The organism is Streptomyces sp. BHT-5-2, assembly GCF_019774615.1.
Taxonomy (GTDB): Bacteria; Actinomycetota; Actinomycetes; order Streptomycetales; family Streptomycetaceae; genus Streptomyces.
In genome coordinates this window covers 2,230,860-2,288,530 of the sequence record NZ_CP081496.1, presented here as the reverse complement: position 1 = coordinate 2,288,530, position 57,671 = coordinate 2,230,860, and the positions used below count along the sequence as shown (strand labels likewise).

Annotated in this window: 45 protein-coding genes and 1 riboswitch (2 of these 46 cut by a window edge); of the genes, 19 read left to right on the top strand and 26 right to left on the bottom strand. The window is 74.2% G+C overall.

What is annotated here, in order from left to right; translation table 11 throughout:
- From K2224_RS10140 to K2224_RS10120, 5 genes are all read right to left on the bottom strand, one after another.
- On the bottom strand, positions 1 to 838 hold the 5' portion of the coding sequence (locus K2224_RS10140) for a hypothetical protein (protein WP_221906247.1). It extends 293 nt beyond the left edge of the window; only the first 838 of its 1,131 coding nucleotides appear in the window; the start codon lies at positions 836 to 838; the stop codon falls past the left edge of the window.
- Between the two features lie 91 nt (positions 839 to 929).
- Positions 930 to 1,820, bottom strand: coding sequence for a hypothetical protein (locus K2224_RS10135; RefSeq protein ID WP_221906246.1), 891 nt, complete (start codon positions 1,818 to 1,820; stop codon positions 930 to 932).
- A 133-nt stretch (positions 1,821 to 1,953) separates the two neighbouring features.
- On the bottom strand, positions 1,954 to 3,147 hold the full coding sequence (locus tag K2224_RS10130) for a VWA domain-containing protein (RefSeq protein WP_221906245.1): 1,194 nt from the start codon (positions 3,145 to 3,147) through the stop codon (positions 1,954 to 1,956).
- Entirely contained in the window at positions 3,144 to 5,726 is a 2,583-nt protein-coding gene (locus tag K2224_RS10125; RefSeq protein ID WP_221906244.1) for a DUF5682 family protein, read from the bottom strand. Before K2224_RS10125 ends, K2224_RS10130 begins: the two co-directional genes overlap by 4 nt.
- Positions 5,723 to 6,850, bottom strand: coding sequence for an AAA family ATPase (locus K2224_RS10120; protein WP_221906243.1), 1,128 nt, complete (start codon positions 6,848 to 6,850; stop codon positions 5,723 to 5,725). The genes K2224_RS10125 and K2224_RS10120 overlap by 4 nt, the downstream gene beginning before the upstream one ends.
- 288 nt (positions 6,851 to 7,138) lie before the next feature.
- Here K2224_RS10120 and K2224_RS10115 point away from each other — a divergent pair, with 288 nt between their 5' ends.
- Positions 7,139 to 8,287, top strand: a complete 1,149-nt coding sequence (locus K2224_RS10115; RefSeq protein ID WP_221906242.1) for a hypothetical protein — start codon at positions 7,139 to 7,141, stop codon at positions 8,285 to 8,287.
- 154 nt (positions 8,288 to 8,441) lie between these two features.
- Entirely contained in the window at positions 8,442 to 10,151 is a 1,710-nt protein-coding gene (locus K2224_RS10110; RefSeq protein ID WP_260692462.1) for a DUF5691 domain-containing protein, read from the top strand.
- Positions 10,152 to 10,317: 166 nt separating this feature from the next.
- On the opposite strand, the gene K2224_RS10105 is transcribed toward K2224_RS10110, so the two are convergent.
- The gene (locus tag K2224_RS10105; protein ID WP_221909553.1) at positions 10,318 to 10,728 is read right to left on the bottom strand and encodes a cobalamin B12-binding domain-containing protein; all 411 of its coding nucleotides are present in this window, start codon (positions 10,726 to 10,728) and stop codon (positions 10,318 to 10,320) included.
- 403 nt (positions 10,729 to 11,131) lie between these two features.
- Between K2224_RS10105 and K2224_RS10100 the strand changes: the two genes are divergently transcribed.
- Positions 11,132 to 11,938: a triacylglycerol lipase gene (locus K2224_RS10100; protein ID WP_221906241.1), complete on the top strand. Its 807-nt coding sequence runs from the start codon at positions 11,132 to 11,134 to the stop codon at positions 11,936 to 11,938.
- 277 nt (positions 11,939 to 12,215) lie between these two features.
- On the top strand, positions 12,216 to 13,937 hold the full coding sequence (locus tag K2224_RS10095) for a M23 family metallopeptidase (protein ID WP_221906240.1): 1,722 nt from the start codon (positions 12,216 to 12,218) through the stop codon (positions 13,935 to 13,937).
- Between the two features lie 111 nt (positions 13,938 to 14,048).
- Here K2224_RS10095 and pcrA read toward each other — a convergent pair whose 3' ends face one another.
- Positions 14,049 to 16,532 (bottom strand): DNA helicase PcrA, encoded by a 2,484-nt coding sequence (gene pcrA, locus K2224_RS10090; protein WP_221906239.1) that lies wholly within the window; start codon positions 16,530 to 16,532, stop codon positions 14,049 to 14,051.
- A 248-nt stretch (positions 16,533 to 16,780) separates the two neighbouring features.
- Positions 16,781 to 16,951, top strand: a riboswitch (cyclic di-AMP (ydaO/yuaA leader).
- Positions 16,952 to 16,958: 7 nt separating this feature from the next.
- On the opposite strand from pcrA, the gene K2224_RS10085 reads away from it, so the two are divergent.
- Positions 16,959 to 18,092 carry a C40 family peptidase gene (locus K2224_RS10085; RefSeq protein WP_221906238.1) on the top strand — a complete coding sequence of 378 codons (1,134 nt, stop codon included), beginning with the start codon at positions 16,959 to 16,961 and terminating at the stop codon, positions 18,090 to 18,092.
- 197 nt (positions 18,093 to 18,289) lie between these two features.
- On the opposite strand, the gene K2224_RS10080 is transcribed toward K2224_RS10085, so the two are convergent.
- Positions 18,290 to 18,643: a hypothetical protein gene (locus K2224_RS10080; protein ID WP_221906237.1), complete on the bottom strand. Its 354-nt coding sequence runs from the start codon at positions 18,641 to 18,643 to the stop codon at positions 18,290 to 18,292.
- A gap of 258 nt (positions 18,644 to 18,901) precedes the next feature.
- Here K2224_RS10080 and K2224_RS40365 point away from each other — a divergent pair, with 258 nt between their 5' ends.
- Entirely contained in the window at positions 18,902 to 19,834 is a 933-nt protein-coding gene (locus tag K2224_RS40365) for a C40 family peptidase (RefSeq protein ID WP_260692460.1), read from the top strand.
- A gap of 46 nt (positions 19,835 to 19,880) precedes the next feature.
- On the opposite strand, the gene K2224_RS10070 is transcribed toward K2224_RS40365, so the two are convergent.
- The 5 genes from K2224_RS10070 to K2224_RS10050 form a co-directional block, all read right to left on the bottom strand.
- Positions 19,881 to 20,150, bottom strand: a complete 270-nt coding sequence (locus tag K2224_RS10070; protein ID WP_221906236.1) for a hypothetical protein — start codon at positions 20,148 to 20,150, stop codon at positions 19,881 to 19,883.
- Positions 20,151 to 20,256: 106 nt separating this feature from the next.
- Entirely contained in the window at positions 20,257 to 21,381 is a 1,125-nt protein-coding gene (locus tag K2224_RS10065; protein ID WP_221906235.1) for an esterase family protein, read from the bottom strand.
- A 215-nt stretch (positions 21,382 to 21,596) separates the two neighbouring features.
- Positions 21,597 to 22,307 (bottom strand): response regulator transcription factor, encoded by a 711-nt coding sequence (locus K2224_RS10060; protein ID WP_221906234.1) that lies wholly within the window; start codon positions 22,305 to 22,307, stop codon positions 21,597 to 21,599.
- Between the two features lie 119 nt (positions 22,308 to 22,426).
- A complete protein-coding gene (locus K2224_RS10055; protein WP_221906233.1) occupies positions 22,427 to 23,746 on the bottom strand; it encodes an ATP-binding protein in 1,320 nt (439 codons plus the stop codon).
- A 92-nt stretch (positions 23,747 to 23,838) separates the two neighbouring features.
- Positions 23,839 to 25,626, bottom strand: a complete 1,788-nt coding sequence (locus K2224_RS10050; protein WP_399020002.1) for a serine/threonine-protein kinase — start codon at positions 25,624 to 25,626, stop codon at positions 23,839 to 23,841.
- Between the two features lie 474 nt (positions 25,627 to 26,100).
- On the opposite strand from K2224_RS10050, the gene K2224_RS10045 reads away from it, so the two are divergent.
- Both K2224_RS10045 and K2224_RS10040 read left to right on the top strand, forming a co-directional pair.
- The gene (locus tag K2224_RS10045; protein WP_221906231.1) at positions 26,101 to 27,531 is read left to right on the top strand and encodes a PspC domain-containing protein; all 1,431 of its coding nucleotides are present in this window, start codon (positions 26,101 to 26,103) and stop codon (positions 27,529 to 27,531) included.
- Complete coding sequence (locus K2224_RS10040) at positions 27,528 to 27,752, top strand: hypothetical protein (RefSeq protein ID WP_221906230.1); 225 nt, start codon at positions 27,528 to 27,530, stop codon at positions 27,750 to 27,752. The genes K2224_RS10045 and K2224_RS10040 overlap by 4 nt, the downstream gene beginning before the upstream one ends.
- 47 nt (positions 27,753 to 27,799) lie before the next feature.
- Here K2224_RS10040 and K2224_RS10035 read toward each other — a convergent pair whose 3' ends face one another.
- A complete protein-coding gene (locus K2224_RS10035; protein ID WP_221906229.1) occupies positions 27,800 to 28,333 on the bottom strand; it encodes a TQO small subunit DoxD in 534 nt (177 codons plus the stop codon).
- Between the two features lie 278 nt (positions 28,334 to 28,611).
- Positions 28,612 to 29,889 carry a hypothetical protein gene (locus K2224_RS10030; protein WP_221909552.1) on the bottom strand — a complete coding sequence of 426 codons (1,278 nt, stop codon included), beginning with the start codon at positions 29,887 to 29,889 and terminating at the stop codon, positions 28,612 to 28,614.
- Between the two features lie 280 nt (positions 29,890 to 30,169).
- On the opposite strand from K2224_RS10030, the gene K2224_RS40360 reads away from it, so the two are divergent.
- A complete protein-coding gene (locus tag K2224_RS40360; RefSeq protein ID WP_260692457.1) occupies positions 30,170 to 30,820 on the top strand; it encodes a hypothetical protein in 651 nt (216 codons plus the stop codon).
- 9 nt (positions 30,821 to 30,829) lie between these two features.
- Positions 30,830 to 31,588: a DUF4239 domain-containing protein gene (locus K2224_RS10020; protein WP_221906228.1), complete on the top strand. Its 759-nt coding sequence runs from the start codon at positions 30,830 to 30,832 to the stop codon at positions 31,586 to 31,588.
- 91 nt (positions 31,589 to 31,679) lie between these two features.
- Here the strand turns inward: K2224_RS10020 and K2224_RS10015 are convergent, their stop codons facing one another.
- The 3 genes from K2224_RS10015 to guaA all read right to left on the bottom strand — a co-directional run bounded on the left by K2224_RS10015 (position 31,680) and on the right by guaA (position 35,236).
- Positions 31,680 to 32,465, bottom strand: a complete 786-nt coding sequence (locus tag K2224_RS10015) for a class II aldolase/adducin family protein (RefSeq protein WP_221906227.1) — start codon at positions 32,463 to 32,465, stop codon at positions 31,680 to 31,682.
- 109 nt (positions 32,466 to 32,574) lie between these two features.
- Positions 32,575 to 33,462 carry a 2-hydroxy-3-oxopropionate reductase gene (locus K2224_RS10010; RefSeq protein ID WP_221906226.1) on the bottom strand — a complete coding sequence of 296 codons (888 nt, stop codon included), beginning with the start codon at positions 33,460 to 33,462 and terminating at the stop codon, positions 32,575 to 32,577.
- Between the two features lie 187 nt (positions 33,463 to 33,649).
- Positions 33,650 to 35,236 (bottom strand): glutamine-hydrolyzing GMP synthase, encoded by a 1,587-nt coding sequence (gene guaA, locus K2224_RS10005; RefSeq protein WP_221906225.1) that lies wholly within the window; start codon positions 35,234 to 35,236, stop codon positions 33,650 to 33,652.
- A 262-nt stretch (positions 35,237 to 35,498) separates the two neighbouring features.
- Between guaA and K2224_RS10000 the strand changes: the two genes are divergently transcribed.
- Positions 35,499 to 35,810 carry a chorismate mutase gene (locus K2224_RS10000; RefSeq protein WP_221906224.1) on the top strand — a complete coding sequence of 104 codons (312 nt, stop codon included), beginning with the start codon at positions 35,499 to 35,501 and terminating at the stop codon, positions 35,808 to 35,810.
- Between the two features lie 665 nt (positions 35,811 to 36,475).
- Here the strand turns inward: K2224_RS10000 and K2224_RS09995 are convergent.
- The 3 genes from K2224_RS09995 to K2224_RS09985 form a co-directional block, all read right to left on the bottom strand.
- Positions 36,476 to 38,335 (bottom strand): GMC oxidoreductase, encoded by a 1,860-nt coding sequence (locus tag K2224_RS09995; protein WP_221906223.1) that lies wholly within the window; start codon positions 38,333 to 38,335, stop codon positions 36,476 to 36,478.
- A 141-nt stretch (positions 38,336 to 38,476) separates the two neighbouring features.
- Positions 38,477 to 40,177, bottom strand: a complete 1,701-nt coding sequence (locus tag K2224_RS09990) for a succinic semialdehyde dehydrogenase (protein ID WP_221906222.1) — start codon at positions 40,175 to 40,177, stop codon at positions 38,477 to 38,479.
- A 171-nt stretch (positions 40,178 to 40,348) separates the two neighbouring features.
- A complete protein-coding gene (locus K2224_RS09985) occupies positions 40,349 to 42,214 on the bottom strand; it encodes a serine/threonine-protein kinase (RefSeq protein WP_221906221.1) in 1,866 nt (621 codons plus the stop codon).
- Between the two features lie 524 nt (positions 42,215 to 42,738).
- Here K2224_RS09985 and K2224_RS09980 point away from each other — a divergent pair.
- From K2224_RS09980 to K2224_RS09960, 5 genes are all read left to right on the top strand, one after another.
- Positions 42,739 to 43,893 carry a hypothetical protein gene (locus K2224_RS09980; protein ID WP_221906220.1) on the top strand — a complete coding sequence of 385 codons (1,155 nt, stop codon included), beginning with the start codon at positions 42,739 to 42,741 and terminating at the stop codon, positions 43,891 to 43,893.
- Positions 43,894 to 43,926: 33 nt separating this feature from the next.
- Positions 43,927 to 45,144 carry a helix-turn-helix transcriptional regulator gene (locus tag K2224_RS09975; RefSeq protein ID WP_221906219.1) on the top strand — a complete coding sequence of 406 codons (1,218 nt, stop codon included), beginning with the start codon at positions 43,927 to 43,929 and terminating at the stop codon, positions 45,142 to 45,144.
- Between the two features lie 179 nt (positions 45,145 to 45,323).
- Positions 45,324 to 45,848, top strand: coding sequence for a hypothetical protein (locus K2224_RS09970; protein ID WP_260692454.1), 525 nt, complete (start codon positions 45,324 to 45,326; stop codon positions 45,846 to 45,848).
- 319 nt (positions 45,849 to 46,167) lie between these two features.
- Positions 46,168 to 46,830, top strand: a complete 663-nt coding sequence (locus K2224_RS09965; protein ID WP_221906218.1) for a response regulator transcription factor — start codon at positions 46,168 to 46,170, stop codon at positions 46,828 to 46,830.
- Positions 46,827 to 48,167 carry a sensor histidine kinase gene (locus tag K2224_RS09960; RefSeq protein WP_399018175.1) on the top strand — a complete coding sequence of 447 codons (1,341 nt, stop codon included), beginning with the start codon at positions 46,827 to 46,829 and terminating at the stop codon, positions 48,165 to 48,167. The genes K2224_RS09965 and K2224_RS09960 overlap by 4 nt, the downstream gene beginning before the upstream one ends.
- A gap of 44 nt (positions 48,168 to 48,211) precedes the next feature.
- Here K2224_RS09960 and K2224_RS09955 read toward each other — a convergent pair whose 3' ends face one another.
- Positions 48,212 to 48,586: an STAS domain-containing protein gene (locus K2224_RS09955; RefSeq protein ID WP_066985354.1), complete on the bottom strand. Its 375-nt coding sequence runs from the start codon at positions 48,584 to 48,586 to the stop codon at positions 48,212 to 48,214.
- 643 nt (positions 48,587 to 49,229) lie between these two features.
- Here K2224_RS09955 and K2224_RS09950 point away from each other — a divergent pair.
- Both K2224_RS09950 and K2224_RS09945 read left to right on the top strand, forming a co-directional pair.
- Positions 49,230 to 49,889: a sigma-70 family RNA polymerase sigma factor gene (locus K2224_RS09950; protein WP_221906217.1), complete on the top strand. Its 660-nt coding sequence runs from the start codon at positions 49,230 to 49,232 to the stop codon at positions 49,887 to 49,889.
- Positions 49,886 to 51,247 carry a zf-HC2 domain-containing protein gene (locus K2224_RS09945; protein WP_221906216.1) on the top strand — a complete coding sequence of 454 codons (1,362 nt, stop codon included), beginning with the start codon at positions 49,886 to 49,888 and terminating at the stop codon, positions 51,245 to 51,247. The genes K2224_RS09950 and K2224_RS09945 overlap by 4 nt, the downstream gene beginning before the upstream one ends.
- A 95-nt stretch (positions 51,248 to 51,342) precedes the next feature.
- On the opposite strand, the gene purU is transcribed toward K2224_RS09945, so the two are convergent.
- Together purU and K2224_RS09935 are read right to left on the bottom strand one after the other, a co-directional pair.
- Complete coding sequence (gene purU / locus K2224_RS09940; RefSeq protein WP_221906215.1) at positions 51,343 to 52,233, bottom strand: formyltetrahydrofolate deformylase; 891 nt, start codon at positions 52,231 to 52,233, stop codon at positions 51,343 to 51,345.
- 58 nt (positions 52,234 to 52,291) lie between these two features.
- The gene (locus K2224_RS09935) at positions 52,292 to 52,750 is read right to left on the bottom strand and encodes an SCO4402 family protein (RefSeq protein WP_221906214.1); all 459 of its coding nucleotides are present in this window, start codon (positions 52,748 to 52,750) and stop codon (positions 52,292 to 52,294) included.
- A gap of 171 nt (positions 52,751 to 52,921) precedes the next feature.
- Here K2224_RS09935 and K2224_RS09930 point away from each other — a divergent pair, with 171 nt between their 5' ends.
- Entirely contained in the window at positions 52,922 to 54,268 is a 1,347-nt protein-coding gene (locus K2224_RS09930; protein ID WP_221906213.1) for an ABC transporter substrate-binding protein, read from the top strand.
- Between the two features lie 24 nt (positions 54,269 to 54,292).
- Here K2224_RS09930 and K2224_RS09925 read toward each other — a convergent pair whose 3' ends face one another.
- Together K2224_RS09925 and K2224_RS09920 are read right to left on the bottom strand one after the other, a co-directional pair.
- Complete coding sequence (locus K2224_RS09925; RefSeq protein ID WP_313904767.1) at positions 54,293 to 56,113, bottom strand: hypothetical protein; 1,821 nt, start codon at positions 56,111 to 56,113, stop codon at positions 54,293 to 54,295.
- A 258-nt stretch (positions 56,114 to 56,371) separates the two neighbouring features.
- On the bottom strand, positions 56,372 to 57,671 hold the 3' portion of the coding sequence (locus K2224_RS09920; RefSeq protein ID WP_221906212.1) for a transcriptional regulator. 92 nt of this gene lie beyond the right edge of the window; only the last 1,300 of its 1,392 coding nucleotides appear in the window; the start codon falls outside the window, past its right edge; its stop codon occupies positions 56,372 to 56,374.

The following is a 57,671-nucleotide window of genomic DNA, read 5'->3' as shown; positions in this document are numbered from 1 at the left end:
TCACGAACGGGGTGGCCTGGCCGGCGGCGTCACCGGCGAGCACGCCCACGTTGCCGACCGCGCCCTGGGCGACCGGCAGGACCTTGGCGACGGCGCGGCCGGCGACCGGCGGCAGCACGTCGGCGGCGGTGCGGTCGACGACCGGACGCGCGGTGGCCAGGGCGCCCTGGGCCTGCTTGGTCAGCTGCTCGGGACGCAGACCCGCACCGGCGAGACCGGCCAGCAGGTTGTCGGCGGAACCCGGGGCCTTGGGCAGGCCGGGGACCTTGGGCAGCGCCGGGACGCCGGGCAGGCCCTTGGGCAGACCGCCGGGCAGCTTGGCGGCGGGCACGCCCGGGACGGCCGGCAGCTTCGGCAGCGCGGGCAGCTTGCCGTCCACCAGCTTGCCGGCCTTGCCCAGGTCGGCGTGGTCGGCGACCTTGCCGACCTGCTTGACGGTCTTCGTGGCCTGCTTGGCGTCGACGGCCTTCTGGACGTCGCCGGTGTTCAGGCCGGACGGGCCGGCACCGCCGACGAGCTTGCGCACGCCGTCCACGACGCCGCCGACCTGCGGAAGCCGACCGGTGGGCAGCTTGTCGGCCGACACACCGCCGCCGAGGACCCCGGTCGCCTTGCCGGCCACGCCGTTCACGGTGGCGGTGGCGGTGCCGGCGGCCTTCTGGACGGTGCCGGTGACCGCGCCGGTGGGCAGGTGCCCGGCCGCACCGGTGACGGTTCCGACGGCGGGCAGGTCCGGGGTGGCCGGCAGCTCCGCGGCATTGGCGGCGACCGAACCCAGGGCCCACAGGCCGGTGGCGGTGGCGGCGACGGCGATGGAACGGCGGATATTGGTGCGCATGGTGGTGGTGTCCTTCGAATTCGGGAGGTTCAACGGGCAGACCTGTGCCGCCCCCGCGCGGCAGGTCCTTTCAGACGCGGAGCGGTCTGCCCTAGCCCGGGAATTCGAGGATTTCTTCGGCCCGTCGGCGCGTCGGGGCGCCATCGGCCGTACGGACGCCACCCGGCAGCAGCCGGAAGCGCGGGGAGTCCGCCGGAACGGCGGCGTGCTGGTCCCCACCACGGGGACCGTGGCCGTCGCCCGCGGTGTGCGCGGGCGGCGCGGCCGGACCCTGCGGGCCCTGGCCCGGCAGGTCATGGTGACCGGCGTCCCGCTGCGCGAGCGCGACGGGACGGTGCTGGTGCGGTGCGGCGGCCGGGTGCTGCGGCGCGTAACCGCAGTGCGCCGGGCGGAACACGTGCGAGGCGGCCGGGCCGTCGCCGGCCGGCACTGCGCCCGGACCCGTCGGGGCGCCACCGGGCGTCCCGCCGTGCGCGGGCGTGCCGCCGTCGCCGGGCCGACCCGGGTGGGTGCCGACGGGGAGGTGGACGGGCAGCGCACCGCCGACCGTGTCCCCGATCTCGCCGATCCCCTTGACCACGCCGGCCACCTCGCCCAGCGGGCCGGTGAGCCGTCCGGTGACCGGTGCGGCGGCCCGCTCGGCGGGGCGCACCGCGCCCTCGACCGTGGCCGCCGCGGTGTCGGTACCGCGGGCGATTCCGGCGTCCGCCGCCCGGCTCTGGTGTGCCAACTCGTCCCCGGACTCCGGCAGTCGGCCGGTGCGCCGGGTGGCGGTGGCGCCCTCCGGGGCCTGGGCCCCGGTCAGCGCGGATGCGGCCGGGTGGCCGTCGGCGGGGCTCCGGTCGGCGGCGTGTGCGCCGGTGCCGAAGGCGATGCCGAGGAGGACGAAGCCGATCAGGAAGAGCCCCGACAGCAGTGCGCGCCGTACGGCCACGGTGCGCGGCAGGCGCACGGCGGCAGGCAGGGCGAGCACAGCGGACAAGGAGGGGACCTTCCCATGCGGACGGGGACAGCCGGGCACAGTGCCTCGGTGTCACACCCGTCACGGGTGATCGAGCGATGCCTGATCCTTGCACGACACGCCAGGTGCCGCGCAAGTCCCCCCGGGTTTCCTGTCACCGTTGCTCCGCCATGTCCGGTATGGGCAGCGGCCTCTTCTCCAGTGCGGCCGCCATCACCTCCGGAAACCGGTCGGGCGTGCAGGCGAACGCCGGTGCCCCCAGGGCCGCGAGGGCCGCAGCGTGCTCCCGGTCGTAGGCGGGCGTCCCTTCGTCGGACAGTGCGAGCAGGGTCACGAACTGCACGCCGGACGCCTTCATCGCGGCGACCCGCTTGAGCATCTCGTCGCGTATGCCGCCCTCGTAGAGGTCGCTGATGAGGACGACGACGGTGTCGGCGGGGCGGTGGATCCGCGACTGGCAGTACGCCAGCGCCCGGTTGATGTCCGTACCGCCGCCGAGCTGGGTGCCGAACAGCAGCTCCACCGGGTCGTCCAGGTGGTCCGTCAGGTCGGTGACGGCGGTGTCGAAGACGACCAGCCGGGTGTCGAGGGCCCGTATCGAGGCCAGCACCGCCCCGAACACCGAGGCGTACACCACGGACGCGGCCATCGATCCGGACTGGTCGATGCAGAGCACCACGTCCTTCGCCGCCGCCCGTGCGGCGCGGCCGTATCCGACGAGCCGTTCGGGGACGACGGTGCGGTGTTCCGGGAGGTAGTGCCGGAGGTTGGCACGGATGGTGCGGTCCCAGTCGATGGCGCGGTGCCGGGGGCGGCTGGTCCGGGCGGCGCGGTCCAGCGCCCCGGTGAGCGTGGCCCGGGTGCGGGTGGCCAGCCGCCGCTCCAGCTCCGCGACGACCTTGCGGACGACCGCCCGGGCGGTCTCCCTGGTGGTCTCGGGCATCACCTTGTTCAGGGAGAGCAGGGTGCCCACCAGGTGGACGTCGGCCTCGACGGCCTCCAGCATCTCCGGCTCCAGCAGCAGCGCGGACAGCCCCAGGCGGTCGATGGCGTCCCGCTGCAGCACCCGCACCACGGACGACGGGAAGTAGGTGCGGATGTCGCCCAGCCAGCGGGCGACCTGGGGTGCCGACGCGCCGAGCCCGGCGGCCCGGGTCCCGCCGTCGTCCGGTGCCCCACGGCCCGATCGCCGATGCTGTCGCCGCTGTCCGTAGAGGGCCTCCAGCGCCCCGTCCATCGCGGCGTCCCTGCCGCGCAGTTGGCAGTCGGTGCCGTCCGCTCCGGCCCCGCCCAGCGCCAGCCGCCAGCGGCGCAGCCGCTCCGCGTCCCGGTCGGTCGCACTCGTCATCTCCCCGCCCCCATCACGTAGTTGGTCCCTCGTCGCGGGCCGGTCGTCCTGCCCATGCCGGCCGCGCCCATCTCGATGGCGCCGTGCTCGGGTATGCCCAGCAGGAGGCGGAGGGTGGGGAGGACGGCGGCGGCGCGGTCGCGGTCCAGGCCGGGGCCGAAGCCGGGCGCCGCCGGCTCCGCTAGGCCGGCGCCGGGGTGGCGGGATGCGTCGGACGGGCCGCGGCGGACCAACTCGCCGAGGGTGCGCCGGACTCCGGTGCCGTACGCGGCGAACGTGCGCCGCAGCAGCGGCAGGACGTCGGTGAACGCGGCGTCCGGGACCCGCGTCAGCCAGGTGTCCACCAGTGCCAGCAGCCGCTCGTCGTGGACCAGCAGCAGGCCGCCGTCCGGGCCGCCGACGAAGCCCTCGATCCAGCCCGCGGCGTCGGCGGGCGGGGTGCCGGGCGAGAGGGCGAGTGCCATCAGCCGCTCCGCGCCCTCGCCAGGCAGTCGTCCGTCGTCCAGCAGCAACCGGGTCGCCCGTCCGCGGAGCAGCCCGGGGACGGCCTCCCGTTCGGCGAGCACCCGGAGCACTGCCGCCCAGCGCTCCCGGAGGGACGCGGCCCTGGCCCCGCCGGTCGTCGTCCGGTCCGATGCCTCGCGGTTCTCCCCGATCTCCCCGATCTCCCCGATCTCCCCGTCCTCTCCGCCCTCTTCGTCCTCCCCGTGCCGCTTCTGCCTGTTCTCCCCGCTCCGATCCGTGGCCTGTCCGAGGAGGCCGATGGCCTGGTGGGTGGTGTCGAGGTGGCCGCGCATCTCGTCCGCCCCGTCGGCGTCGAGGCCCGCGCAGGCCGGGGGCAGGCCGACGAAGATCCGGTCGGCCAGGCCCAGTGCCACCTCGCGAAGCCCGCCGGCATCGGTGCCGCGGACGTCCCCGTAGCGCTCCGACCGGACGAGGGCGGGCAGCGCCTGGGCGAGGTGGCCGACGTCGGCGTCGAGGGCCGCGCGGTCCGCCAGGGCCCGCATGACCACGGGCAGGGCGTCGGGCAGCCCGGCGCGCAGACAGCGCTCGGCGAGGGTGGTGATCTCGGCGAGCGTGCCGGCCTCCGCGGCCTCGGCGGCGGCCTTGGCGGTGGCCGCCGCGAGCACGGTCGTGCCCCAGATGCCGGCCTCCGCGACCCGCACCGACAGCTCCGGCTCCCAGCGCAGCCGCCAGGTCTCCCGGAAGGTGCCGGTGCCGCCCCGGGAGCGGACCGGCTCGCCCCAGGGGATGCCGAGCAGCCGCAGCCGGTGCAGCAGTCGACTGCGGCCGGCGTCGGTCTCCTTGCGGAGGTCCAACTCCAGCTCCCGCTCGGCCGCCTCGGGCTTGAGCCGCAACGTCCGCCGGCGGCGGTCGAGGTCCCGTTGGAGGGGGACGGCCGGGGCGTCCTCGGGAACCCGGCCCAGGACGTCGCCGACCACCAGGCGGTCGCGCATCAGTGCGGCGGGGACGTCGGAGCCGTCGCCCATGACGGCGCGGACGGCGTCGTCGAGTTCGGCGAGGCCGGCCAGCGGGCGGCCGCGGACCGCGGCGAGCCCCTCGGCGAGCCGCACCGCCTCGATGACATGCGCGGACGAGACGGCGTAGTCGTCCTCGCGGAGCAGCCGGGCGGCCTTGGTCAGCCAACGCTCCACGGGACGGTCGGGGGCTTCGAAGAGGTGGCCGTACCAGCCGGGTGCGGCGATGCCGGCACCGTAACCGCCGCGCCGGGCGAGCCGCCGGTGGGTCCAGGGCACCCAGGTCAGTGCCGTCCTGATCTTCGGTAGCCCCTTGAGGAGCTGCCGGTCGGCGGCCGCCGTGGGGTGGGGGCCGGAGCGCCGCCGCCCGTCCGGGAGGGCCAGTGCGGGGACGTGCCAGGCGCCGCATACGACGGCGATCGGATCGCCGAACTCCCGCCGTGCGGCGCGGAGTCGGAGTCGCATATGGGCCTCCCGCAGCGCGTCGCGATCACCCCCGCCGTCGCCGTAGGTCGCACGCAACTCCGCCATGGCCTCGGCGAGCGCGGCGAACGGAGCCAGCGCGTCCGTGTCCGTGTCGGCGTCCGCCCCGCGCGTGCCGCGGTGCTCGACCGCGTCCTCCCACCAGCGCTCGGGGTCGTCGTGCCCGGCGGCCCCGGCGAGCATCCGCAGCGGATCCAGCCGCGCGCCCCCTGGCCCTCCCTCCGGCGCCGCCTCCCCCTTCGGTGCCGTCTCCCCGCCCGGCTCCGCCGCCCCGTCCGGCATCGCCAGCGAGTGCGCCGCCGGAAGGTCGATGAAACGCACCGGAACGTCGTGCTCCAGCGCCCAGCGCAGCGCCACCCACTCCGGGGAGAAGGCGGCCAGCGGCCAGAACGCCGCGCGGCCCGGGTCGTCCACGGCGTGCGCCAGCAGGGCGACCGGCGGCCGCATCTCCGGGCGGGCGGCCAGTGGCACCAGGGCGTCCGCCTCCGGTGGTCCCTCGATCAGCACCGCGCGGGGTGCGCACTGCTCCAGGGCGGCCCGCACCGCCCGCGCCGAGCCCGGACCGTGGTGCCGCACCCCGAGCAGCACCGGCCCCGCCGCCCCGCTTCCGCCGGTCATACGCCCACCTCCCGGCAGGCGCGGTAGAAGTCCTTCCAGCCGTCGCGCTCACGGACCACGCTCTCCAGATACTCCTGCCAGACGACGCGGTCGGCGGCCGGATCGCGGACCACCGCGCCGAGGATGCCGGCGGCCATGTCCCCGGGGCGCAACACGCCGTCCCCGAAGTGGGTCGCCAGCGCGAGGCCGTTGGTGACCACCGAAATCGCCTCCGCCGTGGAGAGCGTGCCCGTCGGCGACTTGAGCTTGGTGCGGCCGTCGGCCGTGACGCCGTCCCGCAGCTCGCGGAAGACCGTCACCACGCGGCGGATCTCGTCCATCCCCCCGGGTGCGGGCGGGAGTTGGAGCGAGCGACCGATCTGCTCGACCCGCCGGGCGACGATGTCCACCTCCTCCTCCGGTGTGGCCGGCAGGGGCAGTACGACGGTGTTGAAGCGGCGGCGCAGCGCGCTGGAGAGGTCGTTGACCCCGCGGTCGCGGTCGTTGGCCGTGGCGATCAGGTTGAAGCCGCGGACGGCCTGCACCTCCTGGCCCAGCTCCGGTATCGGCAGGGTCTTCTCCGACAGGATGGTGACGAGGGTGTCCTGGACGTCGGCCGGGATCCGGGTCAGCTCCTCCACCCGAGCGGTCATGCCCTGCGCCATCGCCCGCATCACGGGGCCGGGCACCAGGGCGTCGGCGGTGGGGCCGTGGGCGAGCAACTGGGCGTAGTTCCAGCCGTAGCGGATCGCCTCTTCCGGGGTGCCGGCGGTGCCCTGGACCAGCAGGGTGGAGTCGCCGCTGACCGCCGCCGCCAGGTGCTCCGAGACCCAGGTCTTGGCGGTACCGGGCACGCCGAGCAGCAGCAGCGCGCGGTCGGTGGCGAGGGTCGTCACCGCGACCTCGATGATCCGCCGCGGGCCGACGTACTTGGGCGTGAGGACCGTGCCGTCGGCGAGCGTGCCGCCGAGCAGATACGTCGCGACCGCCCACGGCGAGAGCCGCCAGCGCTCCGGCCGGGGCCGGTCGTCGGCCGCCGCGAGCGCCGCCAGCTCCTGCGCGAAGGCGACTTCGGCGTGCGGTCGCAGTACGTCCCCGGCCGCGGGGCGCGCCCGGTCCTGTGTCGTGTTGCCGTTCTCGCTCATGCTTCCCCCTCGTCGCACGATGTGCGGCCGGCACCCCGCGCGGAACCCGCCGGCCGCTTGCGGTTCCAAGCCTGCACCAGACCACTGACAATCCCCCGAAAACCGGCCTGACCTGGGCAGTTGGCGTCGGCCGAGGGCGATTGTCAGTGGTGCGTCGTAGCGTCGAAGACAGCGAATCCGCAGAGGTTCGAAGCAGGGCGCGGAAGCAGGGCGCGAAAGCAGAGTTCGACGGCAGGGTTCAACGGCAAAGGTTCGACGGGGTTCGACGGAAATCCGCAGGGGGATCGGATGAATCTTCAGGAGGAGAGCAGGGCGATGGACCAGGCGCTCACGCCGACGCCCGGCGGGGCCTCGTGCGCAGCGGGCGAAAGGCTCGCCGCGGCCCGGCAGCGCGCGACTCGCCGCATGCAGCGGATCGGCGCCGGGGCCACGGAGTTGGAGCAGCGGCTGGAGGATCTTCTGCACTCCGGCCTCGCGGCGAACGGCCGCGCCAGCGGGGCCGTCTCGCACATCGACGCCGTCTCGCACACCGGCGCCGCCGCGCACATCGGCACCCCCTCCCACACCGGCACGGACGGAGTCGACGCAGCCGGGCCGGACTCCTGGGAGGAGACCGCCGCCCGAATGGTCGACGCCCAAGCTCCCGGACTCGCCTCCCGGGTACGCGAGTTGGGCGGTCCCACCTTCTCCTCCGGCCCGGACTGGCCGTCCCGCCTACTGGAGGAGTGCGCCCTGCTGCACCTCCTCGACCAGGCATTCCTGGGTCTCGAACGACTCCCGGCCCCGCTGGCCGCGACCGTCCGCGCCCGGGTCGGCCTGACCACGGAGGCCGCGGACGTCCTGTCCGACCCGGACTCGGTGACGATCCGGGACCGCTGGCTCGTGCTCGCCCAACAGGACGGGGAAGAGGGGCTGTTGACCAGTCGTCGGATCTTCCTCCGCGGCGAGCGGACCGGCCGGATGGCGCTGCACCTCTCCTTCGGCGGACCGCACCGTCCTCTGGAGGTGGCTCTGCCACCGGGCCTGCTGCTCGACGCCGATCTGGCCTACTACCCGGGAGCCCGGCCGCTGCGTGTCGCCCTCGGCGAGCGGCACTCCCCCGCGGCCCCGGGGCCGGTCCCGTCCGGCTGTGGCATCGACGCCGCCCTGGTCGCATACGGCCACGCACTGCGCGACGACCCGTGGCTGGACTCCTGGCCGGTGGTGCTCACCGACGTCACCCCCATACCGGGCGGGGAGGGCCGCGGCTGGCAACTGGCCGACGCCGACGGCGAGTCCGCCCTCCCCCTCGACCCAGGCTTCCTGGGGCGTACGGCCCTGTGGCAGCTGGCGGCCATATCGGGCGGCGCACCGGTCACGGTCTTCGGGACCTGCGGCCATCGGGGATTCCTGCCACTGACGGTCTGGGACCCCTCACCGGTGCCGCTGCCCCTGTGACCCGCTGACCCGCTGACCCGCGGCGCGCAGCGCGCACCACAGCGCCACCCACCACACCGCCCCGCCGGCGACAGCCCACTGCCCACCACCCGCCGCGCCGACACCCCGGCGCGCCAGGCCCCCATCCGCGCACCACCCTCCCCGGAGGCAGGGCATGCCAACCACACACACGACATCCAGCGCATCGACGGCACCCACGCCCCCCGCGCAGCCCCCGTTCCCAGACGCCGACGTCTCCGCCACTGCCCCCGCCCCCTGGCCCGACCTGGTGGGCGCCGCGCTCCTCGGTGTCGGGCGGCGTACCCCGCCGGTGGCCGTCCGGGCCGGGCAGAGCCCCGCGGCGGCGCTGCTGGACGCGGCGGCCGTGAGCACCGTGCGGCGGCGCGCCGCGCTGCGCCCCGCGCCGGCCGGTGAGCGGCCGCCCCCGGCCCCCGCCGACCCCCGCCCGCCGCTGCCACCGGCCGCCCGGCGCCGGCTCGGGCTGCTGCTCGCCGACCGCGATCCCGGTTCCGGCGGCCGGCGCGGCACGGACCCCGATCTCACCGAGCTGCTGCCCCAGTGGCTGTCGGCGGCCGACGAGCGCGGCTACCGCGCCCCCGAGGCGCTGCTGCCCGCCTTGTTGGACGCCGCCCGGTCCCGTACGGACCTGCGGCCCGCAGCGCTCGCCCTGGCAGGCCCGCGCGGCCTGTGGCTGGCGCGGCTCAACGCCGACTGGAGGTTCGCGCTCCGCGGCATCGCCGGCGGCCCGCTCTCGCTGCCGGGCGCGGAATCCTCCGAGGCGGTGCGGCAGTTGTGGGAGGAGGGGCTGTTCGCGGAGCGGGTCGCGCTGCTGACATCGATGCGGCGGCGCGACCCGCGGGACGGGCTGGAGCTGCTGGCCGCCACCTGGGCGACCGAGCGCGCCGAGGACCGCCTGATGTTCCTGGACTCGCTCGGCGAATGCCTGGCACCGGCCGACGAGCCGTTCCTGGAGCAGGCGTTGTCCGACCGCAGTCGCAATGTCCGCACCACCGCCGCGGAGCTGCTCTCCGCCCTGCCCGGCTCGGCGCTCGCCGCCCGGATGGCCGAACGGAGCCTGGCCTGCGTCCGCCTGGCCGCCGCCGGCCCGGAGCAGCCGGCCCCCGGCGAGGTCCTCGTCCTCGATCCGCCGCGGGTCTGCGACGCCGGGATGCAGCGGGACGGCGTCGCCCCCAAGCCACCCTCGGGGCGGGGGGAACGCGCCTGGTGGCTGGGCCAGTTGGTGGAGGCGACGCCGCTGGACCGCTGGCCCGTTCACCTGGGCGGCCACAGCCCGGCGGAGATCGTCGGGCTCCCGGTGGCGGGCGACTGGCGTACGGAGCTGCACGACGCCTGGTGCCGCGCCGCGGTGCGCCAGCGGCACGCGGAGTGGGCGCGGGCGCTGCTGGGCGCGCCCGGCGATCCCGGCCGGGCCGCGGCCGAGCTGGCGCCGGCCGGCTCGTCCCGGGATCTGACGAAGCTGCTGACGGCCCTCCCGGGCGATGAACGGGCGGGCTGGGTAGCCGAGTTCATCGCCGTGCACGGCCTGGCGGACGCCTTCCGGATGCTGGGCGTCTGTGCGGTCCCGTGGTCCGAGCCGCTGGGCCGGGCGGTGGTCGACGCACTGGACATCGCCCGGGACGCGGGCAGCTATCCATGGAGCTTCAGCGGGGTGATGGGTCTGGCCGAGCGGTGCCTGGACCCGGCGGCGGCCGACCGGCTGGAGATGCTCACGGCGGTCACGGACGAGCCCGAGGGCGCTTCCCCGGGCTCCGGCGGCTACTGGTCCGAGGCGTTCCAGCGCCTGGTCGGCACGCTCCGCCTGCGCGCCACCATGCACGCCGAGCTCACCGGGGAGGCATCATGACGCCCGCGGCCGCCCACCGCCGGACGGCCCGTACCGCGGGCCCGTACCGCCGACAGCGGCTGGGTCCGCCCCGGGGGCGGACCGGACCACCGTCGCACACGGACCACCGAACGGGCCGCCGTACGGGCCGTCATCCGGGCCGTCCGGGCCGTCGAGCGCGGGCCTCTCAGACGGCCAGCGGGCGCACGTTGGCGTTGACCCACTCGACGATCGAGGCGGTGGTCGCCCCCGGCGTGAAGATCTCCGCGACGCCCTGCTCCTTCAGCGGCGCGATGTCCGCCTCCGGGATGATGCCGCCGCCGAAGACCTTGATGTCCATCGCGTCCCGCTCTTCGAGAAGGGCGAGCACCTTCGCGAAGAGGGTGTTGTGCGCGCCGGAGAGGATGGACAGTCCGATGGCGTCGGCGTCCTCCTGGATCGCGGTGTCGACGATCTGCTCGGGCGTCTGGTGCAGCCCGGTGTAGATCACCTCCATGCCGGCGTCCCGCAGCGCCCGGGCGATGACCTTGGCGCCCCGATCGTGCCCGTCGAGCCCCGGCTTGGCGACGACGACCCGGATCGGCCCCGACCGGCCCACCGCTCCCTGGCCCTCCGACTGCGCCCCGTCCTGCCGCGCCACACTCATCCCTGCCTCCAAGCCATGCGCGACCCCGCCAGGGCGGTGCCGCCGAGCCGACATTCGATCGCGCCACCGCGATCCGGCGGCCACGAGCGTGAACGAACGTTATCTACAGCATCCCGTACGCAGCCGTTTCGTGACATCCGGCGAGGGGGAAATCACACATGGGACACATTCGCCACGCGCCGCGCTCCGCGTGTCGGCCGCCGCCAGGGACGGCCGGCGCCGCACACACGGACCGGGCGTCCGGGGAGCCGCAGCCGGGTCGGCGCGGGGCCGCCGCATCGCGATCGCCGCTCACGGTTTCCCACAAGGGCATTCGGGGGTCGTCGCCTTCCGCATGCCGTTCGGGAGGTCGGCCATGGGGGCTCTGCCTGTTCTCTCCGCACCCCTTCTCTTCCGTACGACGCTCGTGGAGATGGGCGTGCTCGCCGCCCATCTCCTCCTCTATCCCACCGGCATCGCCCAGGAGCAACCCCTGCCCGTACCCTCCGCGGCCGGCGCGCCGGCCCGCCTGCCCACCGAGGGCCGCGCCCACCCGCCGGTCCTGCTGCTCCACGGCTTCGTCGACAACCGCTCGGTCTTCGTGCTGCTGCGCCGCTCCCTGCACCGGCACGGCTGGCGCCATGTCGAGGCGCTCAACTACTCCCCGCTGACCTGCGATCTGCGCCGGGCCGCCGAGCTGTTGGGCCGCCATGTGGAAGAGATCTGCGCCCGGACGGGCCACCGTCGGGTGGACATCGTCGGCCACAGCCTCGGCGGCCTGATCGCCCGCTATTACGTACAGCGGCGCGGCGGCGACGCCCGCGTCCGGACGCTGGTCACGCTGGGCACCCCGCACTCCGGCACCCGGGTCGCGCCCCTGATGTCGGCGCATCCGATCGTCCGGCAGATGCGCCCGGATTCCCCGGTGATCGCGGAGTTGGCGCTTCCGGCACCGCGCTGCCGAACGCGTTTTGTGGCGTTCTGGGGCCAGGAGGACCAGGTCATGGTGCCCGCCACCACAGCCCGGATCGACCACCCGGACCTGATGGTGGAGAACGTCCGGGTCATCGGCGTCGGCCACCTCGCGCTGCCGGTCAACGCCACCGTGGCGGCCGGCATACGGAAGGCACTGATGTCCACCGAAGCGGCCGCCTCCGCCCGCGACGCGATATCGGTCGCCTGAGCGGCGTCCCGAGCGGCCACCGGACCACCGGACGGGCCGCCCACCAGCCGCCCCGCTCCCCACTCGGCCGCTGCGCGCGTTCCGCTGCCCGCCTCCCGACCTCCCCTTTCCTCGAACGGACTTCGAACGAGCCGCCAGGAACGCGCATGCGCGCCGACGGAAGGCGGCCGATCGCCCGGCGTCGCCGGGCCCGAAACTTCGGGAAGATTGTCGCCGTCGCGTACCGCCGGGTACAGTCGCCGCTAATTCTCCTGCAGCCGAGGCGAAAGAGAAGTTGGTGGACGACCGTCACCCATCGGGGGCTCAGCTTCCGACCGGCCACGCTTCCGATGCCTCCTATGCACGGCAGGCATACGGCGACGGTGCCCCCCTCTTCGGCTCGCACCCCGGCGGCCACGACCACGGCACCTACGACACCGGTGCCCACCAGGCGGCCCACCACCTCACCGACGCCTACGGAACGGGCAGTTACCCCACCGCCGGATACGACACCGCCGCCTACGGAAACGCCGGCTACGACCCGTACGCACACACCGCCTACGACACCCCCGGCTACGGCACGGACACCACCGCCGCCCCGTATGACACCGGGTACGACACCGCGGCCTACGGGCACGTCGGCGGCTACGACTCCCTGCCCCACGGCGGCGGCAGCGGCTACGACGACAACAGCGGCTACGACAACGGCGCCTACGCCGCCCACGGCACCGGCGCCGCCTACGAGGACGCCCTCACCGGCGGCTACGACACGGGCAGTTACCCCACCGGCTACGCCCCGGCCGCCTACGACACCGCCTCCTACGACTCCGGCTACGGCGCCGCGGCCTACGACACCAACGCCTTCGCGGCCGCCGCCACCGCCGTCCAGGAGCCGATCGGCTACGAGGCCACCGCGGTCTGGTCGACCGCGGACTACGCCGACTACGCCGACCCCAGCGCCCCGCCGTCCGCCCCGGCCCCCGGCATCCCGGCCCAGGCGGGCCCGCCCGCGGACGACACCGTCGGTGCCGGCGACACCCTCCTGTGGGACGCGCCCCTCGCGTCGTTCGCCACCGGGCCCGCCGAGACCACCGGGACCGCGCAGTCCCCCGAGGGCGAGGCCACCGCCGCTTCGACCACCGACCCCTCGGCCACCGGCGCCGCGTCGATCGCCGAGGCGATGACCCAGGCGATGCCGGTCACCGCCGTCCCGGAGGAGGACGCCGCCGCCCCCGTACCGGTCAGCGGTCCCGCGGCGGGCAAGGCGGTCCGCGGCGGCAACCGCGGCCGGCGGCGCCAGGCCAAGCGCTCGGCGCTGCTGACGGTCGCGGTGCCCTCGGTCGCCGCGATGGGCGTCTGCGCGGCGGCCGCGGCCTCGGTCGGCCAGTTCGGCGGGGACGAGAAGGACACCGCGACGGCCCAGGCCGCACCGGACGCCGGCACCATGAAGCAGGCGACGGCGGCCAACAAGAAGCTGGACAGCCAGCTGGCCGGACTCAGCGCCAGCGCCCAGGACTTCCGCGAGCGGGCCAGCCGTACCCAGGAGCGGCTGGACCTCAAGGAGCGGCAGGACCTGGAGCGCAAGCGCAAGGCGGAGGAGGCCGCCCGCAAGGAGGCGGCGCGCCCCAAGTTCGTCCTGCCGGTCACCCAGCACGGCCTGAGCGCGCTCTTCGGCCAGGCCGGGGTGAACTGGATGTCGGTGCACACCGGCATCGACTTCCCGGTCAGCTACGGCACCCCGGTCATGTCGGCCACCGACGGCACCGTCCACACCCAGTGGAACTCCGCCTACGGCAACATGGCGATCGTGACCGCGCCCGACGGCACCGAGACGTGGTACTGCCACCTGAGCAGCACCAAGATCCGCTCCGGTTCGGTCAAGGCCGGCGACACCATCGCCTACTCCGGCAATTCCGGCAACTCCACCGGCCCGCACCTGCACTTCGAGGTGAGACCCGGCGGCGGCGCGGCGGTCGACCCGATACCGTGGCTGCGCGCCCACGACCTCAACCCGTACTGAGCCCGTACGGGCCCCGCGCCGCCGGGCGCGGGGAAGAAGCGCCCGGGGCCCGCCGCACACCGCGACGGACCCCGGGCGCTTTCCGCTCGGCCGGGACGGGGTTCTAGAGCTTCAGAGCTTCTCCACCGGTGCGTAGCGCAGCAGGAGGCGCTTGGGCTTCTCGCCGCCGAAGTCGATGGTCGCCTCGGCGTTGTCCCCGCTGCCCTTGACGCCGACGACGGTGCCCAGCCCGAAGCTGTCGTGGGTGACGCGGTCGCCGACGGCCAGCGAGACCACCGGGCGGTCGGCGGCCCGCCGGGTCGCGAAGCCGCTCGGCCCCTTGGACCGCGCCGACGACAGCGAGGCCCCGATCCCGCCGCCGATGCCTCCCCCGCCGGAGGAGCCGCGCGACGACGACAGCCCGCCCATGGACGCGGACGGCGTCGCGGGGCCGGTGCGCTTCCAGTCCAGGTACTCGTCCGGGATCTCCTCCAGGAAGCGGGAGGCCGGGTTGTACGAGGGCTGGCCCCAGGCGCTGCGCATCGTGGAGCGGGTGACGTAGAGCCGCTCGCGGGCGCGGGTGATGCCGACGTAGGCGAGCCGGCGCTCCTCCTCCAGCTCCTTGGTCTGGCCGAGCGCGCGCATGTGCGGGAAGACGCCGTCCTCCATGCCGGTCAGGAAGACGACCGGGAACTCCAGGCCCTTGGCGGTGTGCAGGGTCATGAGGGTGATGACGCCCGTGCCGTCCTCGTCCTCGTCGGGGATCTGGTCGGAGTCGGCGACCAGGGCGACCTGCTCCAGGAATTCCGCGAGCGTGCCGGGATTTTCCTCGCCGCGCTCCTGCTCGAACTCCAGGGCCACGGAGGCGAGTTCCTGGAGGTTCTCGATCCGGGTCTCGTCCTGGGGGTCGGTGGACGACTGGAGTTCGGCGAGATAGCCGGTGCGCTCCATCACGGCCTCCAGGACCGTGGCGGGGCCGGCCCCGGACTCCACGATCGTGCGCAGCTCCTCCATCAGGACGTTGAACCGCTTGACGGCGTTGGCGGAGCGGGCGGCCATGCCGTACGCCTCGTCGACCCGGCGCAGCGCCTGCGGGAAGGTGATCTTCTCGCGCAGCGCCAGGGCCTCGATCATCGCCTCGGCGCGGTCGCCGATGCCGCGCTTGGGGACGTTGAGGATCCGGCGCAGCGGGACGGCGTCCTCGGGGTTGGCGAGCACCCGGAGGTAGGCGAGGATGTCGCGGACCTCCTTGCGCTCGTAGAAGCGCACGCCGCCGACGACCTTGTAGGGCAGCCCGACCCGGATGAAGATCTCCTCGAAGACCCGGGACTGGGCGTTGGTGCGGTAGAAGACCGCGACGTCGCCGGCCTTGGCGTCGCCGGCGTCGGTGAGCCGGTCGATCTCGTCGGCGACGAACTGGGCCTCGTCGTGCTCGGTGTCGGCGACATAGCCGGTGATCCTGGGGCCGGCGCCGGCGTCCGTCCAGAGGTTCTTGGGGCGGCGGTTCTCGTTGCGCTCGATGACGGCGTTGGCGGCGGAGAGGATCGTCTGCGAGGAGCGGTAGTTCTGCTCCAGGAGGATCGTGGTGGCGTCCGGGTAGTCCTCCTCGAACTGGAGGATGTTGCGGATCGTGGCGCCGCGGAAGGCGTAGATCGACTGGTCGGCGTCACCGACGACGCACAGCTCGGCGGCGGGCGCCTCGGCTGTGCCGGGGCCGACGAGCTCGCGGACGAGGGTGTACTGGGCGTGGTTGGTGTCCTGGTACTCGTCGACGAGGACGTGGCGGAAGCGACGGCGGTAGTGCTCGGCGACGTCCGGGAACGCCTGGAGCAGGTGGACCGTCGTCATGATGATGTCGTCGAAGTCCAGGGCGTTGGCCTCGCGCAGCCGGGCCTGGTACATCGCGTACGCCTGGGCCAGGGTCTTCTCGAAGCCGTCGGCGGCCGTCCCGGCGAAGGTCTCCTCGTCGATGAGCTCGTTCTTGAGGTTGGAGATCTTCGCGCTGAAGGACTTGGGCGGGAAGCGCTTGGGGTCCAGATCGAGATCGCGGCAGACCAGGGCCATCAGGCGCTTGGAGTCGGCCGCGTCGTAGATCGAGAAGGAGGACGTGAAGCCGAGCTTCTTGGACTCGCGGCGCAGGATCCGCACGCAGGCGCTGTGGAAGGTGGAGACCCACATCGCGTGCGCGCGCGGGCCGACCAGCTGCTCGACCCGCTCCTTCATCTCGCCCGCGGCCTTGTTGGTGAAGGTGATCGCGAGGATCTGGCCGGGGTGGACGTGGCGCTCGGCGAGCAGGTGGGCGATCCGGTGGGTGAGCACCCGGGTCTTGCCGGAGCCGGCGCCGGCGACGATCAGCAGCGGGCCGCCGCTGTGGACCACGGCGGCCTTCTGCTGGTCGTTGAGCCCCTCCAGGAGCGCCGCCGGGTCGATGGCCGGGCGGGCGGCGCCGTCGCGGTAGTACGGCTCCCTGGGCGCGGGCGCGTCGAACCTCCCGCCGAAGAGGTCGGCGGGGATCTCCTCCGGGGCCGGGCCGTGCTCGTCCTCGGGCGGCGGCGGGGGCTCCTCGTCCGCGGGGCCGAGGTCCGCCAGGAAGCTGTCGTCAAAGAGGCTGCTCATCGCCCACCGAGTTTAGGCCGCCGCACTGACACGTGGTTGCGGAGTGGCGGATTGGCCGGTACCGCACGGAGGGGTCGCCGTCGTGTGCGGTGGTGCGCAAACCTGGGGCCGCTCACATTCTGGTCACAAAAAGGTTTCGGGCATATCGAACACCAGCCTTCACAGGAGCCACACGAGTTGGCTACGGTCTCGCTCGGGCAGCCCGCCGTCCCAGCGGACGACAGCGTTCGCACGGGCCGCCCCCGCCGAGTCCGGACCTGCCGTCAGGCACCCGGAGCCGGGGACCCGACACGCACCACCGGGGTGAATCGACCGGTGCGACCGTCGCCAGGCGGGCGCACGGGTCGTAGGGCAAGCCTTCCGTCAGCACACCGCCCGAACCCGACAGCTAACCCGGTAGGCGGTCCACGGAAGGAGTCGCCGGCCTTGGCGTCCCACCGCAAGCCGCGCACCCCCATACTCGCCACACCCGGCGGCCGTCGTACGGCGGCCGGGCTCACCACCGCCGCCCTGGCCTCGGTCACGCTGCTCTCGCAGACCGCGAACGCCGCCCCCAAGGCGCCGCAGCCGACCATCGAGGAGGTCAAGCAGAAGGTCGACGACCTCTACCAGCAGGCGGAGGTGGCCACCCAGAAGTACAACGCCGCCAAGGAGAAGGCGGACGGCCAGCAGCGCACCGTGAACCGCCTGCTCGACGAGGCCGCCCGGCGCGCGGACAAGATGAACGAGTCCCGGCGCCGCCTGGGCGCGTTCGCCTCGGCGCAGTACCAGACCGGCGGGATCAGCCCGACCGCCCAGCTGATGCTGGCCAAGGACCCGCAGCAGTTCGTCGACCGCAACCACCTGATGGAGCAGCTCACCGGGCGGCAGAAGCAGGCGATCACGGACTACGAGGAGCAGGCCGCGGCCGCCGCCCGCCAGCGGGCGGAGGCGACCCACAGCCTGGAGGGCCTCCAGGAGTCGCAGGCGTCTCTGAAGGAGAGCAAGCGAAACGTTCAGGCCAAGCTGGCCGAGGCCCGGGAGCTGCTGTCCCGGCTGACCGCCCAGGAGAAGGCGCGGCTTGCCGAGTTGGAGCGGCAGAAGGAGGCCGAGGCCCAGCGCAAGGCCGCCGAGCAGGCCCGCAAGGAGGCCCAGCAGCGCCAGCAGCAGCCCGGCGGCAGCGGCTCCGGACAGGGCTCCGGCGGCGGCACGTCCGACAGCGGCTCGTACTCCACCAAGGCCGGCAAGGCGCTCGCCTTCGCCCGCGCCCAGATCGGCAAACCGTACGTCTGGGGCGCGACCGGACCCAGCTCCTACGACTGTTCGGGGCTGACGCAGGCCGCGTGGCGGGCCGCCGGGGTCGACCTGCCGCGTACGACCTGGGACCAGGTCAAGGTCGGCACCCGGGTCACCAGCAGCGATCTCCAACCCGGCGACCTGGTGTTCTTCTTCAACGACATCAGCCACGTCGGGATGTACATCGGCGGCGGCGAGATGATCCACGCCCCGCACCCGGGCGCCAGCGTCCGGGTCGAGTCGATCTACGGCATGCCGATCTACGGCAGCGTCCGGCCCGGATAACCGACATACGGGCGCGCACCCCGCGTCCTTGACGGCCCCCGCCTCCGCGGCCCTGCACGCCACCCCCCTCACACCCCGCCACACGCCACCGCGCGGTCATCCGCCGCCTCCGCCTCCGGATTTCGGAGCGGGAGCGGGATGACCGCGCGGTGAGCCGTCGGTACGGCGGTGTGGCCTGTGGCCCGTGACCCGTGGGCTCAGGTCCAGAGCACCGCGAGAAAGATGTTGAACATGGTGAGCCCGCCGACCGCGCCGAAGAGCGGCTTGGGGAGCTTCTCCTCGTCGCGCTTGACGTAGACCAGCGCCAGGATCACCACCAGGACGGCCATCTTGATGCCGATCTTGATGTTGTTGATCGAGTTGCCCTGCATCTGGTTCAGGCCGACCAGCACGATGCCGGTGACCAGCATCGTCAGCGCGCCGTGCAGCATGGCCGGCACGAAGCGGGCGGCGCCCGCGCCCATCGCCTTCATCTGGGTCAGGAAGCCACCCAGGAGGGAGGCGATGCCGATGATGTGCAGGGCGACGAAGACATTGATTACTACGTCCATAGTGCTGGATCGTATCCGTCCCATAGCACGCCCTTTCCGGCAGGGCGCCCGCGATGCCCGCTTCGGTCAGCGCCCGCCGTTCCTCGGCCCCGTCCCGGGCGGAGGGCCGGTCATCCCCGCCTCGCACGCGGTCGGAATCGGGCAATGCCGGGCAAGGGGGTTTCTCGTCGTGACCCCGGGCTTAGCTTCCTCCTTCAGACGACCGGGCCCGTACCCCGCCGGTCGTTCCGCCCCGCAGGGAAGGAAGTGACGGCCGCCATGGCGTCGCACCACACGGCCGGTGAGCGGCCGCCGCTCACACCACCGCCGGCCCTGGGCCGTACCGCGCGCAGCACCCGCAGCGGGCTGCTGCTCGTCGCGGACCCGCAGCGCTATCTGGACGGCGCCACGGTGCTGGAGCGCACGGGCAGCCACCAGGCGACCGCGGTGGCGGGCTGGGCCCGCCGCCTCGGCAGCGTCCGCCGGCTCGGCAGCCACCCCACGACCACCACGGACCGCCCCCCGGATCCCACCGCCCCACGGCTGCCGGAACAGGCCGGACCTGACGCGGTGGAGCAGCCCGCCTCCCGCGGCCCGCAGCAGCCCACTTCCCACCGCCCGGAGCAGCCGGCCTCCCGCGCCCTGGAACCGTCACACCCCCGCGCCCTGGAGCCGTCGGGTCCCCGCACGCCTGCGCCGTCCGGCCGTCGTGCCCTGGAGCGGTCAGGTCCCCGTATCTCGGAGCCGTCGGGTCCCCGCGCCCCCGAACAAGCCGCGCCGTACGCCGCCGAGTGCTCGACGCCGCGCGTTCCGGAGCCGGCGGCAAGCGTGGCCGCACCCGCGCGGCCGGCCCCTGCGCCCGTCGACCGCGCCGCCCGGGCGGTGGCCTTCGCCCACGCCGCCCTCGGCAGGCCCTACGCCTGGGGTGCGACGGGCCCGGCCGCGTACGACTGCTCCGGGCTGACCCTGGCCGCCTGGAAGGCCGCCGGCGTCACCCTGCCCCGGACCACCTACACCCAGATCACCTCCGGCACTCGCGTCGCCTGGCCCCATCTCGCCCCGGGGGACCTGGTGTTCTTCTACTCCGGCATCAGTCATGTGGGCCTCTACATCGGCGGCGGCGAGATGATCCACGCCCCGCACCCGGGAGCACCCGTCCAGATCGCCCCACTCGACCAACTGCCCTTCGCAGGAGCCACCCGCCCCGCGTAGCGCGGCCCGCCGCGTGCTCCTCGCGGGCCCGCGGATACCCGCCGAACTACCCGAATATCTCCGGTCGTTCGGCCAGCCCGCCATGGCGGTCCGCACGGGCCGCACGGACCGCCTGCGCATACCCGCCGACCCGGCTGAACTCCGACTCGAAGGTGGTGCGATCGGCGCTCGGCCCGGCATACGGCACCATGGGAGCCGGCCGCCGGGCCGTCTCCCTTCCGTCCGGGACGCGTTGCGCCCCTTCGGCGTCGGAGTGCCGCCTCGACCCGTCATCGATGTCGACCCGCATTTCGCCAACCCCCGTTTCGTCGTGCATGACCTCCGTCACTCGCACAACGGTCCCCGGCGCGGGTTTGTGCCCGCTTCCGCCGACTCCGGCGGAGTTTCACCCGAAGGGTGAATTCCGCCGGAGGGCCGGCCGGTCAGCCCCGCAGCAGCAGCCCGAACCAGCGGAAGATCTCCGGAACTTGGCGCTTCCACACCGGCACGGTGTGCCCGCCCGCACCGGACGAGATCTGCTCGACGGTCACCGTCGTCGGCTGCTTCGCCAGCTGCTTCAGGCCCATTCCGGCCTGGTAGCCGTCGCCGCTCGCGCCCGAGATGTACAGCGCGGTGCGGGGCGGCTTCCCGGCGTCGTTGGCGGCCTTGAGGATGTGCATCGGGTTGGTCTCGACGCGCAGCTTGGGGTCCTTGCCGGCGAGCGAGTCGCGCTCTATCGCCGGGTCGTTGTAGCCGGACATGCCGACCGCGGCGCGGTACCGGTCCGGGTGGGCCAGCGCCAGTTTGGTGGCGCAGTGCGCGCCCGCCGAATAGCCGGCCAGGCCCCAGGAGTCCGGCTTGTCGCCGGCCCGGAAGTTGTCGATCACCATCTGACGGACGTCGACGGTCAGCCAGCTGTCGGCGTTGACCTTGCCGGGGATGTTGACGCACCCGCTGTCGGCGTTGGGCAGGACGTTGGTGCGCGGCGCCACCAGGATGAACGGCTTGACCGCTCCGCTCTGCATCAGCGAGCCGAGCTGCTCGTTGGCCTTGAGCGAGCCGAACCAGGACTTGGCGGACCCGGGGTAGCCGGGCAGCAGCTCGACCACCGGGAACTTCTTGTGCTTGTAGGCGGGGTCGTTGTACTGCGGCGGCAGCCAGACGTACACCTCGCCGTTGACGCCGGAGATCTGGCCCTTGAGGTCGGTCATCTGGACGCCGGCGCCCAGCACCGGGTCGTCGGCCGGCCGGAAGTGCTGGAGCACCTTGGGCTCGTCCTTGAGGTTCTTGCCGCCCAGGCCGTCCGGGCCGAGGTTCCTGGCCTGGTCGATGTGGTTGCCGGTGCCGAGCAGGTCGCCCCAGCTGTCGTAGAGGTTGTTGGCGTTATTGACCATGACGAAGACCACCGTGATGGCGGTGACCTGCGCAAACAGCAGCATCAGCAGCCGCGACAGGCCCCGCAGCAGGGGCGGCCCGGCCACCTTGCCCCACAGGGCGAACGGCAGCACGACGGCGATGATCAACAGCAGGATCGAGAAGAGGAAGAAAGGCGTACCCGTCAGGCTCATCGGGATCTCGTCTCCAGGACGTGTGCGCGTGGGGCGTGGGCGTGGTTCCGGCCCCGCCTTCGGCAGCGAGCCTCTCCGCGCCCTTAGATGGCGATCCACACGATCCTGGTTGCCCGGCTTGAAGCCTTCTTTACGCGCCCCCTTCGCGCCCTCCGCTGCGGGGGCGGCTCCCACTCGTCCGCCCCCGTGCGCCCCCTTCTCGGTGAATCCGCAGGTCAGACCAGCCGGCGAGCGGCCGCCCAGCGGGTGAGTTCATGGCGGTTCGAGAGCTGGAGCTTGCGCAGCACGGCCGAGACATGTGACTCAACCGTCTTGACGGAGATGAACAGCTGCTTGGCGATCTCCTTGTAGGCGTAGCCGCGGGCGATCAGCCGGAGCACCTCGCGCTCGCGCTGGGTGAGGCGGTCCATGTCCTCGTCCACCGGCGGGGCGTCCGTCGAGGCGAAGGCGTCCAGGACGAAGCCGGCCAGCCGCGGCGAGAAGACCGCGTCGCCGTCGGCCACCCGGAAGATCGCGTCGACGAGGTCGGTGCCGGTGATCGTCTTGGTGACATAGCCGCGGGCGCCGCCGCGGATGACGCCGATGACGTCCTCGGCCGCGTCGGAGACGGAGAGCGCCAGGAAGCGGACCGGCCGCTCGGGGTCGGCCATCATCGCGGCGCTGCGGCGCAGCACCTCGACGCCGCCGCCCCCGGGGAGGTGCACGTCCAGGAGGACGACCTCGGGGCGGGTGGCGGTGATGACCGTGATCGCCTGGTCGACGTCGGCGGCCTCGCCGACCACCTCGACCCGGGTCTGCTCGGTCCGGCCGATCTCGGCCTGGACGCCGGTGCGGAACATCCGGTGGTCGTCGACCAGCACGACCCGTACGGTGCGGCCCTGGTCCTCGCCGCCGGCCTCGCCCTGCTGTGCGTCGTCGCTGCTCATCTCGTCCGTCCGTCCTTCGGTGTCTGCCCCGTCATGATTCCCTGCCCCGGGCGGCAACGCCCCCGCGGGCCCGCGGCCGGCGCCGTCTCCCTCCGGGGCGGCCGGGAATGCCGCCGCGCTCATTCCGGCGCCCCCTCCCCGCCGGTGCGGTCGCGGTCCTCGGCGCGCTCCATCTCCAGCTCGACGACGGTGCCGCCGTCGGGCGCGGCGCGCAGCCGGGCGGTGCCGCCGTTGCGCTCCATCCGGCCGATGATGGATTCCCGTACCCCCATCCGGTCCGCGGGGACCGCGTCCAGGTCGAAGCCGGGGCCGTGGTCGCGCACCGAGACGAAGACCGTGCGGCCCTCCACCTCGGCGAACACCTGGACGGCGCCGCCCTCGCCACCGTACTTGGCGGCGTTGACCATCGCCTCGCGCGCGGCCTGCATCTGGGCCCCGAGCGCCTCGTCCAGGGGGCAGTCGCCGACGACCACGACCTCGATGGGGACGCCGTGGTGGTCCTCGACCTCGGCGGCGGCCGCCCGCACGGCCTCGGCCACCGTCGCCGGTTCCTCGTCCTCGTCCTTGCCGCGGCCCTCGGGTTTGTAGAGCCAGGCGCGCAGCTCGCGCTCCTGGGCGCGGGCCAGCCGGGCCACTTCCCTGGGATCGTCGGCGTTGCGCTGGATCAGGGTGAGGGTGTGCAGGACGGAGTCGTGGACGTGCGCGGCGACCTCGGCGCGCTCCTGGGCGCGGATGCGCATCAGGCGCTCCTCGGAGAGGTCCTGGGTTATCCGTACGAGATAGGGGCCGGCCAGCAGGGCGATGCCGACGACGACGGCGAGCGCGGCCTGCAGCACCGAGCCGAGGTTCTGCACGGAGCCCTGGAGGACGACGATGCCGGTGACGCCGGCGCCGACCAGGAGCACCCCGGCCGCGCCGCGCACCATCGGCAGCAGGCCCTTGCGGCGCCCGAGCTCCAGCCACTGGGCGCGGCGGGAGTTGTCCGCCTGGCGCCAGACCAGGGCGACGCCGGCGCCGATCAGCAGCACCGGCCAGAGATAGACGTTGGCCCGGCCCGGCTGGAACCGGGACGCCACGATCGCCGCCCCCACCAGGAGCGCGACCAGCGCGAGGACCTGTCCCTTGTCGGGCCTGCGGCCGAGCAGGCGCCGCCGGTCCTCCCCGGGTGCGGGCGGCCGGGTCTCGACGCCGCCGACGCCCAGTGGCACGAAGAACCAGAAGGCGGCGTAGAGCAGGGCGCCCATGCCGTCGGCCATGAAGAGCGCGACGAAGACGATCCGCACCCAGGAGACCGGGAGGCCGAGGTGCCCGGCGAGACCGCGTGCCACGCCGCCGAGCAGCCGCCCCTCGGCGCTGCGGTAGAGCTTGCGCACGGGCGGGTCGTCGGGGTCCGGCGCCGGGGCGTAGATCGTCTCGGCGCGGGGTGGCGCTGTGGTCATGCCTCAGATCGTCACACGCCGACCGGGCCCGGGACATCAGGGTCGGACCCTGAACCGTCCCTGACCCGCCCCGGGGTTCTCCCGCGGGCCGCTCAGCCCGTCGGCGCGGTCTTCCGGAACCCGTCCTTCACGTTCGCGAAGACCGGCTCGAACTTGGACCAGTTCGCGGACGGCGCGGAGACGTAGACGGCGTACTCCTTGCCGCCCTCGCGGCCGAAGCCGAGGTCGATGCCGCGGTACTCGCGGGCCCGGCCCGGGAAGGTGAACTCCCAGATGGCGGCCGGGTCGCCCTGGTAGATGGTGTCCTGGAGGCGGAGCCGCTTGTAGCCGGGGTACTGGACCTTGAGGTCCGATTCGACGCTCTTGAAGTGCTCGACCTGGTCCGCCGAGGAGAAGTCCAGGCCGCTGACCGTGAGTTGGGCAAGCTCGGCGTCCGAGGTGTAGACGATCTGCCGGCCGCCGTCCTTGACCTCCCGCCGCCACCCGGACGGCACGGGGAAGGACGCCGCGATGCTCTTCTCCGTGACCCGGCGGTAACCCTTCGGGGTGGGCGGCGGCGGGCTCACGCCGACGTGGGGCGCGCCGGGCAGGACGGGGGTGCTCTTGCCGGCGTCGTTGCCGGACGCGGAACCGTCGTCGCGGTGGTTGAGGTACCAGGCGGCGCCCCCGCCGCCTCCGGCGATCAGGACGCCCGCGACGGCCCAGGCCACTACCCGGCCGCGGCGTCTGCGCGGGGCCGGGCCGTTCGTCACCACGTCCGTGCGGGCGCCGGCGAGCGGCCCGGTGGTCCTGCCGGCAGCCAGTGCCACCGGGCCGGTGGCCTCGGCGTCCGCGGTGCCGGCGGGGCGGTGCGCATCGGTGGTGGTGCCGGCGGGGTGGTGGTGCGTGCCGGAGGCGGCGACGGCGGCCGTCCCCGTGGTGGCGGTGCCGGCGGTGCTCCCCGTGGGCGCGCCGGTGTCCGTGCGTTCTCCGGTACCGGTGCCGCTCTCGTCGGCCACCGGGACGGAGGTCTGCGTCACGGGGTGGGTGAGGGCGTCGGACGGCTCGCCCGTCGCGGTCCGGCCACGGCCGACGGTGCCCAACGCCAGCGTGGGCCAGCCCATCAGCGCGGTTTCCGCCTCGGCCTCGGCGGCCCGCAACGCCTGCTCGACGACCTCGGCGGTGGGCCGGTCGCCCGGCTCCTTGGCGAGCAGCGCCTCGATCAGTGCGCCGAGCTGGCCGGCGTTGCGCGGCGCCTCCAGCGGGTCGACGGCGATCGCGTAGGCCGTCTCCACCGCGGTGTTCTTGCGGAACGGAGGCTTCCCCTCGACCGCCTGATAGAGCGTCGCGCCCAGCGCCCACAGGTCCGAAGCGGGGCCCGGCGTCGAGCCCTTGACCCGCTCGGGCGCCAGGTAGTCGATGGAGCCGACGAGTTCGCCGGTCTTGGTGAGGGTGGTGGTGCCGGTGGCGACGGCGATCCCGAAGTCGGTGAGGACCACCCGGCCGTCCTCGCCGAGGAGGACGTTGCCCGGCTTGACGTCGCGGTGCAGCACACCGGCGGAGTGCGCGGCGCGCAGCGCGGCGATCATGCCGCGGCCGATCCGGGCGGCCTCCCGGGGCGTGAGGTAAGTGCCGGACCGGGCCGCCTCCTTGATGGCGTCGCCGAGCGTCGAGGAGGGGACGTACTCCATGACGATGCACGGCGAGCCCTCGTCGTCCACGACGTCGTGCACGCCGACGACGTTGGGGTGGTTGATCCGCGCGGCGGCCTGCGCCTCCCGGGTGGTGCGGGCGTGGCGGGTGGCGAGTTCGTCCGCGTCCAACTGGGGTGAGACATGCAGGCGCTTGACCGCCACCTGGCGCCCGAGGAGCTCGTCCCGGGCCCGCCAGACGGTGCCCATTCCGCCTTGGCCTATCCGCTCGACCAGGCGATATCGCCCGGCGACCAGTCGCCCCTCATCCACCGACGCCGCTTCCGCCACCGCACGCCCCTCCGGAAACCCGTACGTATTCAGGGCGCAACGATAGTCTTCGGCAGGCCGAAACAGACCTCCGGCCACCGCCGCGACGTGTCTTTTTCCTGTGCGGGCCACGGCCCGCGGGGCGTGCGCGGCCCCTGCGCGGCAAATGCTACCGCCGCCGCCTCCCGCCCGGCGCCGCCCCTCCCGCCGCGGTGACCGCCCTCCGCGCGGGACCGTGACGTCGGTCCCGACGCCGGTCCCGGCGTCCGCCCGTGACGCCCGGCAGGCACGGCGACCCGGCCACGCCCCAGGGGAGGCGTCGGGGACGCGTCAGGGTCGCCTCGGGGGAAATCAGGGATCGGCCAGGGTTTTCACCGATACCGCGAACGCCGCCGCGCTTGTCACCATGGCTCCATGAACGATGCACCCACCGCCGCGGAGCCGGCGGCCTCCGACCCCGCGCCGCCGCCCGCCCCGCTGCGCCGCAGCCGGCGGCACAAGGTCGTCGCGGGCGTGTGCGGCGGCCTGGGCCGGCAGTGGGACGTCGATCCGGTGCTCTTCCGGGTCGTGCTCGCCGTGCTGTCCATCGGCGGCCTCGGCCTGATCTTCTACGGCTTCGCCTGGCTGCTCGTCCCCCTCGACGGCGAGGAGGAGAACGAGGCCCGCCGGCTGCTCTCCGGCCGCGTCGAGGGCTCGGCGCTGACGGCCCTGCTGTGCGCGCTGGCCGGCTGTGCGCTGTTCCTGACCACGCTCGGCAAGGGCAGCATGATGTCCTTCGCGATCATGGTGACGCTGGCCGTGGCCGGCGCCGCCTACTGGTCGCGCCGGCGCCGCCGCGCACAGACCGAGGGGCCCGGTTCGGTGGACGCCGCCACGGCACAGGCGGTCGCCGACGCGCCGCCCGAGGCCACCGCGCCCCCGGCGCCCAACAGCCCTTCCTGGTGGCGCGATCCGCGCACCGAGCCACTGCTGCGCCGGGGCTATCTCTGGGGCCCGGAGGACACCCGGCTGGAGATCAACTACGACTTCGCCCACGGTGTGTCGGACGGCCCCCGTCCGCGCGGCAGTTGGTCCCCGGGGCCCGGCCCCGCGGCCGCGCCGCGCACCGTCGCCGCCCCGCCCCGGCCCGCCCGCGCCGCCGTTCGGGGGATCGGCGGCCGCACGTTCCTGCTGGCCGTCGTGGCCGGCGCCGGTGCCGGCCTCACCGTCACCCGGCACGCCGCGCTGGCCCAGTCCCTCCAGGCGGGCCTGGCCGCCGCGCTGGTCGTCTTCGGGCTGGGCCTGGTGCTGAGCGCCTGGCTGGGCCGCACCGGCGGCGGCACGGTCTTCATGGCGGTGTTGACGGCCGCGCTGCTGGCCGGCGCGATGGCGCTGCCCACCAACATCACCGCCGACTGGCAGAAGCGCACCTGGTCCCCGACCACCGTCGCCGCCGTCCAGCCGCACTACGCGGTCGGCTCCGGCGAGGGCCGGCTCGATCTCGGCCAACTCGCACCGAAGCCCGGCACGACGGTCCGCAGCAGCGCGGAAGTCGGCGCCGGGCGGCTCGTGGTGACGCTGCCGCAGGGCACCACCGCAATGCTCCGCCTCCGGCTGGGCGTCGGCGACATCCAGCTGCCGGGCGACGCGGCGAACGACGTGGAGATCGTCGCCGGCCACCGCGAACGGCAGGTCACCCTGCCCGCCGAGGGCCTCAAGAAGGGCGAGAAGCCGCGCGGTGCGGTGGAGCTCGACCTCAAGGTCGGCGCCGGTCAGCTCACCGTCGAACGCGCCACGTCCGCCCCGCCGTCCACCGCGACCTCGGCCCCGGCTCCGGCCTCGACCCCGCAGGGAGCCCCCCAGTGAAGCGCCATCCCTTCGAGCCCGGCCGGCTGATCGCCGGTGTCGCCGCCCTCGTCGTCGGCGCCGGCTACGGCCTCGACGCCCTCGGCCTCTGGCACGCCCCCGGCCCCTGGCTGTTCTTCGCCCTCCCCGCCGGCCTGCTGCTCGCCGGGATCACCACCGCCGTGTGGGCCACCGTCCGCCGCCACCACCAGCGGGACGCCCCGCCCCGGCAGCCGTCATGACCGCCGCCCCGCACGCCCGGCGGCCCTGCGCGCGGGGCTCGCCCCCGTCAGCCGTAGAGCCGGGTGCCGTGCCGCCGGCGGCGGTTGGCCAGCGCCGCGTCCAGCGAGAATCCCGGCGCGCCGGCCAGCACCAGCGGTGTCCAGGCCATCAGGTAGGCGAGGTCGTTGCCGTAGTAGTAGGGAGTGGCGGGCCAGCTCACGGTGAGCCACAGCGTCAGCGAGATCAGCGCGCCGCCGAGGGCCGCCAGCCGTCCCAGCAGCCCCAGCAGCGTCCCGATGCCGACCAGCACCTCGCCGCCGGCGACCGCATAGCCGAAGGCCACCGGGCTGCGTTGCGCCAGCTCCACCAGCTGCGGCAGCGCGGCGCTGCCGTGCACCTGCCCCAGCAGCGCGCCGAGCGATCCCTTCCCGCCGGCGGCCAGGAACGCCGGGTCGGTCAGCTTCTGGAGCCCCGCGTAGAGGAAGGTGGCCCCCAGGAAGATCCGCAGCGGGAGCAGCGCCAACCGCCCCGGGCCGCCGCGGAGTCCGCCGGTTCGGGCCTCACCGACGTCGACGGGATGTGTGCGGTGTGCGTGAGCCATGGCGTCCGCCTCTCCGTTGCCACCGGGGCAGACGATTGTGCCGGTGCCCGCACGGCTTGGCGAGATACGTACGCATGGACGCGCGGGATTCCCTCCCACGCCACCTGCGCCCCCTCCAACACCTCCCCCGCCCCCACGGAACCGCCGCACGCCCTACCGGCCGCCACGAGGCCCCCCGACGCCCGCCCCGCACGGACCACCCGCCCCGTACGGTCGGCACGCCCCGCACGGACCACGCGCGCCCGTAGCCCTCCGGCTCCGTCGGTCCTGGACCTGGATCAGTCCTGGACCTCGATGCGGTAGGCCCGCGTCTCCGCCCCGGCCGCCGTGATCACCCGGACGTCCACGGGCCCCGGCTCCACATCGACCGGCACCGGCACGGTCAGCACCCCGTCCGTCGGGTTGGCGAAGCCCCCGGGCACCGGCACGAGCGGCACGGGCACATGCACCCCGCCGATCCGGACGACCGTACGGGCCAGCCCGTCCGGGGTGCCCGCGCCGGGCGGCACGAAGCCGGCGCCGCGGATCTCGATGTCGTCACCGGTGCGGATCGGCGCGGCGAGATCGCCCAACTCCCGCGAGCGAACGACGGAGAGGATCACCGGCCGGCCCCCGGCGACGGCCTTGCCCGCCAGATACGTCACCCCGGAGAGCCCCGCCAGGACGACCAGCACCCAGGGGAGCGCGGGCAGTCGGGCCGGGTCGGCGGCCAGCCGCACCAGCGCGAACGCCAGCACCGCGGCGTTCACCAGCACATACTGCGCGTCGGTGAAGCTGCCGCGGCCCGCGTCGTCCGCCAGCAGGTCGGCGGCCCGGGGGCGGTCCGCCGGAATCTTCTGCACCCGCCCGGAGCGGACGCGCCCGGCCGTCATCCCGTAGGCCAGCACCGCCACCGCACAGCCGATGGCCAGTATGGCCAGCAGTCCCCCCGAGGCGAGCAGCCCGAGCCCGGAGAGCAGCCGCTGCCGGGCGTCCGGGGCGGGCACCACCGCCAGGTGGACGGCGAGCGTCAGCACGGCGTAGAGCACCGCCGCCACCCAGGCCGCGGCGACCGCGCGGGAGGTGGACAGCCGGCGGTCCTCGCCGACCAACGGGGCCAGTGCGCCGCCCTGTTCGCGGTGGAGCCAGGACGCCGCCGTCGCCCCGACGGCGAGAACGGCGGCCGCGGCCAGCGTGGCCGTGCGGCCGGCCGTCCAGCCGGATCCGACGGCGGTCAACGCCTGCCCCAGCAGCAGCGCCAGCACCAAGGCCCACACCGCCACCACCGTGTGCCGGCGGGCGGCCGCCGGCCAGGAGGCGCTCTCGGCGGCGCCGCGCTCGGCCAGCAGCCGTGCGGACAGCGTCAGTTCGTCCGACACCCACTGCCGGGCGGCGCCTGCGGAATGCGCCAGACCGGCCGGCACTCCGCGCCCGGCGGCGAACTCCTCACGGAGCGCGACGAACGCGGTGAGCGCCTGCCGGTGCCCCTCGCGGGCCCCGTGCGGGCACCGGCCGCAGCGGCACGCGCCGCCGTCACCGGGCGCCCCGCCACCCCTCGGCTCGCTCCTTCCGGCCACTTTGCTCGCCGAATCCACCGACACGTCCGTACCGCCCCGCCGCCGCTTGTATCAACTTCTCGTCTCTCAACGGGAATTGTGCCCCAGGTCACCGGTCGGGCCGGTAATCGTCCTGGTCACGGAAGTCCCGTACGGCGTCAGCAGGTTGACGCTCAACTGTGCCCCCGATGCAGCGGGCTTCCGGAAGCCGCCCGGACGCCCTGTCGCGCACTTCCCCCGTTCGGGCGAATCGCCGTCGAACAGCGGCTGCGCGGCCCGGGGGCTGCGCAAGCTTCCCGCCGTGCGCGAGATACACGAATCCGACCGAACGGTCCCGGCCCCGCACCGGGCCCGGCCCCCGTTCGCCACCCTGGTCCGCGCCGCGGCGCTGGCGCTGGCCGCGGCGTCGACGCTCGCGGCCGCCCTGGCCCTGCTCACGCCCCCGTCGGCCGCCGCCCGCGCCGGAGCGCTCCCGCGGCCGGCCGGCGACAACTGCGCCTACGCCGGCACCGCGCCCCCCGTCCACCTGCCCACCGACTTCCCCGTGCCGCCGGGCTGGCACATCCCCTGCACCCGGCCCACGCCCACCCCGAAGCCCACTCCCCCGCCCCGCCCCTCGCCGCCGGCCCCACCGCCCGCACCGGCCGCGCCGCCACCGAGCCCCCACCCGCGCGCCACCCCGGCCGCCCCCGCACCCGCGCCCCGGCCCGCCCCGCCGGTCCGCCGCACGCCACCGCCACCGGCACCGCCGCCGCCACCGGCCGTGCAGCACCTGGCGGCCCCGGCCCCCACCCGTCCGCTCGGCTACACGCCGACCCGCGCCAAACCGCCCCACACGCGCTCCGTGGTGACCAGGACCCTGCTGGTCACCACCCCCGCCGTGCTGGCCTGCGTCGCGCTCCGTCCCCGTTCGCGCTCCGCGTCCCGCTCCGCCGGGCGCGGTTCCTCGTAGGAGGTCTCCATGTCGCAATGGCTGGTGCTGACCATCGCCATGGCCGCGGTCTGCGGCGTCGTCCTGACCATCACCGTCCTCAAGGAGCGCCGGATCGGCGAGGACGACGACCCCTCCGAGACGCCTGACGTGATCGAGTACCTCACGATGATGGTGGGGGTGGTGTACGCGATCGTGCTGGGCCTGGCCATCGCCGGTGTCTGGGAGGCCCGGAGCGGCGCCGAGGACACCGTGCGGACCGAGGCGCAGGCGCTGCACGAGGTCAGCGCGCGGGTCCAGGTCTGGCCGGCGCCCGTACGGGACACCATCCGCAAGGACGTCGAGTCCTACGTCGGCTATGTCGTCCACAAGGAGTGGCCGGTGATGGCCGAGCGCGGGGAACTGACCCAGCGGGGCGCCGACCTGCTGGCGAAGGTCCGTACCGACGTCATGGGCTACCACCCGCGGGACGACTACGAGCGGGAGTCCTACCAACCGCTCGTCGACCAGGTCGCGGCCGCGGACAGCGCCCGGATGGCCCGTTCCGACGCGGCGGATTCCACGCTTCCGGGGGTGGTGTGGTTCGGGCTGATCATCGGGGGCGTGATCTCCATCGGGGTGATGTACACCCTCCAGATCCGGCGTTCGGGGCGGGAGATGCTGATGGCCGGCGTGTTCAGCGCGCTGATCGCCTTTCTGCTGTTCCTGGTCTGGGACTTCGACGCACCGTTCAGCCGGGGGCTGCAGGCGGCCGCGGATCCCTTCCTGGCCCTGTTCCCGCACGTGTGACGCGGAACGGGCGGCAGGGTCGGCACCCAACGGGCGGCGCCCCGCGGCCACTTCGGCCGTGCGGGCGCCGCCTCGCTGTACGGGCGGGCGGTCAGCCGAACAGCTCGGGTTCGCGGTGCGCGATCTGCTGGTACAGCGGCTGGTAGTTGATCCACGCGACCAGGTCGCTGCCCAGCTGTTCCCGGGTGCGCAGCGCGTCCTGATGGCCGATCGGCACCGGTTCGCCGGCCGCCCTGGCCGCCAGCTGCACCTGGCAGCAGCGCTCCATCGTGAGGAACCACCAGGCCGCCGCGTCGACCGAGTCGCCGACCGTCAGCAGCCCGTGGTTGCGCAGGATCACCGCCTTGCGCGGGCCGAGCGAGGCGGCGACCCGGCGCCCCTCCTCCTCGTCCACCACCACGCCCGTATAGGCGGTGTGGAGGGCGTGGTCCTCGTAGAAGGCGCAGGCTTCCTGGGTGATCGGGTCGAGCGGCTCCCCGAGGGCGGCGAGCGCGCGGCCGTGGGTGGAGTGGCTGTGGGCGACCGCGACGACGTCCGGGCGGGCCCGGTGGATCTGCGCGTGGAGGGTGAACGCCGCCTGGTTGACGTGGCGGCGGCCGTCGACGACCTTCCCCTCGCCGTTGACCAGGACCAGGTCGCCGACGGTCAGCAGCGCGAAGGGGACGCCGAACGGGTTGGCCCAGTAGCAGTCGGCGAACTCCGGGTCACGTACGGTGACTTGGCCCGAGACGCCCTCCTCCAGGCCGTGCCGCGCGAACAGGCGCAGCGCCGCCGTCAGGCGCTCCTTGCGGTACCGCCGCTCCTCGTCGACGCCGGTGTGCGCCGGCGGCATCGCGAACTGCAACTGCTCGGTGGGTATCGGCGTCGGCTCGGGCATGGCGGTTCTCCTCCTGGCGCGTACGGCTCACGGCGCTCGGGCGGAAGCTACCTTCCGCCTCCACCGGAATCCAGGCCCGCGCCGTCACGAACCGCGCCGCGCCCCCGGCCTACCGCTCCCGCCCGTACCCGCTGAGCAGTTCCACCCCGCGGAGCAGCGCCGAGTGGTCGAGCGCGCCGTCACCCCGGGCCACTGCGGAGGCGATCAGCTGGGCCGCGGCGGCGCCGACCGGGAGGGGTGCGCCGACGGTGCGGGCGGCGTCCGTGACGATGCCCATGTCCTTGTGGTGGAGTTCGAGCCTGAAGCCCGGGTCGTAGGCGCGCCGGAGGAAGTTGTCCTGCTTGCGGGTCAGGACGGTGGAGCCGGCCAGTCCGCCGCCGAGGACGTCGAGGGCGGCGGCGAGGTCGACACCGGACTTCTCCAGGAAGACCACGGCCTCGGCGACGGCCTGGATGTTGACCGCGACGATCAGCTGGTTGGCGGCCTTGACGGTCTGGCCGGAGCCGTGCGGACCGCAGTGCACGAGCGTGGTGCCGAGGGCCTCCAGGATCGGCCGGGCGGCGTCGAAGTCGGCCCGCTCGCCGCCGACCATGATCGACAGCACGCCCTCCACGGCGCCGGCCTCGCCGCCGGAGACCGGCGCGTCCAGGACCCGCAGGCCCTTCTGGGCCGCGTTCCGGGCCAGGTCGACGGAGGTCTGCGGGGTGATCGAGGACATGTCGATCAGCAGCGCGCCGCGCCTGGCGTTCGCCACGATCCCGTCGGGGCCGTAGGCGAGCGCCTCGACCTGCGGGGACGCCGGGACCATGGTGATGACGACGTCCGCGTCGGCGACCGCCCCGGCCACCGACGCCGCCTCCCGGCCGCCGGCGGCGACCAGCGCGTCCGCCTTGCCGGGGCTGCGGTTCCAGCCGAGCACGGTGTGGCCCGCCTTCGCGAGGTTCACCGCCATGGGGCTGCCCATGATGCCGAGGCCGAGGAAACCGATGGTGCTCATGCGCACACCCCACTCAATTCCGCATCGCGGAGATAAGTTGCCGTAATACGGAATCAATCTTCCGCTCCGGACTCTCGGTCGTCAACCACCGCCGGCACCACGCCGCACCCACCCCCGCAAACGGCGACGCCGCCCCCCACAGGCGTGGGAGACGGCGTCGGCAGGCGTCAGCGGGAGACCGCGGGGGTCACTCCCACTCGATGGTGCCCGGGGGCTTGCTGGTCACGTCGAGGACGACGCGGTTGACGTCCGCGACCTCGTTGGTGATGCGGGTGGAGATACGGGCCAGCACCTCGTACGGCATGCGCGTCCAGTCCGCGGTCATGGCGTCCTCGGAGGAGACCGGGCGGAGCACGATGGGGTGGCCGTAGGTGCGGCCGTCGCCCTGGACGCCGACCGAGCGGACGTCGGCGAGCAGGACCACCGGGCACTGCCAGATCTCGCGGTCCAGACCGGCCGTGGTCAGCTCCTCGCGGGCGATGGCGTCGGCCTCGCGCAGCAGGTCCAGGCGCTCCTGGGTGACCTCGCCGACGATGCGGATGCCCAGGCCCGGGCCCGGGAACGGCTGGCGGTGGACGATCTCGTCGGGCAGGCCCAGCTCGGAGCCGACCATCCGGACCTCGTCCTTGAACAGCTTGCGCAGCGGCTCGACGAGCTCGAACTCCAGGTCGTCGGGGAGGCCGCCGACGTTGTGGTGCGACTTGATGTTCGCGGTGCCGGTGCCGCCGCCGGACTCGACGATGTCCGGGTAGAGCGTGCCCTGGACCAGGAAGGCCACTTCCTCGCCCTCGGCGCCGGCCTCGGCGACGAGCTCCGCCTGGGCCTGCTCGAAGACCCGGATGAACTCCCGGCCGATGATCTTCCGCTTCTGCTCGGGCTCGGAGACGCCCTTCAGCGCGTTGAGGAACCGCTCGCTGGCGTCGACGACCTTGAGCTGCACGCCGGTCGCCGCCACGAAGTCCTTCTCGACCTGCTCGGTCTCGCCCTTGCGCATCAGGCCGTGGTCGACGTAGACGCAGGTCAGCTGGTCGCCGATGGCCTTCTGGACGAGGGCGGCGGCCACCGCGGAGTCCACTCCGCCGGAGAGCCCGCAGATCGCCCGCTTGCTGCCGACCTGCTCGCGGATCGCGGCGACCTGCTCCTCGACCACGCTGGTGGTCGTCCAGGTCGGCTCGATGCCCGCGCCGCGGTAGAGGAAGTGCTCCAGGACCTGCTGGCCGTGCGTGGAGTGCAGCACCTCGGGGTGGTACTGCACGCCGTAGAGCTTCTTCTCGTCGTTCTCGAAGGCGGCCACCGGAACCAGGTCCGTGGACGCGGTGACGGTGAAGCCCTCGGGGGCCGCCGAGCAGGCGTCGCCGTGCGACATCCACACGGACTGCTCGGCGGGGGTGCCCTCGAAGAGGGTGGAGCCGGGCCGGCTGACCGCCAGTGCGGTGCGGCCGTACTCACGGGCGCCGTTGTTGTCGACCGTGCCGCCGAGGGCGGTGGCCATCAACTGGAATCCGTAGCACATGCCGAAGACCGGGACACCGGCCTCGAACAGCGAACGGTCCAGGCGGGGGGCGCCTTCGGCGTAGACCGACGACGGACCGCCGGAGAGGATGATCGCCCGGGGGTTCTTGGCGAGCATCTCCGCCACCGGCATGGTGGACGGCACGATCTCGCTGTAGACCCGGGCCTCGCGGACCCGGCGGGCGATGAGCTGGGCGTACTGTGCGCCGAAGTCGACAACGAGGACGACGTCCGGTGCGGCGGCAGGGGGCGCTGATGGCACTTCGGCGGCCTTCCGGCGGTGTGGAGCAGAGGTTGGACTTTCGATTCTAACGGGCTCATACTGAACGCCATGTTCCAGCAGCACAGCTTCGCCTTTACCTATGGCACCGGCCCGTCCGGCTGCCATGGTCGTGCTGCTTGATCGACTGACACACGACTTCCCCAGGCGCCCCGGGCCGATGACGGTCCGGGGCGCCTGGTGTTTCCGTCCGGACCGGCAGCGGCCTCCAGGGCTCCGGGGCCCCACTCCAGGAGAGACGGACATGACCACGACGAGCAGCACCGCACCGACGACGACCACCGCCCCGGACTCCGGCGCACGGACCCCCGAGGCGGCCGACGTGATCCAGGACGCCCGGCGCCGGATCGACGATCTCGACGGCCGCATCATCGGGCTGATCCAGGAACGGATGGCCGTCTCGGCGGTCATCCAACGCGAGCGGATCGCCTCGGGCGGGCCGCGCCTGAGCCTCTCCCGCGAGATGGAGGTGCTCGGCCACTACCGCGGCCAGCTCGGCCGCCAGGGCACCGCAGTGGCGATGACCCTGCTGGAGCTCTCCCGGGGCCGGGTCTGAGACGGCTCCGCGCCGCTGCCGCGGCCGGATCCGATCGGTCGCCCGGCCGGTTCCGGCCGGGGTCCGCGTGGAGGCCCGACTGGAACTGAGTTCGGGTGCCCTCTCACCCGTACGGCGCGTGACCGGTTCCGGAGAGGGGTCGTTGTTCCCGGTGCCACGCCAGCCAGGCGCGGCCTGCAGGACTACGCGTAGACGCCGCCCCACGGGCGGAAAGCCGGAGCGATGAGACGCCGGCCGCTGGCAGCGGTCCGCGTCGTGGGACCTCGTTCCGGTCCGTGACCGGTCAGCAGGGGACAGCAGCCCGGTCACACCGATGGGGTGGTCGGTCCTGGGGACGCCCGGGACCGACCGCATCCGTCGAAACGGTTGCGCCAGGTGAGGCGCATCCAGGACGATGCTCGACGAACCGAGAACCGCCTCCGGTACGGACCTTCGCCTCGTACGACACCGGTCCGCATCGGAGCGACAGCGATCTCGCGCACCACCCCGCACCACCCGATGAGCCAGCGGCGCTACCCCCCCCCCAGCGCCGCCCGTCGGTGCCGGCGCTGCCCTGACGCCGGCACCGAAAGCCAAGGGCCCCGTGGCCTCCGCGTTCCCCCCTCGCGGAAGGATTCGGGGCCCTTCGCTGTGGGTGGGCGCGTCAGGGAGCCGCGTGGGTGCGGCTACTCCGGGGGCTCCTCCGACGTCGTGGTCTCCGGCGTCGGGTGGTGGGGGTTCTTGGGCGGCACCGGGGGGACGGGCAGGAGGGGGAGTTTGAGGGCCGCGAAGGCCGAGGCGGGGACGGCCGGACTGAGGGGCTCGACGGGCACCACGCGGGCGTAGGGCCGCCCGGGGGCCGGGCGCGGGTCCGGCTCGCCCTTGTTGGGCCACAGGGACATGGCGCGTTCCGCCTGGGCGGTGATCGTCAGGGACGGGTTGACGCCGAGGTTGGCGGAGACCGCGGCCCCGTCGACGACCGAGATGCCGGGGTGGCCGTAGAGCCGGTGGTAGGGGTCGATGACGCCGCTGCCGGCGTCCGCGCCGATGGGGCAGCCGCCGAGGAAGTGCGCGGTCAGCGGGGTGCCCATCAGCTCGCCGACGTTGCTGCCCGCGAAGCCGTTGATCTCCTGGGCGAGCAGGGTGGCCGCCTCGGTGGCCTCCGGGATCTGGTCGGGGTTGGGGGCGCCATGGCCCTGCCGGGCGGTGAGCAGGCCCTTCCCGAGGCCGCGCGGTTTGCGGTACGTGGTGAGGGAGTTGTCCAGGGACTGCATCACCAGGCCGATGATGGTGCGCTCGGACCAGCGGCGGTTGGAGAGCGAGCGGAGCGCCAGCACCGGGTGGCGGACCATGTTGCCGGCCCAGCCCAGGACCCGGCCGGCCGGGCGGTACGGGACCTGAAGCACCGTCAGGCTGCCCATGGCGTTGGAGCCCCTGCCGTAGCGGACCGGCTCGATGTGGGTGTTCTCGTCCGGGTGGATGGACGAGGTGATCGCGACGCCCCGGGTGAAGTCGACCCGCTCGGCGCCGTGCCGCGCGCGGTAGCGCCGGCTGGTGGTCTGCGCGCCCACCAGCGCCTCGGAGTTGGTGCGGGTCAGGGTGCCCAGGCGGTCGGAGAGGTACGGCAGCAGCCCGCTGTCCTTCATGCGGTGCAGCAGGGTCTGGGTGCCGTAGGTGCCGGCGGCCAGCACCACCCTGCGGGCGGTGAACGTCCTGCCGGCACCCTTCTTCTTGTTGTCGGTGGGCAGCGTCCGGACCGCGAAGCCGCCGCGGGAGTCCTCGGTGAGGGCGACGACCGAGGTCATCGGGTGGATCACCGCGCCCGCCCGCTCGGCGAGGTGGAGGTAGTTCTCGGTGAGGGTGTTCTTGGCGCCGTGCCGGCAGCCGGTCATGCACTCGCCGCACTCGGTGCACGCCCGGCGGGACGGGCCCGCGCCGCCGAAGTAGGGGTCGGCGACCTCCCCTCCGGGCTTCGCGCGCGGTGTGCCGTCGGCGTCCTCGCCGTCGCCGAAGAACACCCCGACCGGGGCCATGTGGAAGGAATCGCCGACGCCCATGGCCTGGGCGGCCGCCTTCAGATGGACGTCGGACGGGGTCATCGTCGGGTTGAGCCGGACGCCGAGCATCCGCCGGGCCTGGTCGTAGTACGGCTGCAACTCCTGCTGCCAGTCGGTGATCTCGCGCCACTGGGGGTCGTCGAAGAACGCCTTGGGCGGGACGTAGAGGGTGTTGGCGTAGTTGAGCGAGCCGCCGCCGACGCCGGCGCCCGCCAGCACCATGACGTTGCCGAGCAGATGGATGCGCTGGATGCCGTAGAGGCCGAGGGCCGGGGCCCACAGGTAGTTCCTGAGGTCCCAGGAGTTCTTGGGCAGGGTGTCGCGGGTGAAGCGGCGGCCGGCTTCGAGGACGCCGACGCGGTAGCCCTTCTCGGTCAGGCGGAGGGCGGAGACGGAGCCGCCGAAGCCGGAGCCGATGACTATGACGTCGTAGTCGTAGCTGGACTCGCCCTTTGGGGCGTGGGGTTGGGCCGGGTTGGGCTGTGGCACCGATACCTCCGTATCCGTTTTCGGGGCTCCGCCCCGGACCCCGCTCCTCAAACGCCGGAGGGGCTGGAATTCCCCCGCCGGAGGGGACGAACATCCCTGCCGAAGGGGACGAACTTCCCCGCCGGAGGCGGTTGAACGTGCTCAGCGCAGGCGCAGGGCCTTCATGGCGCGCAGGCTGCGGGTCATGAAGGCGGCGTACTTTTCGTCGGTCATGCCGAAGGAGGGGGCCAGCGGCATCAGTCGCTGGTGGGCGACGGTCTGGGCCTCGGTGTACTTGAGGATGCCCTCGGAACCGTGCCGGCGGCCCAGACCGGAGTCGCCCATGCCGCCCATCGGGGACTGCACGCTGCCGTAGCCGGCCGCGTAGGACTCGTTGACGTTGACCGTGCCGGTGCGCAGGCGGGCCGCGACCGCCCGGCCGCGGCGGCCGTCCTTGGTCCAGACGCTGGAATTCAGGCCGTACGGCGTGGCGTTGGCGCGGGCCACCACCTCGTCCTCGTCGCGGAAGCGGTAGATCGAGACGACCGGGCCGAAGGTCTCCTCGCCGCAGACGGCCATCGGCGGCTCGACGCCGTCCAGGATGGTCGGCTCGTAGAAGAGCGGGCCGATGTCCGGGCGGGGGCGGCCGCCGGCGAGCACCCGGGCGCCCTTGGCCACCGCCTCCTCCACGTGCCGGGTGACGGTCTCCAACTGGCGCGCACCGACCAGCGAGCCCATGTCGGCGCCGTAGGCGAGGGCGTTGCCCAGCCGCATGGCCCTCGTACGGGCGGCGAACCGCTCGACGAAGGCGTCGGCGATCGACTCGTGGACGTAGAGCCGCTCGATGGAGATGCACAGCTGGCCCGCGGAGGAGAAGCAGCCGCGGACGGCGCCGGCGGCGGCCTTCTCCACGTCGGCGTCGTGCAGCACCAACATGGCGTTCTTGCCGCCGAGTTCGAGGGAGACGCCGACGAGGCGGTCGGCGGCGCCCCGGGCGACCTCGCGGCCGGTGCGGGTGGAGCCGGTGAACGAGACGTAGTCGGCGTGCCGGACGACCTCCGGGCCGACGACCGGGCCCTCGCCGAGGACCACCTGCCAGACGTCCTCGGGGAGCCCGGCCTCGATCAGCTGCTCGCGCGCCCACAGGGCGGTCAGCGCGGTCTCGGTGTCGGGTTTCATGACCACGGCGTTGCCCGCGACGAAGGCGGGCAGGGCGTCGCCGACGGTCAGCTCGAAGGGGTAGTTCCAGGGGGCGATTTGCCCCACCACGCCGCGCGGCTGGCGGAGTTCGGTGACCTTGGTGAGGGTCGGGACGACGCCGGTGTGGCCCTTGGGGCGGAGGTAGGCCGGGGCCTTGCGGCCGTAGTGGCGGGCGGCGACGGCGACCGCCTGCACCTCCTCGTGGGCGTGCAGCCGGGCCTTGCCGGTCTCCAGCTGGATCAGGTCGAGCACCTCGGCCTGGCGGCGCAGGACCAGGTCGTGGAAGCGGAGCAGGACCGCGGCGCGCTGCCGGACCGGTACCTTCGCCCAACGCTCCTGCGCGGCCCGGGCGCGCTCGAAGGCGGTGGCGACGTCCTCGGGGGTGGACTCGGGCAGGTCCGCCAGCTTCTCCCCGGTGAACGGGGTGTGGTTGGCGGTCGTCCCGCTGCCGACCACGGCGCGGGTGAGGCGGGCGGCCACTTCCGGGGGGACGACGTCCGCGGCGGTACGGGTGCCGGGCGCGGCGAGCGCGACCGGGTTGCCGTCGGCGGGGGTCTCCTGGGCCGGGGCCCCGGGGGCCTCCTGGGGGACGCTCTGGGCCGCGTCCCGGGGGGCCTCGTCGGCGGCGGAGGCGGAAGTTCCGGTGTCCTGCGAGTCCGTCATGCGGGCGAGCGTATTCGCCCGGGACCGCTTTGTGTACCCGGCAGTAACAGGTTTTCGCGCGCGGCACACGATTGCGCCAGTGTTTGCTGGCTACAAGGGTGCTGGTCTGGGCGGACGCCCGCCGGCCCTGCCCTCCGGCGCGTCGGGAAGGCAGGGCCGCCGACCTGCCGCTCAGTGGCCGGCCAGCTGGAAGGAGTCGATCGCGGTGTCGAACTGCCGCTTGGCGTCCGCGCGGGAGGCGACCGGCGAGGAGATCCAGACGTCCATCATCCGGCCGCCCTCGTTCCAGCTGAGGTCGTAGGTGTAGCGGGCGCCGGCGTCCTGGGCGCTGCCGTCCCAGACGAACTGCCAGCGGCCGGCCCGGAGGCCGTTGTGGGTGGTCTCGACGACGGTCCCGTCGCGGTAACCGGGGTAGTTCTTCGGCCCGTTGGCGTCCGCCGTGCGCATCGCGCCGATCGGCCCCTCGGGCACCGGCTTCTGCAGTTGCACACCTATCCGGAAGCGCTTGCCCTCGGAGTAGTAGTAGACCCGCGAGTTCTCGTAGGAGCGGGTGAAGCCGGTGGGGACGGCCATGGTGAAGCCGGCTGGGTCCCGGACGGTCTGGTAGCCGGGCGGGGCCGGTGCGGCGGCGTCGCGCCCGGCCGACGCGGTCACCGTGATCGTGGGGCCGAGGTCGCCGGGCGCGATGCCCCGTGGGCCCGACGAACCCGCCGGGTCGGGGGTACCGGTGGGGCCGGGCGGGCCCTGCCGCCCCTTCTTCCCCTTGTGAGCGGTCGCCTGCGCCGACGTACCGGTGTGCGCGGCGGTCAGGTCGTCGGTGGCATGGCCGCCGCCCCCGTTGGCCAGGAAGGCGGCGAGACCGGCCGCGGCACCACCGATGCCGACGACGGCGGCGGCCGCCACCAGGACGAGGCTCCTCCGGTGGTCCTGTGGGCGGGTGGCGGACGGTACGGGGGTTCCGGGGGTCCCAGGGGTGGCGGCTCGGTGGCCGGGGGGCGCGGCGTGCTCCACGTAAGCGGGAGCGACTCCGGCCGAGGGCGCGGCGCCCGGGGCGGGAGCGGGGCCAGCCGGCATGGCCCCGGCCAAGGGGGCCACGGGAGCGGCGGGAGCCCGGCGGCCGGCCGCGCCCAGCGGGCGGAACGGGTCCGTGTGCGGCGGGCGGGCATCCGGCCGGGCACCGGCACCCCGCTCGGCGAAGGGGTCGCGCGCCGGGGCCGGGACGCCGCTCAGCAGCCGCTCCGTCGCGTCGAGGTCCAGCCGCCGCCGCGGATCGCGCTCCAGCAGGCCCCGGATCGCCTCCGCCAACGGCCCGTCCGCCGAGGGGAGTTCGATGTCCTCGTAGACCACGGCGTGCAGCACCCCTGCCATGGAGTCCCGGCGGAACGGCGTCACACCACTGAGGGCGGCGCACAGCAGCACGCCCAGCGACCACAGGTCGGCCTCCGGGCCGGCGCCGCGCCCGGCCATCCGCTCCGGCGCGGTGTACTCCGGCGACCCGACGAAGCCGGCGGCGCCGGTCAGCGTCGTCGCCCCCGGCACCTGGGCGATCCCGAAGTCCGTGAGGACCACCCGGTCGCTGCCGTCCTCCAGCAGCACGTTGGCCGGTTTGATGTCGCGGTGCAGCACGTCACGGGCGTGCGCGGCCCGCAGCGCGCCCAGCAGCGCCCGGCCGATCCGGGCCGCCTCGACCGGCGCGAGCGGCCCGGCGGACGCCAGCCGGTCGGCCAGCGACGGGCCCTCCACCAGCTCCATCACGATCCACGGCCGCCCGTCCTGCTCGACCACGTCGTGCACCACGATCACGTTCGGGTGCTTGACCTGGGCGACCGTCCGCGCCTCCCGTATCGCCCGGTCGCGCTGCACCCGGGCCTCGGGCTCGGCCGCGACGTCGTCCAGGTTGAGTTCCTTGACGGCCACCTGGCGGCCGAGTAGTTCGTCCGTGGCCCGCCAGACCGTTCCCATACCGCCACGGCCCAGGCGGATGCCCAGGCGATAGCGCTCACCGATCAGCCGGCCTTCTCCCCCGAAGATGCCCATGGCGCCATCTTGCCGCACGGCGGGTGGCCGGATGACGGCGGCTCCCACTCCAACACCGGCCCCGTTACGGCAAGTTACTGCCGGTATGACGGCAACGCGACCTCCGCCGGCACCAGTTGGAAAAGGCCGGGAACATCCCTTCCGCTGTCCTGGACCGCGCCGAGCGGATCACGGCCGAGGTGACCGAGATCCACTGGGCCGAGGACCGCGACGCCCTCACCGAGCTGCGGGCCACACCCGACGGGGCATCCGCGAGTTCGTGGGAGTCACGGCCCGCCGGGTGCGGTGAACGGGAGCGCGGGTGCGCCCGTTCGCATATGGGGACCACGCCCGTTCACATATGGGGACCATGCCCGTTCGCGCAGGGCGGGCCGGGCCCGTATCTTGATCAACTCGCGACACACGGAGCGGAACCTCCCCCGCCCCTCCGCCCGTCCTTGACACAGTGAGGCGGCGGCAGCGGCGCCACCGGCGACAACTCCGCAACGGCAGCAGGCAGCACGGCACGGAAACGGGGATCGGCCATGGTGATGCGGGACGGCGACGCGCTGGACGTCCGTCCGGGCGGCGATCCGTCCCGCGCCGCTGCCCACCATCACGGCGCGTACCACACCACCGCGTTCTTCCTCACCCTCTACGCCGCCGCGCTCACCGCCTGGACGGTGTACGGCATCGTCCAGGGCGACAGCTCCGTATGGGACTTCGTCGAGGGGCTGTTCAATCCGGGTGCCTCGCCCGCCTCCCAACTCGTCGGCCCCTACGAGTGGGCGTTCGCCGCCGCGTTCCTCGCCACCGCCGGGCTCGCCGTGGCGCACCGCCGGCCGGCCCGCAGCGCGGCACTGTTCTCCGGGTTCTTCCTGCTGGCCGTCTCGCTGCGGGAGGCGGTCGGCCTGTTCGACGCGGCCTACCGCGACCAGTACGCCACCGATCCGCTCGGCGGATGGGCGCTGGCCACCCGGGTACTGGGCCTGGTGGTCGCGGTGGTGGTGCTGGCCGCCATGCTCCCGGCGACGGAAGGACGGGCTCGGGGGCGAGTTCGGGGGCGGACCGGGTCCGTCGGGCCGGAGGGGCAGGGGCCAGGACCGGACCGGACCGATTCCGCGAGTGCGGTTACGGCTACGGGCGCGGGTACGGACGCGTCCGCGCCGGGGCCCTGTGCCGGCGCCCGGGGCCGGTGCCTCTCCCGTATCTGCGGTGTCCTCTTCCTCGCCATGGGCGCGATCCGGCTCGCCTGGACCACCCGTGACCTGTCCACCGCCGGGATGGACACCTTCCGGTACCTCCGCGGCGCGGTGGACGGCTCGGTGCTGGGCACCCTGAACCTCGCCGCCTCCGCCGAATTCACCACCCTCGGCTCGATCCTGGCCTTCTTCTTCCTGGGCGTACTGGCGTTCCGCGCCCGCGGCGACGTCCGCGGCGCGCTGCTGGTCTTCGCCTCGGTCGAGCTGTACCTCACGGTCCGCACGGCGGTCTGGCTGACCGTCACCGACTTCTTCAACCAGTCCTTCGAAACCCCCGACGGCGCCCTGTCGATGGCCACCACCGCGTTCAGCCTGGCGGCGATGACGTCGGTGGCGGTGCTGGTGATGGGGTGGGGCCCGGGACGCACGGGGGCGGCGGAGCCGGCGGGGGCGCCGGAGGGCGGCGGGGAGGCGCGGGGCGGTCTCCCGCAGGCGTAGCGTGGTCGATACGTCCGTCTCGCGGGGGTGGCCATGGAGTTGTTCCACGAGGAGCCCGGCATCGGGGACCGCATCGCCCGGCTGCGTGCCCGGCGCAGGCTGACCCAGGAAGGGCTCGCCGAGCGCGCCGGGTTGTCCGTCGACATCGTGCGCAAGCTCGAACAGGGCGTGCGCCGGACGGCCCGGCTGGGCACGCTCAACGCGCTGGCCCGTGCGCTGGACGTGGAGACGTCCGCGCTGGTCGGCAAGGCCACCACCTTCGAGGTGCGCAGCGACGGCGAGCAGCCGTCCGTACTGGCACTGCGCCAGGCCGTCTCGCCGGTGTCCGAGCTCCTGGGAGAGGAGCCGGATCCCGAGGACCCGCCGGGCATCGCGGCGTTGCAGGCTTCGCTGCGCTCGACGGAGGGCATCCGCCGCGAAGGGCGAATGGCCGAAATCGGTTCGCTGCTGCCGCAGTTGATCAGGGACGCCAAGGCGGTGGCGCACGCGTCCACGGGAAGTGCGGCGGCCTCCGCCCAGTCCGTGCTCGCCGAGGCGTACCAGATCGCCGCGACGACACTGGCGGCGCTGGGCAAGGAGGACGCCGCGTTCACCGCGCTCGAACGAGCACGGGCGGCGGCGGCCAAGGGGGACGACCCGCACCTGGAGACCATGGGCTTCTCCAGCCTCGCCTGGGTGCTGACCAAGCAGGGGCGGTTGACGGACGCCGAACGCGTCGCGCTCAGTGCCGCCGAACGCATCGAACCGGGCTTCCGTTCCCCGCCGGCGGAGTTGGCGCTGTGGGGAATCCTGCTGCTGCGGGCGGCGACGGCGGCCGTCCGGCTGGAGCGCCGGGACACCGTACTCGACCTTCTGACTCTGGCGGGCGCGGCGGCGGCCAGACTCGGCGCGGACCGGATCGACTACGCCACGCCGTTCGGCCCCACGAACGTCGGCGTGGCGAAGGTCAACTTCCTGGTGGAGATGGAGGACAGCGCGGAGGCCCTGCGCGCGGCGCGCACCGTGCCGGAGCTGCGGGCGCTGCCACCGACGTGGCGTGCGCGGTTCCACGTCGACCGCGCACTGGCCCTCGCCGATCTGCACCACGACGGCGGAGCGGTGGCCGCTCTGCTCACCGCGGAGCGCACCGCCCCCGAGTGGATGCGCTACCACTCCACCAGCCTGCGCCTGGTGTCCGAACTCCGGGGGCGGGAGAGGCGGCGGACCTCTCCGCTGGTGGAGCTCGCCGACCGGCTCGACCTCGACGCGTAGGACGCGATCGTCCGAGGGAGTGGCGGGTGGGACAGAACGTCCTACGCCCTGCCCGAAGTGGCACAGGACGTCGCTGTCCGTGCGGTGCGCGCCCGCCTAGCGTTGCCGGTCCGTCGAGGACGACGGACCCGGTCCGCACACCGGACCGGGCGCATCCCACCGAGAGAAAGCAGGCCGACGTGTCGCATGCCGATGCCCGTTCCGATGCCCGTTCCGGTGCTCATGCCGGTGCCCGTTCCGATGGGCGTTCCGTTGTCCGGCTGCTTCCCTGGACCGGTTCTTCCGAGCAGCCCTGCTATCTGCTGACCGACCGTACGGGCGACGGGCCGGTCTCCCGTTACGCGGACCGGATCGAGGCGCTGCAACTGAGGATGAGCGTCGGGCTGCTGGGCCACGCCGAGCCCATCATCGACGATCCGTCGGCCGACGCCGGGCAGTTGCGGTTCCTGTCGGCGCAGTTGCGGACCGCGCTGGAGGACACCGTGCGGGTCGCGGAGAGCCGGGGCGAGCGGCTGGAGGAGTACCGACGGGCCGAGGAGGCCGATGAGGTGGACGAGGCAGACGAGGTGGATGAGGCGGACGCGGACGACCGGGGGCCGGGCGTCCCGGGCCCGGGCGAAACCGGCCCGGACGAAACGGACCGGTCGGGCACGTCGGGGGAAGACGAAATCGGCGGCGGGAGCGGCGGCGACGGGACCTCGTAGGCCCCTCATGTCCGTTCGGGAGAAGTCCCCTTCGGGCCGCCCCCGCACGCCGGGGACGTCCGCCGCGTGTGGGGGCCGCGGCGGCCGTCGATGTGAGCTGCAACGCGTCCTGGGCTTGTGGCCTCTTCAGTGGTGCAGCATGTGAACCACTCTGCCCGCGGGGCCCGCCCCGCGCCATCGTCCGCAGGTCGGGCGAGGACCCCCGCCGGTCGGCGGGGGCGGGACCCTCCTGAGGGGGACCCGGCGGCAGAGGACGGAGTCGCGCAGCGCCGGGCGGTTCCGGGGCTCGGACGGGAGTGTGGGAAGAAAGGGGCGGCCGGTGATCCGTGTCGCTGTGGTGGACGACGAGAGACTCGTCAGGTCCGGACTGCGGATGATCCTGGGGACCGCCCCGGACATCGAGATGGTGGCGGACTGCGGCGGCGCGGAGGCCGTGGAGACCGTGCTGGGCTGCGCGGCCGAGGTCGTCCTGCTCGACATCCGGATGCCGGACGTGGACGGCCTGACCGTACTGCGCCGGCTGCGCGCCACCCCGGAGCCGCCGGCCGTGGCGATGCTCACCACCTTCGACGCGCAGGAGTACCTGACGGCGGCGCTCCGGGAGGGCGCGGCGGGCTTCCTGCTCAAGGACTCCGACCCGGAGCAGCTGGTACGGGCGGTGCGGACCCTGGCGGCGGGCGGCAGCGTGCTGGACCCCGGGGTGACCCGCGCGGTGATCGGCGGCTATCTGACGGCCGAGGACCAGGCCGCCGCGGCCCACGCGGTGAGCGGGCTGACCCCGCGCGAGTCGCAGGTGCTGGCGCTGCTGGGCGAGGGCCTGGGCAACGCGCAGATCGCGGAGCGGATGGGCCTGGCGCCCAGCACCGTGAAGGACCATGTGCGGGCGCTGCTGGCCAAGTTGGGCGGCATCAACCGCATACAGGCGGCGATCGTCGCGGACCGCGCGGGCCTGGTGGCGGGGGTTCCGCGGGGGTCCGGGTGATATCCGGCCGGGGCGGCGCGGCGGGCCGGGAGGCGGCGGCAGGCGGGACGGCGGGCCGGGCCCGCCGCGCGGTCGGCCGGCTCCGTCGCGGCCGGCTGTTCGGGTTGCTGCGGCGGTTCGGCCCGCTGGTCGTCCCGGTGTTGCTCTCGATCGTCGACGCGCTGCTGGTCAACGGGCTGGAGATGGCCCTGGAGCTGGGCGTCTCGGTGGTCGCGGCGGCGGCCCTGCTGCTGCGGCGCCGCTGGCCGCTGCTGGTGTTCCTGGTGACGCTGCCGGGGCTGTACATCGGCTACATCTGGTTCGCGCCGATGATCGCGCTCTACACCCTCGCCGCGTCCCCCCTCCTCGGCTCGGCACCCACGGGAGGCACCCCCGGCCGGGTCCGCGCCCGACTCGGCGTGTGCGCGCTGCTGTTGGTCACCGCGCACTTCCTGCCGTACCCGATCTCCGACTTCGAGCCGACCGCGTACCGCGAGAACACCCTGGTGCTGATCGACGCCTGTGTCACCTCCGCGGCCCCGATCGCGCTCGGCCTGCTGGTGCGGACCCGCCGCGAACTGGCCTCCCGGGTCGAGGACCTGACCCGCAGCCTGCGCCGCGAGGACCGGCTGCTGGCGGAGCGGGTGAAGGCCACCGAACGGGCCCGGCTGGCCCGGGAGATGCACGACGTGGTGGCCCACCAGGTCAGCCTGATCAGTCTCCAGGCCGGTGCCGTGCAGGTGAGCACCGCGGACGAGGCGGCGCGGGAGGGGGCCCGCACGATCCGCGAGCTGTCCGTCCGCACACTGGAGGAGCTGCGGCACATGGTCGGCGTCCTCCGGGCGGCCGGCGGCGACGCCCGGGACACGGGCGAGCCGGCACCGCAGCCGTCCCTGGACGAACTGCCCCGGCTGATCGAGCTGAGCGCGCTGGACGTGACGTACGAGGGGCCGGCGGCGGACGGCGACGGGGACGCGCGGGCCGTTACGGGAGCCGGGGCGGGCCGTCCGCGCGGCACCAGGACGGTCGAGCGGGCCGCCTTCCGCACCGTCCAGGAGGCGCTCACCAACGTCCGCAAGCACGCGCCGGGGGCGCGGGTGCGGGTCCGGGTCGACGCGGTGGAGCTGGGCGCGCCGGGCGGCGCGGGGGCGGCGGAGCGGGCGCGGGAGGGGCTGCGGGTGGAGATCCGCAACGGGCCGCCGGACGCGACGGCGCCGGTCCCCGCGCTGCCCGGGGGCGGGCACGGTCTGGTGGGGCTGCGCGAACGCGCGCAGAGCCTCGGCGGGACGCTGGAGGCGCGTCCGACGTCCGAGGGCGGCTTCGTCGTACGGGCGGAGTTCCCGTACGGGGCGGGGTAAGGGTCCGCCGCCCGGCCCGCGGCCGCTACGGCCGGGCGTCCGCCTCAGGCAGACAGTGGGGCGGCCGCCTCGTCCACCGCCGTGGGCAGGTCCGGGTAGACCTCGAAGAGGCGGCGGACGCCGAGGGCGGCGAGGACACGGTTGACGTGCGAGCCGTCGACGGCACCCTGGGCGGGCAGGATCAGCCGCAGCCGGCCCTGACAGGAACGCATCAGGCGGCGGGCGGCGATCAGCACGCCGACCCCGCTGGAATCGCAGAACCGGACCTCGGAGAGATCGAGCACGAGGGACCGCCGGCCCTCGGCCACCGCGTCGTGCACGTGCTGGCGCACCGCGGGCGACGTGACCAGGTCCATCTCGCCGGAGACCTGCAGTACGGCCCAGGGGCCCTTTTCGTCCTCTGCCACCTTCAACGACACGCGCTCGAAGCCTTTCGCTCGCTTTCGGACCGGATGTGCCCGGATTGCAATCCGGAACCCACCCTTCCCGGCTCGACTGCCCGGCCTCTCCCCCGCGAAACGCTTTCGATTCCGTGGCACGGCGGGCTTCCCGTCCCCAAGGCTATGCCCACAGGACGGCGGATTTTCGCCCGCAACCGGTCACACCCGGATAACGCACGGGTCGATACAGGCATGAACGGTCCACAACGATCCACTTCGAGCGCCGGACACACCCCGATCACCCCCAGGTCTGCCACCACCTCATCACGCCCTTACCACCCGCGACGCCCTCACGACCGGCTTTGCCGCAAAGGCGGGTGCTTTGTCGGACCCTCCCACTACATTCGGGAACACGGTCGCCGTCACGGCGCGCACCCGCAGCGCGCCACGGCGTCCGGGCGCCAGCGCCGGTCCACAGCCGGCCGGGCGCGCCGCCGGATCGGGTGACGACCCCGGCGATCGTGAGCGGAGGGGTGGATACGGGTACGACAGTGGGCGGGAGTGACGACACGGGGCCCTGCGACGCGCGGGCCCTCCGGGGAGGCCGGGGCCGCTTCGCGCTCCCCGGCGGAGCGCCGGCCGAGGTGTGAGCCCGGCCGCGACGGGCAGGGATGGGGGTCCCATGGCACATGACGCACCACCGCGCTGGGACAGGCGGATGCAGCAGCGGCTCGCCCGCGGCGAGGCCGCCGCACTCGGCGAGCTCTACGACCGTTTCGCCTCGCTGGTGCACAGCCTCGCCCACCGGGTCCTGGACGACGAGGACGCCGCCGACCGCATCACCCGCGAGGTCTTCGCCTACATCTGGGAGCACCCCGACTCCTACGACCCCAAGCAGGGCTCGCTGCGCTCGTGGGTGGCCGGCATCACCCGGCACCACGCCGTCCAGCGACTGCGCCAGACCGAGGCCGACTCCGCGCGCGACCGCGGCGAGGCGGACCCCGGGTCCGCCGAGTCGGAGCGCGAGCTGGAACGCCGGATCCACGAGGCGTCCACCGCCGCCCGCGCCGACTACATCGTCACGTCCATGCCCGCCCCGCTGCGCCAGGCCCTGGAGCTGGCGTACTTCCAGCGCCGGGACTACCGCCAGACCGCCGCCGACCTCGGCGTCACCGAGGACGAGGCGCGGCGCCGGCTCCGCCTGGGCCTCCAGCTGCTGTCCACCGCCCACAACCACCAGGCTCTGCCCGCGGTCCCGATGCGCCGCGGCCCCCACGGCCCGCACACCCCGCGCCCGCCGCACTCCACACCGCCCGGTCCGGGCCACGGGCGGTCCCGGTGAGGGGCCCGGACGAGTGGGACGGCCACGAGCACCCCGGGGGCGCCGGTGAACGTCCCCGGATACCGTCCCCGCGCCCCGCCGCGGAGGACCACGGCCCGCTGCCGGACCTCCCGCCCGTCCCACCAGCCCCCCACCCGGGGCCCGGCCCCGTCCCGGCCCCCGCCCCGCCCCACGACGTCCCTGCGGAGTACGAGAGCGATGACCACCCCGTGACCGGCGACGGCACCGACCCGAGCCACCCGCCCCCGGCCGCCCCGTCCCACAAGGTGCTCAAGTCCCTGCTGGGCGCCTGGGCACTGGCCGCCTGCTCTCCGGAGGAGACGGCCGCCGTCGAGGCGCACCTGACGGACTGCGCCGGCTGCGCCGAGGAGGCGCTGCGGCTGCGCGACGCGGTGGGGCTGCTGCACCCCGCGGACAGCCTCGATCTCGACCCGCTGCTGCGCTCGCGGGTGCTGGAGGGCTGCCTGGGCCGCCGGCCGCCGCGCATCCCCGTCCCCGAGTGGGCCACGCCGCTCGACGCGGAGGCCGCCAAGCTGGACGCGCTGCTGCGCGACATGGGCGAGGCGGAGTGGCGGGCCCCGGTGCGGCTGCGCTGGTTCGACGGCCGCGAGCCGGTCGAGCGCGGGACGACGGTCGCCGGGGTGATCGGGCATCTGATGGCCGTGGACGGCATGGTCGCCACCGCCCTCGGACTGCCCGACCCGCTGGGCCCGTCCGCCCCGGAGCAGCCCGGCCCGCGCCGCCGCACCGAGGCGTACTGGCGCACCCTGGGCGAGGACCCGGACCCGCGGGCGCCGCACGGCCCGTGGCGCGAACAGAGCCAGGAACTGACGAGAACGGCGTCGTTCGCCGGCGTAGGGGTCGCCGAACTCTCCGTCCCCTACGGCAAGTTCGACCTCGCGCTGCGCGACGCCTTCCTGGACCGCGCCTTCGAGACCTGGGTGCACGCCGGGGACATCGCCGACGCCGTGGACTATCCGTACAAGCCGCCGGCCGCCGGTCATCTGCACCTGCTCGTCGACCTCGCGGCCCGGCTGCTGCCGAGCACGCTCGCGCAGCGGCGACGGGACGGGCTGGCGTCGCCGGCGCAGCGGCTGGTCGCCGCGGGCGCCCCGGGCCGCTCGCTCCATCTGGAGGTCGAGGGCAGCGGCGGCGGGGACTGGTACATAGCCCTGGACTCGCCGGCCGCGGTCGGCTCGCCCGAGCACGCCGTCGCCCATCTCGCCCTGGACAGCGACGAGTTCTGCCAGCTCGCCGCCGGGCACATCTCGCCCGAGGAGACCGCGGCGGGCCAGGACGGCGAGCGCGAGGCGATCCGCGAGGTGCTGTTCGCGACGGCGGCGCTGTCCCGGCTGTGAGCCGGCCCGCCGGGCGCCCACGGCGCCCGTCGTCGGGCCGACCGCGACCGGGTGCGGCGGGTCCGCTTCGGGCGAAGGCCGTCAGGCGAAGAGCGTCAGGCGAAGACCACCGTGCGGGTGCCGTTGAGCAGCACCCGGCGCTCGCTGTGCCACTTCACGGCCCGCGCCAGCGCCTGGCACTCCACGTCCCGGCCGATCTCCACCAGCTGGTCCGGCGTGACCTCGTGGCCGACGCGCTCGACCTCCTGCTCGATGATCGGGCCCTCGTCGAGGTCCGCGGTGACGTAGTGCGCGGTGGCGCCGATCAGCTTGACGCCGCGGGCGTGCGCCTGGTGGTAGGGCCGGGCGCCCTTGAAGCTCGGCAGGAAGGAGTGGTGGATGTTGATGACGCGGCCGGCCAGCGCCTTGCAGAGGTCGTCGGAGAGCACCTGCATGTAGCGGGCGAGCACCACCAGCTCGATCCGCTCCTTCTCCACCAGCTCCAGCAGCTGCGCCTCGGCCTCGGCCTTGGTGTCCCGGGTGACCGGAATGTGCCGGAAGGGGATGCCGTACGAGCCGACCAGCTCGGCGAAGTCGGTGTGGTTGGAGACCACGGCCGCGATCTCGATGGGCAGCGCGCCGATCCGGGAGCGGAAGAGCAGGTCGTTCAGGCAGTGCCCGAACTTGGACACCATCAGCACGACCCGCATCTTCGCGTCGGCCTGATGGATCTGCCAGTCCATGCCGAAGGAGTCGCCCACCGCGGCGAAGCTGGCCCGCAGCTTCTCGACGTCGACCTGCGCCTCCGCGGTGAAGTGGACGCGCATGAAGAACAGCCCGGTGCTGTGGTCGCCGAACTGCTGGCTGTCCTCGATGTTGCAGCCGGTCATGAAGAGATAGCTGGAGACGGCGTGCACGATCCCCTTCTTGTCCGGGCAGGACAGCGTGAGGACGTACTGGTTGTTCCGGTCCTGCTGACCGGGCTGGGTGGGCTGCGACTCGCTCATGACCTCATAGGGTCGCATATCCGCCGGGCGGCTCCGACCGCGGCGCCGGGAGCGGCGGTCAGGCCGGGGCCTGGAGCGGGCCCGTCAGGGCCGCCAGCGCTTCGAGGGAGTGCGGGGCGGTGTCCGGGTCCTCGCCGTCCGCGGCGGCCATCTGGACGTGCGCCTCGCGGGCGGCCCGTACGGCGTCGGGCCAGCCGGGGTGCTCCAGGTAGGCGGCGACCGGGGCGTCCGGCCCGACCGCGTGCATGATGCGCAGCACCCGCAGCACGGCGACGTCCACCAGCTGCGCCTCCTGCGTGTCGCGGAAGATCGTGCCGATGTACTTGTCGGCGGACCAGTTGTCCAGCCAGGTGTCCTCGACGAGCCGGTAGACGGCGTCGGTCACGTCCCCGTACCCGGGCCGGCCGGCGAGCCAGGTGTGCTGCTGGAAGACGGGGTCGGAGAGCATGTGCAGCGCGGAGCGCACATTGCTGCGCCAGCGCCACCACGGCATGTCAGAGAGCGGCATAGCGCCCATGGTGGTCGAGCGGCGGCCGCGACGGGAAGACTTCTCCGAACCTTGCACAGCAGGGAATCGTACGTTCCTCCCGATTGCTCTCGATCGGCCCCCCGGACTTCACCGCGATGTCACCTTCCGTTGCGCGGATGTCACGCACGCGTTCGGTACGGGAGGCAAGGCTGCGGGGTCATGACCGGTCGGCGACGCTCCTCCCCCCGCCCCTTCCCCCGCGCCTCGGCGACCGCCGCGGCGTGCACGGCGGTCCTCGCGTCGCTGCTGTCCGGCTGCGGCTCCCTCCCCGGCACAGGGGGCGGGGAGGGGGCGCCGGTCACGGTGATGACCTGGGCGCCCGAGGGCACCCGGACGACCAACATGCCGGGCATGCCGGCCATGGCGCAGGCGTACGCCCGCTGGGTCAACTCCCGCGGCGGCATCGCCGGCCACCCGCTGAACGTCCTCACCTGCAACGAGCACGACGACTCGGTGGAGGCCGCGCGGTGCGCCCGGCGCGCGGTGGACGCCGGGGCGGTCGCGGTGGTCGGCTCGTACAGCCGGTGGGGCCGGTCGTTCATGTCCCCGCTGGAGGTGGCCGGGATCCCGTACATCGGCGGCTACGGCGCGTCCGCCGAGGAGTTCGCCAGCCCGCTGTCCTACCCGGTGAACGGCGGCCAGGCCGCCCTCCTGGCGGGGAACGGCCGCCAACTGGCCGCGGACTGCCGGCGGGTGGCGCTGGTCCGCCCGGACACCATCCAGGGCGACCTGATGCCGAACCTCCTCGACGCCGGGCTCGGCAGCGGCCGCGGCACCGGCCGGAACCCGGCCGTGGACGTCAAGGCGCCCGAGGGCGGCACCGACTACTCGGCGCAGGTGGCCGCCGCCCTGAAGGCGGTGGGCGCGGAGCCCGCCCGCTACGGGACGGCGCGCTCCGGCGACGAGGCGCCCGGCTCCTGTGTGGCCGCCTCGCTGGGCGACGACACCGACACCTTCTTCGACTCCTTCCGGCGCCTCCAGGAGAGCAGCCCGAAGGTGCGGGTCGGCTCCGTCCTGGGCAGCGTCGACCAGTCGATGGTCAACCGTGGCGGCGGCGCCTCGGGACCGCTGGAGGGGGCGGACGTCACCGGCTGGTACCCGGTGCCCGGCGATCCGCGGTGGGCTCCGATGCGCCGGGTGATCACCGAGGAGGCGTTCGACGACAACCGCCTCGATCCGGCCGACCAGGGTGTCCAGACGACCTGGATCGCCTACACGGTGCTGAGCGCGGTGATCCGGCAGCTGGCCGACGCGGGCGTGGAGGACATCACCGCGCACGCGCTCCAGAACGCCCTGGACCACGGCGACCGGGCCGTCGACACCGGCGGCCTGACGCCCAAACTGCGCTGGCGCGACGACGACATGCTGGCCGTCGCGGACTTCCCGCGCATCGTCAACGCGGACGTGACGTACCAGGTGGTGCGCAACGGCGAACTGGTCGCCGCCCGGGAGGGGTTCGTCGACGTCGGCGGGACACTGGAGCGGCGGCCCTCGGACGACTACTGACGCCCGCGGGGCCGGCCGCGCCCCTCACAGCTGCTCGGGCTGGTGCTCCCGGAGGCCGTACTTCTGCGCGAGCGGGTTCCACAGGCCGGCCGCCTGCTGCTTGGCCTGGGTGGCCGCGCCGCTGGCCGCGTTCCCCTGGGACGCCTCCTTGCCGCCCTTGGCGTGGCCCTTGTCGCAGCCGCCCTTGCCGCCCACCTTGTCGGCCCAGGCCGCGTAGTGGTTGTCGGCGGCGGCCGAGGACTGCCACGCCTTGGTCAGCGCGGCGGTCAGCTCCGCGCTGTTCGGGATCTTGTCCACGGGGAGCTGCTGGAGCCGCTTGACCAGGTCGTTGCGCTGGCCCGCGGCGGACCGCAGGTCGTTGGCGGCAGCGGGGAGGTTGGCGCAGGACTTGATGTTCTGGACGGCGCCGATGACCGCGGAGCGGCTGTTGTTGCTGTCGGCGAGCAGCGCGTCCAGCCCCTTGGCCTGGCCCGCGGCCGGGTCGTCGGCCGACTTGGAGGAGTTGTCGCCGCCGGCCGACTTGGCCGTACTGGAGCCGGGCTCCTCCTTCTTCTTCTGCTGGCCGGTGTCGTCGCCGCCGCTGCCGCTGAGCGCCCAGCCGACGCCGAGGCCGACGGCCGCCAGCGCGACCACGATCGCGCCGATGATCGCCGCCGCGGGTATCTTGCGGCGCCGGGGGCCGTCGTCCTCGTAGGAGGCGTACTGGTCCTGCCCGCCACCGGGGGCGAACGGGCCGCCGGGGCCGCCCTGTTGGCCGTAGGGCGGCGGGGTCTGGTGGTCGAAGCGCGGCAGTTGCGCGGTGGAGTCGGGGGCGGCGGCCGCGCCCGGGCCGGCCGGGCCGTCGCGGAACAGGCCGTCGAACTCGGCGGGGGTGGGCCGGTCGCCGGGGCCGCCGGGCGGGACGCCGTAGGGCGCGCCGGGCGGCGGGGTGGGCGCCCCGGGGCCGGTGGCGGCCCCGACGGGCGGGATCAGCTGGGTGGGCTCGGAGCCCTCGGGGTCGGCGCCGGGCATCGGCTGGGACTGCGGCATCGGCCGGGCGGCCGGCGGCGCCTGGTCGGGCTTGATCGCCCGCAGCATCTGGGTGGCCGCGTCGCGGGGCTCCGGGGCGGCGGCCTGGGGCGGCAGCGGGGCGGCACCGGGAGAGGGCGCGGCGCCAGCCGCTCCAGTGGAGCCGGTGCTTGCACCGGGGACGGGCGGCAGGAGGGTGGTCGCCTCGGCGTCGCCCGCGGCGGGCGGCAGCGGCGCGCCGGCCTGCCGCGTGGCCCGGACTATCTCGCCCGACGGGTGCGGCAGCCGGCCGGCGTACGGGGCGTTCTGCGGCGGCAGGGCGCCGGCCCCGGGCTCACCGGCGGGGGCCGGCTGCTGGGCGGACCGGCCGCCGAGGTGCAGGACGGTGGTGGCCTCGGGGCCCCCGGCGGCGGGCGGCAGCGGCCCGGTGGCCGGCGGGCCCGCCTGGGGCGCCGGGGCGGGCTGCTGGGGCGCCTGCGGCGGCATCGGGGGCGCCGCGGCCGGCATCGGCGGGGTCTGCGGCTGTCCCTGGGGCTGCTGGGGGACGCCCTGGTACGGCGGCTGCTGCGCGGTCGGGGGCTGGGCGGCCGGGTAGCCCTGCGGCGCGTGCTGCCCGTACTGCTGCGGTCCGTCGGGGGCGCCTGCGGGCTGCGCCGGCTGTGGTGCGGCCGGCTGCCGGCCGGGCCCCCAGGGCTCGCCCCACGGCTGTCCGGCGGGTGGTGCGGCCTGCTGCTCGGGCGCCCAGGCGTCTCCGCCGCCGGCGGGCAGCACTACGCCCTCCCTGGCCGGGCCCGCCGCAGAATTCTGCGGGTCGTGGCCCTGTCCGCTCTGCGTCACCGGGACTCCTACCATCGTGCAGACCTACGGAATCGTCGGCTGCACGCTACCGGTTCGCAGCAACGTTCGACCATGTGTCCTGGTCACCGCCGGATCGTGCACCGGCCACGGCCCCGGCGCCGCCGTCCGCCCGCCGGGGCGGGCCGGAATCCCGGCCCGCCCCGGCGGCACACGGCCGAACGCCCCTCGGCCCGTTCCTCCTTCCGCGCGCGGCCGGCCCCCGTTTTCCCGGCTCGCGGTCGCCCCCTGAGGCGTTGCTCACGCCGCGACGCGGAGTTCCATCCGTGCGGTGAATTCCCTTACGACTGGTTCGTCCTGATACGGCTCCAGGCGTTGCCGGAAGTCGTCCAGGTATTCCGTACCGCGGTCCGAGCGCAGCGCACCCAGCAACTCGATCGCCCGGGTGCCCGTATGGCAGGCCAGCTCGACCTCCCGCTGCTGCGCCTGGGCGCTGGCCAGCAGCACCATCCCGATGGCGCGGCGGCGCGCCCGGCTCGCCGGATGGCCCTCCAGCGCCTCCTGCGCGCACTGCGCGGCCGGGACGGGCTGACCCAAGTCCCGGTGGCAGTGCGCCAGTTCGTCGGCCAGGTATGCCGGGTCGAAGTGGCCGATCCACGCCGGGTCGTCGCCGGCGTCGGCGGCCGCCTCGGCCCGCTCCATGGCCGCCACCGCACGGCCCGCGACCGACTGGAAGGCCCGGGCGTCGCCCATCAGGGCATGGCCGCGCGCCTCCGCGGCGAAGAACATCGCCTCCGCCCGGGGCGTGACCTGCCCCCGCGCCCCCTCCTGGGCGGCCCGCGCCAACTGGGCGATCTCCCGCGGATTCCCCAGCGACGCGGCCAGATGGCTCATGCTGGCGGCCAGCACATAGCCGCCGTAGCCGCGGTCGCCGGCCGCCTGCGCCAGCCGCAGCGCCTGGATGTAGTAGCGCTGCGCCAGACCCGGTTGCCCCGTGTCGACGGCCATGTAGCCGCCCAGTTCGGTCAACCGCGCGACCGCGGCGAAGAGTTCCCGGCCGACCGCCTCGCGGTACGACCCCGCCAGCAGCCCCGAGACGACGCTGTTGAGGTAGTGCACGACGACCGGCCGGACGTGCCCGGAGCCGAAGCGGTGGTCCAGTTCACTGAGCGCCGACGTCATGGCCCGTACGGCCGCGACGTCCGAAATGCCCACCCGGGCCCCGGCGTTGCGGGACACCTGGCTGTCCGCCCCGGTGATCAGCCAGTCCCGGCTGGGCTCCACCAGCGCGGAGGCGGCGACCGTGGATCCGCTGAGGAAGTCCCGGCGCCCCACGTCACTGCGCCACAGCTCGCAGACCTGCTCGATGGCGCCCAGGACGGTGGGTGAGAACTGTAGCCCCACCCCGGACGCGAGGTTCTTCCCGTCGGCCATCCCGATCTCGTCGATGGTGACCGTGCGGGCCAGTTTGCGGCCCAGTGCCTCCGCGATGATGGCCGGGGCGCGGCCCCGCGGCTGCTGCCCGCGGAGCCAACGGGCCACGGAGGTCTTGTCGTAGCGCAGGTCGAGGCCGTGTTCCGCGCCGCACATGTTGACGCGG

Excerpts from the sequence above, each read along its gene's own strand:
- K2224_RS10115 (WP_221906242.1), top strand. The coding sequence starts at position 7,139 with ATGAATCTTCAGGAGGAGAGCAGGGCGATGGACCAGGCGCTCACGCCG.
- K2224_RS10035 (WP_221906229.1), bottom strand. The coding sequence starts at position 28,333 with ATGGCTCACGCACACCGCACACATCCCGTCGACGTCGGTGAGGCCCGA.
- K2224_RS10015 (WP_221906227.1), bottom strand. The coding sequence starts at position 32,465 with ATGCCCGAGCCGACGCCGATACCCACCGAGCAGTTGCAGTTCGCGATG.
- pcrA (WP_221906239.1), bottom strand. The coding sequence starts at position 16,532 with ATGAGCAGCCTCTTTGACGACAGCTTCCTGGCGGACCTCGGCCCCGCG.
- K2224_RS10080 (WP_221906237.1), bottom strand. The coding sequence starts at position 18,643 with ATGGACGTAGTAATCAATGTCTTCGTCGCCCTGCACATCATCGGCATC.
- K2224_RS09950 (WP_221906217.1), top strand. The coding sequence starts at position 49,230 with ATGGCACATGACGCACCACCGCGCTGGGACAGGCGGATGCAGCAGCGG.
- K2224_RS10045 (WP_221906231.1), top strand. The coding sequence starts at position 26,101 with ATGAACGATGCACCCACCGCCGCGGAGCCGGCGGCCTCCGACCCCGCG.
- K2224_RS09980 (WP_221906220.1), top strand. The coding sequence starts at position 42,739 with ATGGTGATGCGGGACGGCGACGCGCTGGACGTCCGTCCGGGCGGCGAT.
- K2224_RS40365 (WP_260692460.1), top strand. The coding sequence starts at position 18,902 with ATGGCGTCGCACCACACGGCCGGTGAGCGGCCGCCGCTCACACCACCG.
- K2224_RS10130 (WP_221906245.1), bottom strand. The coding sequence starts at position 3,147 with ATGACGAGTGCGACCGACCGGGACGCGGAGCGGCTGCGCCGCTGGCGG.
- purU (WP_221906215.1), bottom strand. The coding sequence starts at position 52,233 with ATGAGCGAGTCGCAGCCCACCCAGCCCGGTCAGCAGGACCGGAACAAC.
- K2224_RS10010 (WP_221906226.1), bottom strand. The coding sequence starts at position 33,462 with ATGAGCACCATCGGTTTCCTCGGCCTCGGCATCATGGGCAGCCCCATG.
- K2224_RS10000 (WP_221906224.1), top strand. The coding sequence starts at position 35,499 with ATGACCACGACGAGCAGCACCGCACCGACGACGACCACCGCCCCGGAC.
- K2224_RS09935 (WP_221906214.1), bottom strand. The coding sequence starts at position 52,750 with ATGGGCGCTATGCCGCTCTCTGACATGCCGTGGTGGCGCTGGCGCAGC.
- K2224_RS09990 (WP_221906222.1), bottom strand. The coding sequence starts at position 40,177 with ATGACGGACTCGCAGGACACCGGAACTTCCGCCTCCGCCGCCGACGAG.
- K2224_RS10120 (WP_221906243.1), bottom strand. The coding sequence starts at position 6,850 with ATGAGCGAGAACGGCAACACGACACAGGACCGGGCGCGCCCCGCGGCC.
- K2224_RS10110 (WP_260692462.1), top strand. The coding sequence starts at position 8,442 with ATGCCAACCACACACACGACATCCAGCGCATCGACGGCACCCACGCCC.
- K2224_RS10020 (WP_221906228.1), top strand. The coding sequence starts at position 30,830 with ATGTCGCAATGGCTGGTGCTGACCATCGCCATGGCCGCGGTCTGCGGC.
- K2224_RS10055 (WP_221906233.1), bottom strand. The coding sequence starts at position 23,746 with ATGACCACAGCGCCACCCCGCGCCGAGACGATCTACGCCCCGGCGCCG.
- K2224_RS09975 (WP_221906219.1), top strand. The coding sequence starts at position 43,927 with ATGGAGTTGTTCCACGAGGAGCCCGGCATCGGGGACCGCATCGCCCGG.
- K2224_RS09985 (WP_221906221.1), bottom strand. The coding sequence starts at position 42,214 with ATGGGCATCTTCGGGGGAGAAGGCCGGCTGATCGGTGAGCGCTATCGC.
- K2224_RS10125 (WP_221906244.1), bottom strand. The coding sequence starts at position 5,726 with ATGACCGGCGGAAGCGGGGCGGCGGGGCCGGTGCTGCTCGGGGTGCGG.
- K2224_RS10070 (WP_221906236.1), bottom strand. The coding sequence starts at position 20,150 with ATGCACGACGAAACGGGGGTTGGCGAAATGCGGGTCGACATCGATGAC.
- K2224_RS10100 (WP_221906241.1), top strand. The coding sequence starts at position 11,132 with ATGGGGGCTCTGCCTGTTCTCTCCGCACCCCTTCTCTTCCGTACGACG.
- K2224_RS10060 (WP_221906234.1), bottom strand. The coding sequence starts at position 22,307 with ATGAGCAGCGACGACGCACAGCAGGGCGAGGCCGGCGGCGAGGACCAG.
- K2224_RS09930 (WP_221906213.1), top strand. The coding sequence starts at position 52,922 with ATGACCGGTCGGCGACGCTCCTCCCCCCGCCCCTTCCCCCGCGCCTCG.
- K2224_RS10050 (WP_399020002.1), bottom strand. The coding sequence starts at position 25,626 with ATGGGCACCGTCTGGCGGGCCCGGGACGAGCTCCTCGGGCGCCAGGTG.
- K2224_RS10065 (WP_221906235.1), bottom strand. The coding sequence starts at position 21,381 with ATGAGCCTGACGGGTACGCCTTTCTTCCTCTTCTCGATCCTGCTGTTG.